We start from the raw sequence: 57671 nt of genomic DNA, 5'->3' as shown, positions 1-57671 counted from the left end.
AGCGACGCCTATTGATTGTGACTCTTGCTCACTGTCAATCCCATAGTCATTTTGCGTTGTTAGCATGATTTGGAACAGCGGCGTATACGCCGTACTTCGAGGGACTTGTAAACGCTCTACCAATTGCTCAAACGGTACATCCTGATTCGACTGAGCATCTAAGTGCACTTGTTTTACATGCGCTAAGTAACCCCCTAAGTCTTCATGATTGGTGTTCACTCGCAGCACCAAAGTATTCACAAAAAACCCGATTAACTCACTTAGCTCTCGCTGCATCCGATTCGCCACCGGCGTCCCTATCACGATATCTTCGCTGTAGCTGTGTCTGGATAACACTAAGCTCAGCGCTCCATGCAGCAACATAAACGGCGTTAACCCATGCGCTTTGGCTAACCGCGCTAAGCCATCTCGTACCGACTTATCTAACTGACCTCGTACCACCGCTCCTGCAAATTGCTTCGTCTCAGGGCGTGGATAATCCAGTGCTAAGCTATGTAAACTCGGCGCATCCGCAAGCTGCTCTGTCCAGTAACTCAACTGCCGCTCTAACACCTCACCTTCTAGGTGCGTGCGTTGCCAATGTGCATAATCGCCATACTGAATCGCTAACGCTGGTAATGGACTGGCTTCTCCTTGTGAAAACGCCTGATATAACCGCGCAAACTCTTTGTTGAGTAACGCCATGGACCAACCATCTGATGCTATATGGTGCATGTTAAACAACAACACCCCATCTTGCTGTGCTAACCCTGTATGGATATAGCCCACCCGCAACATCAGGTCCTTGGATAAATCAAACCCGGTTAACGCGTTGTCTTTTATCGCCTGTGCTACCGCTTGCTGTTGTGCTTCAACCGATAACCCTCGGAAGTCTTGCTCTTGCACTCTAAACGTCACCGCTGACATCGGTAATACCTGTTGCTGTACCACCCCCGCTTGCGTTTCGTGTTCAACGTACACACTGCGTAGCACTTCATGTCTAGCAATAATGTGCTCACACACTCGTGTCAGTACTTCAAGGTCTAAGTGACCTTTTACCGACAGCGCCATCGGCATGTTGTATTCCACCGAGCTACCTTGCATCGCATCAATAAACCACAAACGCTGCTGTGAGAACGACACGGGGTAACGTTTGTTGTCATTTTTTGGGCTAGGGCGATTCGATAAAAAACTAATTATTTCTTGCTTCGCCGACACTATTTGCTGTTTAAGCTCTGGCGTCATTGCACCTTGGCGAGCTTTAAACTTCAATTTTCCATCTTCAAGATACAGGTGAATTCCTGCAACCTCAGCTTGTTTGACTATCTCGATGACCATTACAACTCACCTTCTTCCGTCAACTCACTTTCTTCAATGGCTTGACTAATTGGGGTTATGGACATCAAATTTGCAGACACTAATTCTTCTTCTGCTAGATTACACAGGGCCTCTACCGTTGAATGGGCAAACAGCGCTTTCAGCGGAATGGTTTTACCCGTTTCCTTCTTGATAATATTGATCAGTCTGGTTGCTAACAATGAATGCCCACCTAATGCGAAAAAGTCATCTCTAATACCCACTTGCGGCACATCTAATAACTTTTCCCAAATAGCACACATTTTTCTTTGATCTGCCGTTTCCGGTGCAACATAGTGCTGCTGATCCGATTGGGACTCAGAGACGTTCGGTAAAGCCGACTTATCTAACTTGCCGTTGGCATTGGTAGGCAACCTTTCAAGTTCCACAAAGGCACTTGGATACATATAGCTCGGTAGCAGATCAGTACAAGCTTTTTGCAATACTGACAATGATATACAGCTTTCGTTTGGTACAACATAAGCTGCAATACTCAGCTCTTGGCCCTGTTCAAATGTAATAACAGCGACATCTTTTACCAGTTGGGTCTGACGGAGGACCGATTCAATTTCAGCCAATTCAACTCGGTAACCTCGCACTTTTACCTGTCCATCAATACGGCTACCAAACTGCAGATTACCATCGGCTAACCAGCGAACCTGATCTCCGGTCCGATAAAATCGACGCTGAACCCCTTCATTGTCAGCCAATGTTATAAACTTCTCAGCAGTCAACTCCGGCTTGTTAAGATATCCTTTAGCAACACATTCCCCAGCAACAAACAGTTCCCCTGTCGTGCCGACTGGTACTGGACGCAAATGCTTATCTAATACGCGAACCTGAGTGTTATCCATAGGCTTACCTATTGGCACAGACTCAAGTTTATGCTCAATGGTTAATTCCGACGTATCAAAAATGGTACAACCAACCACAGTCTCTGTTGGACCATAATGGTTGAACACCTTGGCTTTAGGAAAGACGTGACGTACGCTAAACAACCGTTCCATTGTCAACGTATCTCCCCCAATCACGAAGGTATGTGGCGCGTCGCAAACTATGCCATCAAGCAAATCAAGCACAGCTTGTATATGCATCGGTGTTAATCGAACGAGACAACCAGCATTGCTGCTTAACAATAATGCTTTCAGACTTTCGATTTCTTCTCCCCAAGGCGCTAAGTTTGCTGTTTTTCCTCTCATTAACGGTAACAATAACCCTGGGATTGCGAGATCAAAGCCATGTGACGTACTCACGATTGAGCCTTGCAGGTGATCTGAAAAATAATGCTTAGAAGCAAAGCAAAGATAGTCAGTCATGCTGCGATAGGCGATTTCAACTCCTTTGGGCTGCCCTGTTGTACCTGAGGTGTAAATAACATAGGCGGTCCCCTGCTGATACTCCGCTTGAGTATGAATCTCTAGGTTATCTGCCTCATATTCCTCAAGCCAAGTCGGATCGTTCAAGCTCTCTTCTAGGGTCAAAACATCAATCCCGCGCAGGGGAAGCTGCTCTATGAGAGAAGACTGCGTCAATACTAATTCGATATCCGCATCATCTAGAATATATTTAATTCGCTGCTGGGTATTATTTGGTTCAATAAGTACATATGCCGCACCAATTTTTTGCACTGCAAGCATCGCAATATAAAGCTCAAGGTTGCGCAAAGTGAATATACCGATGTAATCCCCTTGACCAAGACCTTGATCCAACAAGAAGTGTGCTAATCGATTAGCTCGCTGATTAAGCTGTTCGTAAGTGAGTTGCTGTGAGCCGACCACTACCGCGAGCGTTTGCGGAGATAACTCGCATTGCGCTTCAAATTCCTTTACAAAGCTCGTTGTGGCAAATCTATCGTCTTTTTCACTTACGCCAAAACTATCCAACTTTGCCAGTTGTTTTGGTTGTATTAAGCTAAGCTTGGCATGTTGTTGCTCTGGAGCTGAAACTAGGCTTTGTAACGCTTGTAAATAACAATCCGCTATCATGCTGATATGTTGATGTGAGTATTTCGACTGATTGTAGCGAATAGCCAAGTTCAAAATATCTGACTCATGGGCTCGTTGGAACATCACCTTAAAGTCAAAATTAGCCTGCGCGAAGTTTGTCGAATCGACCACGCTTACTTCTTGATCACCCGCTACGTCCTGATACCCATGAAAATGCGTGTAGTTAAAGGTAACTTCGGAAAAGTCTCGCTGACTTTCACGTTGAATAATTGACAGAGGAAAATGACGATATTTGGCATTGTCAATCATGGTTTGCTTGATAGTTTGAATAAGCTCAGCCCAACTACCTTGTTGAACATTGATACTGACTGGCAGCAAGTTCAAAAACAGTCCAAAACCGGAATCTCCACCTTGTTTTTCTGGACGACCATTATTAGTCACACAACTGATCACCTTGTCGCTACCACTAACAAAGGCCAACACTTTAAAATGCACAGCCAACAAAACATGTTGTAACGGTACGCCAAGTTGTCGAGCTAATTTAATTGCTGATTGTGCGTATTGGTTAACCTGCTCAACCATGACCACATTGTCCGCAGCAACAACTTCGTTTGGTGTACTCGGCAATTCAGGGATCTGCTTATTTGGTGCGTCAGTGATAGCAGACATCCAATAATCTCGCGCTTGCTGATCTGACATAGCGCTAAGTTCTTGGGCCACAAAATCTCGCTGCGCCCAATCTAACTCAAGTGCGTTCATCGGCTGCTCGTTGAGCAATTGACGATACATGCCATATAACTCAGTTTTAAGAGATACGACACTCCAACCATCTAAAATAGAGTGATGGCAACTGAGCGTGAACTGGAAGCTATTTTCGCCGCGTAAATGAATAAATAGTCTAAATAACGGCGCTTGCTCCCAGATGAATGGATTACGTTTTTCTTGCTCAATCCAATCAGCCACAAACTGATCTTGCTGCGGTGTTGTTTGCCCCGATATATCAACAACTTGCAGTGGAAGTGGAATCGATGCGTGCACGCGTTGTAAAGGTCTATCACCCGATAGATCATAGCTGGTTCTAAGTATCGGGTGATGCTCAACCATGTTGGCAAGCGCTTGTGCAAACTTACTTTCATCCCATTGCCATTCGATATGATGGGACATAATATCGTGGTACATGGTTTCTTCCATGACCGTGTGAAATACCATTCCTTCTTGCAATGTTGAAAGCGGATAAGCATCTACAAATTGTGCACATCGATTACGCTCTTCTTCGTTCAACAATGCAAAAGGTTGTAATTCTGTTTCTTGCGCAGCATTTGCAGATTGGAACTTATCTAGTGCGGCAATTTTGGCAATGGACTGCAGCTCAAATAAATCCGATAGCGTTAGATCAATACCTTGCTGTTTAGCCATCGCCGTAATACGAATGGCCAAAATGGAGTCGCCGCCTAATGAGAAGAAATTATCTTCAATACCTACCTGTTCAGTTTGGAATACTGTCTGCCAGATAGTACACAACTGTATTTGCAACTCTGTGCTAGGTGCGACATAAATACTCTGCAACGCAGCTGACTCAGGCTTTGGTAAAGCTCGTAAATCGACTTTGCCATTATTCGTCAGTTTAAAACTCTCCACCTCGACAAATAATGCAGGGATCATATGAGCTGGGAGTTTTTCAGCCAAAAATTCGCGTAACACTTCAGACCATGAGCTAGCATATTGAGCCTCAGCTCGAACACAAAAATACGCAACAAGTCGTTTATCGCCACTGGGCATTTGATCTGCAATCACGACCGCATCATTTAGCGCTGGGTGCTGCAATAAGTGATATTGGATCTCTCCAAGCTCAATTCTAAAGCCTCTAACTTTTACCTGATGATCAATACGACCTTGATAGAAAAGGTTACCTTGCGCATCTCGCTTACATAGATCTCCCGAGCGATAACAGCGTACTTGTCTGCCAGCGATAGTCAGCTCTACAAAGCGTTCCGCATTAAGTTCTGGACGGTTTAAATACCCTCTAGCTAAGCCTCCACCCGTAACCAGCATTTCTCCGGTGACTTCTTGTGGTACGATTTCTTGATATGGGTTACAAACCAACACTGCTAGATCATCTAACGGTTTACCTATGCCCGATGCTCGTTTATCTGCACTGTTAACTTCTGCAAATGTAACATGTACCGTTGTTTCCGTGATGCCATACATGTTGACCAATTGCGTTTGCTCACAGCCCGCTCTAGCAAACCAGGAAACTAGCTTTTGCGTTTCTAAAGCCTCACCACCAAATACGACATAGCGTAATGAAGCAAGCAATGCGTTTTCAGGTAGATTTGCTAACAGCTGATAAAATGCAGACGGCGTTTGGTTTAGTACCGAAACTTGGTGCTGTTCGATAATATTGATTAGCGCAACAGGATCTCGGCTTTGCGCATAGTCCACAACAACTAGTTTGCCACCATAGAAAAATGCCCCCCAAAGCTCCCACACTGAAAAGTCAAAAGCATAGGAATGGAATAGCGTCCAAGTATCGTGTTCACTGAATTGGAAATGCTTCTCCGCGGATGCCATCAATCGCACCACGTTGTGATGTTCAATCATCACGCCCTTAGGCTTACCCGTAGAGCCTGAGGTATAAATCACATAAGCCAAATGGTGTGGCTGCACCCCTGAATCTGTTTGACTAACATTGCTCTGGCTGTAGCCTGTCAGCAGCATATCTGAATCTAATTCCACTATTTCAGCATCGCAATCAGAGGCTATCTCGGCATGGGCTGAAACCGTAATCACCAACGATGGCTTCGCATCTTGTAACACATGGGTTAAATGAGACTGAGGATATCTAGGATCGACTGGCACATACGCGCCACCAGCCTTGAGCACGGCTAACAGGGCTACTACCATGTCGACATTTCTATCTAAACATAAGGCGACTAAAGCGTCTGGTTTTACCCCTTTTTCACGTAACAGGTGGGCTAATTGGTTGGCTTTTTGATTAAGTTGAGCGTAACTCAACTGCTCCTCATTACATACTACCGCGATACGATCCGCATGTTGTTCAACTTGTTGTTCAAATATTTCATGCAAGCAATATTTAGGTTCATAGTTTGCTAACGCCGCTAACTCTGTTTGTAAAGAATGTTCATCTCGATTTAGTACTACACCCAATAATTCACCTACCGCATTAGACGTCTGCATCTCAGACATAGTCCCTAACAGAGACTGCAAATTACTCGCTATAGTTGCGATTAATGAATCACTAAACAGTCCCCTTTTATACCTCAGCTTAATGTGTATTGTTTCTGACTGGCTGACTACCAGAGTTAATGGAAAGTTGGTTTCTCCAAACGAACCAACATTTTCAATTTCAATGGGTAAGGCTGCACTACTCTCCTTTACTGCTGTGTCAATAGGATAGTTTTCAAACACTACCAAGCTATCAAATAGCCCACTACCTGATGATACGTCTGATAACTGCTGGATTTCAGCGAGAGAGAAGTAACCATATTCTTGACTTTCGGTATTAGATTGTTGCAATTGATTAAATAGACTTTGTAGTGACGCGTTACGATCAAATGTGGCAGCAACAGGCAACGAATTAATAAATAGACCTACGATTGACTCTACGTTCGCAAGCGTTGCAGGACGTCCAGAAATTGTGGCACCAAACACCACTTTTTCATCCCCCGTGTAATAGTGCAAAATCGCAGACCATGCGGCTTGGACTAGTACATTAACGGTACATTTTGCACGCTTGGCCAAAGCAACTAATTGCTCTGTCAAATCAGCTGCGATGGTGACGCAATATTCGCTTTCTCCTGCGATATCACTTTGCACCATAGGAAGCTCAGTTTTTTCGCTAATATCTCCAACGACGGAACGCCAATAGGTTTGTGCAGCTTCTTTTGATTGCGAGCGCAACCATTGAATGTAATTTTTGTAAGGCACTGCGGCTGGAAATGAATGAGGTAACTGCACACCGGTATTACCAATGTAATTCGCCAATACTTCGCTAAAGACCAATGAAGAACACCAACCATCTAACAAAGCATGGTGATTACTCCAAATAAAGTGATACTTGCTCTCGGCTAGTTTCACTAGCTTCCAGCGCATCAATGGCGCTTGACCAAAGTCAAAACGTGTTCTTGTTTCTTGCGCTCTTAGCTCGTCTAATTTAGCTTCTAAATCAGAATGTTGTGACCAATCCAGCACTTCAAAGTCTAGCTCACAGTGAGTTTGCACTAATTGATGGATCACTTCAAAATCGAAACCGACAAAGCAGGTACGGAAAATATCATGTTTGGCAACCACTGCCTGCCAAGCACCTTTAAATGCAGCAATGTCCAGCTCACCAAACAGGTCGCAATAGGTGACGTTAACGTAGGCGTTTTCTTCACCATCTAACATACCGTGAAATAACATGCCTCGCTGCATTGCCGTACTAACGTAAAGATCTTGAATGTGCTGATAATCGCGTTCTATCGACTGCAATTGCGACTGTTCCAACTGCGCCAGCGGGAAGTCTGATAAGGTAAACCGGCTAGACTGTTGCTTTTGTTGTTCAGCCGCTTCTAAAACCTGGATCACTTCAACTTTGTTCTGTTTTAGATCTTCGACGAGCTCTTTGGTTAGTTTTGACTTTGCTCCCTGAACTTTAATCTGCCCGTTGATGACACTTAAGTTAATACCTAACGCTCTGCATTGTTTAATAATTTTTATTGCTTTCATGGTAATCTTTACTATCAAAATTGGATTAATATTCGTGCTATCAAAGCGTTTCTTATCTAGATAAGAAACTCCTCCGAGCTCTCGTCACTTTCTTCAAGGTCACTAACACTCTCAAAACCAGCTAAATCAGTTGCACTGCAGTGCAGTAAGATTTCTCGAAGCGCAGACATATATTCCAGCAACAACTGCTGAGCCTGCTGCTGCGGCATTATTTCGGGGTTAAATGTGACGGATAACTGGAACTGTGCATCGCTCACCGCAGCTGTAATATTCGCCAGTGCGTTCAATTTCTGCTTGCTCGAAAACGAAGATCCCCGTTCTTCACTTGCTGGTGCAAAACCACCGCTTTGTTCAAGGGTTGCATCGAACTGACCTAAGTAATTGAAATAAATGCGCTGTGACTCTGGCAAACTATCCAAACTACGCAAGGCATCATCTCTGAGCATTTCGGTCAATAAGCCATAGCCAATACCATGATTTGGAATCGCACGATATTGCTCTTTGATTGCTTTAAGCACATCCCCTGTAGAAGATGCCTCAGTACAATCCAGTACCAAGGGATATAAAGACGTAAACCAACCCACCGTTTCAGTGATGTCCAAGGTATCGAATAACTCTTCGCGACCATGCCCTTCTAACTCAACCCTGATACAGTCTTGCTTGATCCACTTCTGTGCAGCCAAGGCCAATGCTGCCAATAACACTTCGTTGATTTCTGTGCGATAAACATGACCCACATCGTTTAACAGCAGTTGGGTTTCGGTTACGGTTAATGACTCGCTCAGCACGACTCGGGAAGCCACACTTTGCGAGCTATTCACGTCAAACTTAATCTGCGGATAAGGCTTAACGAGCTGTTCTAACCAATATTGCTTTTCTTGCCCGAGTGCGGGGGAATGTACCAATTCACTTAATGCCAACGCCCACTGCTGCAGCGAAGAAGTTTTTTCTCCAAGAGATACCGGTTTGGCATTGAGAAGCTGTTCGAAGCCATTCTCTAAATCTCTGAGCATCACTCGCCAAGATACGGCATCCACCACTAGGTGATGAGCAACAATAAAGACCCGCTTTTGTTGATTGCCTAAATCAAAGTAAGCCACTTTAAACAAACTGCCTTGATCTAACCTAAAGCTCCCCTGTAAGGCGCTACATGTTTCGGTTAGCTTGGTACTGCTCACAGACTTGGGCAAAGCTGAGAAGTCATAAAACATGATGCTTTGCTGGATAAGTTCATCTGTTAATGGTGCAAATTCCCCGTGTGTCATATCTTCGCTTATACGTAACCTAAGGGCGTCATGACGGTGATACAGCGCACTGAGTAACTCAACCAAGTGATCGGGCTGTAATGAATTAGCGGCACTTAACAACACAGATTGGTTGAAGTGATGATTGTCTTCGATAGGTAATTGTAAGAATCGCGACTGTATTGGCAGCAACGGCATACTACCCGTTACCTCCCCTTGCTCTGCAACATACTTTGCTTGTTGCTGCACCACGGTTGCCAGTGTTCGTACGGTTTGATTATCAAAAATATCTCTGACTGCGAAGTACAACCCTTGTTTACGAGCTCTGGAAACAATTTGGATTGAGATAATAGAATCGCCACCAAGCGCAAAGTAATTATCATCAATACCGACTTTTTCCACATTCAGTAGCTGCTGCCAGATATCACATAATGTTTGTTCAATCTCATTCGAAGCAGCAATAAACTCCTCTTTGCTTAGCTGCACTTCATCCGCTTTAGGTAACGCTCGCACATCAACTTTGCCATTGGTAGTCAATGGCATAGCCGAAATAAACACGTACTGTGTCGGTACCATGTAACTTGGTAGTACTTTGCTCAGTGCTTGTTGGGCGATGTTTGCACGCTCAGCTTGCAGAATTTGCTCTTGGACAACATCACGATCGCTAGGAACAACATAGGCAACCAATTTTTCTGTTGGTTCAGCCACTTTGATCACAATGGTTTCATTGACTCCATCAACATCAAGTAGTTGACGTTCAATTTCTCTGAGTTCAATTCGGTAACCATGTAACTTTATTTGATCGTCATTACGACCTAAGAATTCTAGTGAACCGTCACTTAGCCAACGAGCCTGATCACCACTGCGGTATAACTTGGCACTCAACTGAGTATCAAAAGGGTTGGTAATAAACTTCTCTTTGCTTAACTGTGCATTATTCGCGTACCCAATTGCTACACCTGCACCACCAATGTAAAGTTCACCTTGGAATAACGGCGGTAAGACCTGTAAATTGTTATCCAAAACATATAGCTGAGTGTTGCTAATTGCCTGCCCAATTGACACATTTTCTCGTTCAATTGCTGAATCAGGGTAGATAAATAACGTGCTACATCCCACCACGGTTTCTGTCGGGCCATACTCATTGACAAATACAGCGTTAGGAGTTAAACGTTGTTGCCATGTCACAAGTGTTGATTTAGTTAATTGCTCTCCACCCACCACGATAACATGCTCGCCTTGGGCATTGATGTCTTCTTCGTAAGCAAGCGACAACGCATTTAAATGCGCAGGCGTAATTTTGAATAAATACGCGTTTTGTGGATCAAATAAGTAGTCACTCAATTGCTCCAATACATCACTATCAGTTGCTAATAATGTCACTGACATCCCCGCAACCAACGGCGTCAATAGACTCGTAATTGTGGCATCAAAGCATAGCGGTGAACTAACCACTGAGCCCACAAGCTGCTTATTGAGGTAATGTTTTTCCGCGTATTGTAGGTAGTTAACCAAGCCACTATTTTTGATCTGTACGCCTTTTGGCTTACCCGTCGTACCTGAAGTGTAAAGTACGTACATTTCATGCTCGCCCAACGAAGTGGCATGACAAGGGTTACTACTTGTAAACTCTTCAAGCCATTGCGGATCGCTGAACGCGTCTTCAAGCAGCATGACATCTACTAAGTTAAGCTTTAGCTTTTCCAATAAACTAGAGCGTGTGAGAACAAGCTCAATCTGCGAGTCTTCGATAATGTACTCGACTCGACTGGCAGGATGATCTGGTTCCAGCGGCACATATGATGCTCCCGCTTTGTTTATCGCTAATATCGCAAGCACCATTTCTGGGCTGCGTTCTAAATAAATACCAACTCTGTCTCCTGCGTGGACATCCGTATCAACTAAATATTCGGCTAACTGATTTGCTTTGGCATTGAGTTCGGCATAGCTAATAATTTGCTCTTTAAACTTAATTGCAGGGGCGTTTGGTGTCTGTTCTACTTGCGCTTCAAACAATTTTGCAAAACTAATGTCATTGGAAAACGCAATAAAATCCCCTTGTCCATGAACGAGCATTTTTTGCGCATCGTGCTCAGTGATCACGCCGATTTGCTCGGCCGCAGTATCTGCATCTCGTAGTACATTTAATAACAGAGCTTCATACGCCTGTACTAAAGCACCTATCGAAGTGCTAGCAAACAGATCTGTTCTGTAAATCCAACGGATAGCTAACTCACCTGAAGGTAGCTCTCTAGCACTGACCTCTAACTCTGATTTGCTGGTTGTTTGTGGCTGTTGCAACTCATTAATTTGCAAACCTTCGAGCTGTAAATCTTGCGATTCGGTATTATTGAGCGAGAAAACCACCTGAAAAATGGGATCATGCGCAAGGTTTCGGACCGGATTTAGCTCTTCCACCAATAAATCGAAAGGGATCAGTTGATTATCAAATGCTTCTAAAATCATTTGCTTGTTACGTTGTAATAACTCAGCAAAAGGCTCATGGGGTTGCAGCTGGGTGCGCAGCACTAGACTGTTAACAAAACAACCAATCAGCGACTCCGTATTCTGATGGAAACGTCCCGCTATTGGCGTACCTACGACAATATCTGATGTTTCGCTATAACGGCTAAGCAATAAGCTGAATACGGTTTGTAGCAACATAAAACGAGTAACTCTATGCGTTTTACAAAATGCATCTACTTGCGCCATGGTCGAACTAGATAAATGCTGTAATTCAACAGCTCCAGCAAAGCTCTGCTTGGCGGGTCTTGGCTTATCAAGCGGTAATGAATGTACCGCTGGTATATCTCGTAGTTGAGACTTCCAATAGGCCATTTGCTGCTCTGCGGCTTCGCTTGCCAACAGCGTTTGTTGCCAATGCGCAAAATCTGAGTACTGCACTGTTGGCATAGGTAATGGATTTTCTGCAGCGCTCAAATGAGCTTGATAAAGCGTAGTAAACTCTTTAACCAATAACCCCATCGACCAGCCGTCAGAAGCGATATGATGCATATTAAAAATTGCCACATATTCATCATTTCCAATACTAACTAACTCGACCCTGAACAACTTGTCTTTGCTTAAATCGAAGCAAGTCATGGCGTTGTGTTTTGCAATGGAAAGTAGCTGTCGTGTTTGTTCTGGCTCCGATATGCCAACTAATGAGCTGTACTTTATGGCGGGTGTAAGGTCATCGCTCACTACTAAAGTTAGCGCTTCGTCATCTGTAACAAACTGCGTCCTTAACACCTGATGCCGTTCAATGACCTGAGTCAGAGATGATTCAAACGCCTGACGGTTTAAGTTGCCACGAATACTAAACATGCCACTCATGTTAAATTGAGCACTGCCATTTTCTAAGCTATCGATAAAGAACAGTCTCTTCTGGGCGTACGACGGTATTAGTGGAGCGCCAGCTTCGGCCGGTAATAACTCAGGTAAAGCGGTATTTTCAGATGCTAGATCTTCACTCATGAACTTGGCAAGCTTGGCAATTGTTGGCTGTTCGAACAGTGCCTTTAGCGGAACTTCGCTACCCAGCTCTTTACGGATCACTGAAATTAACCGCGTTGCTAAAATCGAATGTCCGCCTAATTCAAAGAAGCTGTCAAATACACCAATATCTTGATGATTGAGCACTGTGGCCCAAATGTCGAAAAGCCGTTGCTCAAGTTCAGTTCTGGGCAACACACGCTCTTTATTTATAGCCGCATCAGGCAAAGCTCGTTTATCTAGCTTTCCGTTTGCAGTTAACGGAATTTGCTCCAAGAACTGGATAGAATCCGGTACCATATATTCTGGCAGTTTAGTTCTTAATTGCTCAGTGACTTTGCTCAATAACAGCTGAGCTTCTTCGCCCTGCAGTTCTTCAGCTGAAAGCTGATTTGTCACCGCATAAGCCAGTAAGCGTTGTTCTTTTACAATTGCAACAGCATTAGTAATGGCTTGTTCTTCTAAAATACAGGCAACGACTTCACCAAGCTCTATACGAAACCCACGTAACTTTATTTGATCATCACTGCGACCAAGATAAACCAAATTACCTTCAGTATCGAAACGCACCACATCGCCGGTGTTGTACATGGTCGCAAATGCATCGGATGGTGCATACGGATTAGCGACAAATTTTTCAGCTGTTAGTTCAGGCAAATTTACATACCCATTCGTCACACAAGGACCAGCAACATAAAGCTCGCCAACCATGCCTTGAGGTACCGGCGTATTTGATTTGTCCAACACCAATAACATGGTGTTATCCATCGCTTTGCCAATAGGAACACTGCCCGAACCATTAAAATGGTGAATGGGGAACAATGCACAACCAACCACGGCTTCGGATGGGCCGTAGTGATTATAAAAAATACCTTGTGGGAAATACTTATGAAGTTGAGTAACTACTTCATAAGTAAGTTGTTCACCACCAATGACAAACACATGTGGTTGCTTGGCTTCAAAGCTTTCGGGTAACAGGTCTAGGAGTCCAGCCACATGCAGCGGTGTCATACGAATGAGATAATGTTTAGCCTGATGCTGAGTAAGCTTTGTCACGGCATGTGCTAATTCTTCTCCCCAAGGCAGTAACTCTACACAATGTCCATGCATCAAAGGAAGAAACAATGCCGGTATTGAAATATCAAAACCATGAGATGTCACCACCAACGAACCATCTAGTTCCTGAGAGTAATAATGTTCACTCGCGTAAGCACAATAATCGCTTAGGCCACGATGTGGTACCGAAACCCCTTTTGGTACTCCGGTCGAGCCTGAGGTATAAATAACATAAGCTTCAGCATCAAGATCGGTGTACTTGGGAGCCAATCCTGTATGATCGTCATAACCATCTAGCCAATTCGGCTCTGCATGCTCCTCAATCGTAATTACATCTATGCCTTGTAGCGGCAATTGTGCCATTAATGACGGCTGGACTAAGACCAGTTCTATACCAGCATCATTGATGATATGTAATAATCTCTGCTCAGTATTTCTTGGTTCTAGCATCACATAGGCAGCACCCGTTTTTAGGATAGCTAACGTTGAAATAAGCATCTCAGTGGTGCGTTCAAAATACACCCCTACTCGCTCTTCGGGTTCGATCCCTTGCTCTTCTAAAAAGCTCGCTAGTTTAGCGACTCGAGTGCTGAGTTGTGCGTAGGTAAGGCTACTATGTCCATCATCTATGGCAATCGCATCTGGGTTCTGTAAGGCTTGTTGTGCCATACGAGCCAAAATATTGTGGTCACGATTGTCCCCTGACAATTGCCCCATACCGAGTGTCACTAAGGCACTCACTTCGTCCTGCTGTAACACATTTAATTGCGCTACCGGTTTACTTGCATCAGCTTCTGCAAGTTGTTCAATAATTGCAGCTAAGCGCAGTTGCAACTGCTTGATTTGAGCCTCGCTAAACCTCGCGTCGTTGTACAACAAACGTAATACTAACGACTCACCAAACGCAGCAGTCAACGATATATCGTAGTTATTCTGAGAATGTGCACCAATATCTTTGACCTGCATCCCAATACGACTGGCAGTATCGCCGTTGGCTAATGCTTGCTCAACTGGGTAGTTGTCAAAAACGATAATGTTGTTAAATAAGCTGCCTGCTTTCAACGCACTACATTTTTGCACATCGGATAACGACAGGTAGCCAAATTCTGTACTGTGCAAATTAGCTTGATGTAATTGTTCAAGCAGCTCAGCAATAGTCAGCTCTGGTGTAAAACGGCTTACGACAGGAATGGTATTAATAAAAATACCTATCATTCTCTCAATATGCGGCAACTCTGGCGGTCGACCTGAAATCGTGGAGCCCATAGTGATCACTGACTCACCACTATATAAATGCAACAGATAACTCCACACTGCTTGAACAACAGTATTCATCGTAGTTTGCTGACTTCTCGCTAACTTCACCAAACGCTCTAGTTGCGAACCTTTGATGGTGACAAAGCATTCTTTGTGCTGTGAAACTTGCTCGTCATTAATCCGCTGCTCAATGCCAAACGTCGTGGTGTGTCCAACATCACCAAGCTGCGCCTGCCAATACTCCAAAGCTTGTTGCTTGTCTTGTCGATTTAACCACTCTATGTAGGCGTCAAGTGGCACCGGCTCTGGTAAATTCGCAGCTCTTCCTTGTAAAAGCGCTTGATAAATTTCCATGACTTCTGCAAAAACAATTGAAGAACACCAGCCATCAGAAATCACATGATGGCGCGTCCAACTGAAATGGTATTGTTGGCTATCAAGCTTAAAAATAGCCAATCTAAATAAAGGCGCAGTAGCAAAATTGAAACCCGTTTTCATATCTTTGCCGTGGAACTTATCCAATTCCTGTTGCTGCTGTGCTTCACTGAGCGTCGTCCAGTCCTGATAGTCGAAAGAGAGCGTTGCCTTGCTTTGAACGAGTTGATGAATATGCTCTTGATCAAAACCGATAAAACAAGTGCGATAAATCTCATGGCGGTCAATCATAGTTTGCCAAGCTTGTTTAAAAAGGGTCAGGTTTAACTCTCCAACAAATGTACAGTAGGTGTTAGAGATATAAGAGCTATTATCTAACATCCCATGAAACAACAAACCTTGCTGCATCGGCGTTGTTAGCATCACTTTATCCATCAATGGATATTGAGACTGCAATTGTGACAAGGCGTTATCGTCTAGCTTCGCAAGTGGGAAATCTGCACTGCTGAAACGCTTTCCTTTTGACATCATTTGCAAAATTGCGTCTTTATGCTGCTTAAGCGATTGCATTAACTCAGGTGTCATTTGCTTATTTGGGTCAACAAGCTTAAGTTTGCCGTCATTGACCCCGAGTACCACCCCCAAAGACTTCAACTGGCTAAGTAACTGCTGAATACTCATATTTCGATTCCCTCTTCCAAATCCACATTGTCTGTAGCAAATAGACTCTCAGCTGATTCAAACAGCGCTGTTTCATCGTTCACTTGTGAACAAAGCTGCAGAACCTGCTCTAAAGCTGCTTTATAGTTGTCAGCGAACTGCTGTAGTGGCGTCAATTGACCAAGGTAACTGACTCTGACTGAAAGCTTGCCAGCCTGCACCATAGCCACAATGTTGAGGTTTTTGCGTGCCAGTGGATCGCCCTCAAGCGTACCAACAGGCTCGGATACCATTTTAAATCCAGCATGTTGCTCAGCAGTGTTGTCTAATTGACCTAAGTAATTGAATAGCAGTGCATGTTCATTAAGCTGTGTGGTCAGCGTTTGGAAATCTGCATCTTTACCATAAGTACAAAGCAAGCTATAACCGAACCCATTCATTGGAACATCTCGATAAGTACGCTTGGTTTTTGCAACCAATGCTTCCAAATCAACATCTGAAGAGGTACGTAAAACCAAAGGATAAATGCTGGTGAACCAGCCAACGGTATCTGTTACATCAGGCAATCCAGCAAAGGCTTCTCGTCCGTGACTTTCCAGTTCCACACAAACATTTTCACTGTCGTAGGTGTTGCTATAAGCACGGACCAGGGCTGCCAGTAACAGTTCGTTTATCTGAGTTCTAAATGCTTTATTAGCATCACCTAGCAGCTGTGTAGTATTCTCTTCGGATAATTCAAAGTGCACACTTTGCATATCGTCAGCCACAGCAGTTTGCCCCGCAGGCGCTTTGAACTGGCTTGACAAGCTGTCTTTCCAGTAAGGTAGTTGGGACTGGATCTCTGGCTGCTGAGCAAGATCTTCTAACTTATTGCTCCATGCTTGCAGTGAAGCAGTTTTAGCGGCCAATTCAATGGACAGCCCCTGAGATACGCGCTGATAAGCAGACTCGAGATCTGCTGCGATAATTCGCCATGATACGCCATCAACAACAAGGTGATGGGCAAGCAATAACAAACGACCGTCGCTATCTGAATAGCGGAAGTAAATAGCTTTAAATAACGGTGCTTGGTCTAACACAAACGCGCTTTGTAGCTGCTGCGCTATTTTTTCCATCTCAGCTTGCTGAAGCTCAGGTGAGATTGTCGTTAAGTCATAACTAAGCGTAGCCTGTTGCAATAAAGTCTCTGATACCGGGTTATATTTACCCTGCCACTGTCCATCATGAAGTACAAATGATAAGCGTAAGCCGTCATGACGCTTGAATAAGGCACGTAAAATCTCCACTAAGCTTTGTGCATTAAACTCAGCAGGTGTACTCAATAGTAACGCTTGATTGTAATGATGTTTATTGTCAAATTGACGAGCAAAGAAGCGCTGCTGTACTGGCAGTAATGCTTGGCTGCCAACGCAATCAGATTGATCAATACTTTCCATTACCATACTTTCTACCGCATGCGCTAAGTCGCTAACAATTGGTGTCGCGAATAACTGTTTAACGGTCACTACCAAGCCTTCACGCTTGGCTTTTGAAGCAACTTGGATAGCAACAATTGAATCACCACCGAGGTGGAAAAAGTTGTCACTGCGACCTACTTTTTCAACCGGGAGAACGCTTTGTAGTATTTGACATAGTTGTGCTTCTATTGCGGTTTCTGGCGCCTGATACTGCGCAGTTTCAAACGCTTGGACATCCGGTTCGAGTAGTGCTTTTCTATCAAGTTTGCCATTTAATGATGTTGGTAATGTATCAACAAATACGTATTGCTGAGGCTGCATATACTCAGCAACCATGCCTTGTAACATTTGCTTTATTTGCGCGTTAGCAGCACTTTCATTTTGGGCAAGTTCAGGTGCGACAAGATACGCGATTAAACGTTGCGACTGACCGTTATCAAATACTTTTACTGCTGCCTGATTGATACCTTGCATTGTTGACAACGCGGTCTCAATCTCACCGAGCTCAATACGGTAGCCGTTGTATTTCACTAGGCCGTCGGTTCTTCCAACATACTCAATTAACCCCTCTTTATTCCAACGAACTCTATCTCCAGTGCGATACATTTTGTAACTGGAATGAGTAAAGTGATTGTCGATAAAGCTGGCTGCGGTCTGCTCAGGTAGATTGAGGTACCCCTTGGCAACACAGACGCCACTAACCAATAATTCTCCTGTTGCACCAATTGGACTCAAGTTATTTTGTGCATCCACTACATAGACTTGCGTGTTTGCCATTGGGCGGCCAATAGGAGTAACTCCACTATGAACAGGGGCATCAAAATCAACACGATAAATGCAACATCCAACCACAGCTTCCGTAGGTCCATAATGGTTAAAGTAGTGCGCATTTGGATAGTGCTTGCGCAGCTGCAATAACACCTCTAGCTCGAGTGCTTCACCTCCGATTACAAAGGTTGGAGTCGCATCAGAAATAAACTCATCCGATAAGGTTGTTAGGTAACCTTTAACATGAGTTGGCGTCATTCGAACCAATGCCGCAGGATTAGTGACTAAGGCTGTTTGTAACTGTCCCACCTCTTCGCCCCACGGTAATAAATACACTTGCTGACCTGTAAGCAGAGGTAGATACAAACTAGGGATTGTGATGTCAAAGCCATGGGAGGTAACAACAATAGAACCATTTGCCACTCCCTGATAGTAATCGCTGAGCGCAAATTCACAGTAGTCCAACAGTCCCGCATGAGCGATCTCAACTCCTTTTGGTAACCCTGTGGAACCTGAGGTATAAATCACATACGCCGTATCTGAAAGATCAATACTTGGTAATGTCTCGTCCGCATCGGCGTAATCCTCAAACCAATCCGATTCAAGGCAGTCATCAATCAGCAAAGTGTCTAAGCCGGCTAGCGGCACACGTTCAAGGCTTGAAGAATGAAGAAGAATCAATTCCATGCCAGTGTCGTGCAAAATATGCTGCAATCTTTCACCGGTATTTCTTGGATCAATTGGCACATAGGCAGCCCCTGACATCAAAACCCCCAAAATAGACACCAGCATTTCAGGACTTCGCTCTACGTAAATCCCGACATAGTTGCCATGACCAATTTCCATTTCTTGCAGGTACGCAGCTAGGCGTATACTCTTTTCAAGTAGCTGTTGATAATTCAGCGTCACTTGCGCATCTGCTATTGCTATGGCATCCGGATTTTTCTGCGCTTGTTCAACGATCAAAGCAACCACATCTTTACCACAGCTAGGCAGGTGCTTACCGTGCTGCCAATGTGCTAACAGAGCTGTTTCGTCCGGTGAGATAAGGCTTTGTGCAAAGTGATTAGCATTTATGTCAGTAAGCAGCCTTACCACCACGCTCTCGTAGTAGTCCGCCACGCGCGCAATAAAGTCGGCATTAAATAACCCCGTGTCGTACTTAATCACCATGGTGATGGAGTCTGTATCGTGGGCTCGAGAAAATTCAGTCTGAAAATTAAAGTTTGTTTGCTCAAAACCCGTTGCGTTAAGCAATTCCAGTTCAGAGCTCGAATCATCGAGGATGTCGCTGTAAATATGAAAGTGTGTATAGTTAAAGGTAACTTCAGAGTAATCTTGTCCAGTTAGCTTTTGCACATTAGAAAGCGGGAAATGACGATGCCGCTGACTGTTCATTAGCAACTCGTGAACCTGCAAAATATAATCTTTCCAACTGCCCTGCGATAGCTCTAGCTTCAATGGCAACAAGTTAAGAAATAAACCGAGTCCTTTATCTGCATTTGCTACTTCAGGACGGCCGTGGTTAGACACGCAACTTAGGGCAGCTTGGTTACCGCTCAACTCAGAAATCACTTTAAAGTGAATTGCTAGTAATAAGCTTTTCACTGAGACACCGACTTGTTGCGCAAGCTTGAGTAAACTTTGTGAGTGGTCGATAAACGTGTTTTTTTCAAATAGCGCTATTTCGCCACTTTTAACACTCGACTGAGTGGGTAACTGATTAAGCGGTACTTCATCAAGCATTTCACTAAAGAAAGTATGGGCCGCTTCACTGTTCAACGCATTTTGCTCTAAAGAGATAAAATCTCTAAACAGCCAATTAGCTTCTACCTGAGGTAATGCCTGTCCGGCCAAAAGTAGCTGATAGTTTTCATAGAGATCAGTAGTTAAAGCTGCGCGACTCCACCCATCTAACAGCGAATGGTGAAAACTTAAACAAAATTCAAAACTATCTTGGCCACGCAGAAACACAACGACCTCAAATAATGGTCCTTGCACCCAGTCAAATTCACGAGTGAGTGTCAGTTCAATCCACTCCTGTAGTTTTTCATCTTGTTCATTGACAGAAAGAGCCGATACGTCGAAGACTTTTAATGGTACAGCGCTGTGTTTATGAACGACCTGAAGGGGAACATCACGATCTAACAAAAAGCCCGTTCTTAAAATAGGATGCTTATCTACCATCGCAGAGACGGCACTTCGAAACGCCGCTTCTTGCCATTGATATTTCACATGGTTTGTGAAGATATCATGGTAGACCCCTTTGTGGTCATCAGCCTGACTATGAAATACCATACCCAATTGCAACGAAGACATCGGATAAGCATCTTGATAAAGAGTGTTTAATGCTTGCTTTTCTTGCTCGTTTACCAAAGCGAAAGGCGCTAATTCTGTCACCTCTTGGACTGAGTTATCGCTACTTTCAAGGTACTCGGAAAGAGAAGCAACCGTTTGATAGGTGAAGATGTCTTGCACATCAATTTGCACCCCGTTTGATTTGAGCTGCGCAACGATTTGCAGTGAAAAGATGGAATCACCGCCCAACGAGAAGTAGTTGTCATTGATCCCCACTCTCTCACAACACAATACGCTTTCCCACGCTTGACACAGCTGTTGCTGTAATGACGTGGTTGGTGCCACATAAGGCGCACGTTTGATTGCATCAGTGTCTATTTGTTGCAGGTGTTTTTTATCAATTTTGCCGTTGTTCGTCAGTGGCATTGTATCGAGTACAGCAACCAGGCTCGGTACCATATATTCAGGCAGATGGGGAGCTATTGCTGATTGGATCTGCGCTTGAGCGTGCTCCTGCTGTAATGCCTTGCCAACGACAAATGCCACCAGCTGCTTGGCATCATCGGCGATGTCTTTTGCTAACACACAAACAGACTCGACTTCGTCTAACGCCTGAATATGACTTTCAATTTCAGTTAACTCAATGCGATAACCACGAATTTTTATTTGCTCGTCAATACGACCAAAAAAGTTTAACTCACCGCTTCCATTATGATAGGCAAAATCGCCAGTACGGTATGCTACGGTTTTTTTGCCACCCGCTAACTCAAGCTGCACAAAGCTTTTTTCCGTAAGTTCCGGCATCGCCAGATATCCTAGTGCGACACCGTGACCGCAAATATACAGCTCTCCTATTTGGAAAGGCGCTACTTGACGGCCTTGCTCATCGAGGATCAGTAGCTCAGTGTTATCAATAGCAGAACCAATAGAAAGTCCGCCAACATGCTCAGAATCGTAATAACACTCTGCAACACAACAACCTACGGTCGCCTCTGTAGGGCCATATTCGTTGAAAATCCGTACTTCTGAAAATGCTGAAAGCGGCTTGAGGTCACTGTTATGTAATTCTTCACCACCTAAAATTACACATCCCAAATTCAGCGCTTTTTGTTCTGAAAACCAAGGGTTTAAAGCTTTAAGGTGAGAAGGTGTTAGTTTTAGCAATGCTTTATCGGTACGAGCTTGTAAACTCTTCTTAATACCATTCAACGCATCGTCACCATCAACCAGATAGACTTCCTTACCACTGTAAAGCGGCCCGAGTAAACCAGTCACGGTCAAATCAAAACTGATGGCCGTTGCGACTATGGCATAGTCAACATCTTCTAAGTATTTGTTTTTACTCCAGGTAAGATAGTGACGTAGGTTGCTGTGACTGACTTCTACACCCTTTGGTTTACCGGTAGAACCTGAAGTAAACAACACATATGCCACACTGTCAGCCGCTACTTCAACATCAGCAACAATGGTAGATTGTGCTTCACCTATTACCAAAGATAGTTGGGTTGGCACCTGAGCGTTTAGCTCAGGCCAAGTCACTTCCGTTTCGATTAGTAACTGACAATGTTCGAGGATAGATAATGCACGTTGTGCCGGCGTTTGTGGATCAATGGGCACATAAGCCGCTCCAACGCGAAGCACCGCCAAAATACTAACTAATAACGCTCGCTGTCTTGGCAACGCAATAGCGACTCTATCGCCCGCTTTAACACCACATTCAACTAACTGATTAACGGTGTCATTTACAGCTAATTGCAGTTGCTGATAAGTCATCGTTCCTTGCACATCACTTAGTGCTATTTGGTCAGGGCTTTCTGCTGCTCTCTGCTGCACGGCTTGATGAAGGAAAGGTTGGGTTGATGTTGGAAAAGTTTCACCGACTGAAATGGCGCTGACAGCTTGTTCAGGACATAATGTCATGTCTGTAATGAAATTAGATTGTTTTTTGTGATTAAGAACCGTTACTAGGCCCGTTAACAAAGCCTGCACCTGTGCCGCTTCAATAGACGCACCAAAATAACAAACTAGCTCCGATTGCTGTGCCTGCTCCACAACCATCAAGTGCAAACTATTCGCACTCACTGTTCGGGCTAAAGATGCAAACTCAAAGCTGACTTCATCGCCTTTAACCTGAACAGGTTTCTCAAGTAACTCAACCGATAACCTTGCTGATAGACTCTCAATTTGAGTTTCCGGTGCACTGAGTTGATTCAACGCGAGCAACTCTAACTCACTTGTGACCTTGTCTAACAACAAGCCAAAGCTACTTTGCTCATCGGGCTGTATTGCCAAAGGGAGTGTTAGCGCGTAAGGTCCAAAGCCAGCCATGAAATCCTCAGTCAACCTACCGCTTTGCTGAATACAAACCGATTGATTGAATACAGCTGAGAGCTTATATTTCGCAATCAACAGGGAAGTAAGAATTTCGTTGATTGAAGCACCTTGAGGTAAAGTCTGACGAGCACAGTCAGCATCATTTTTCGCTATTGAGTACTCTGATTGACGCGTTTCAACTTTATTTGTTCGTTCTTGCCAAAACGCCAGACCATCTTTATCTTCTTCAACAAACTCATCTTGCCAATCAGAAAAATCAACGTACTGCAGTGGTTCTTCGCATTGCACTTCCCCATTAAGATATAACTCTGCTAATTCACTGAACAACTTGTTCATAGTCAAACTATCGACCAGTGCTCGCGATGCACTCACAACCAATTTGCTGGTTTGTGCATCTGACTGGAACAGTTGGAAGCTCAGTAATTCTGCATTGTCAATGTGCTCAGCTACACCTTGAAACTCAACGCTATCGCTAATCACTTGGCATAGCTCTAGAAAACCTTCGACTTGAATAAACTGCGTCCGAAGTATTTCATGGTGATGCAACAATGAAACAATGGCGCTTTCTAATCTAGATACATCCAGTTCACCACGGATCCGAATACTCGCGATAAGTCTCTGCTGACCTGCAAACGCCTCCCCATGAGCCAGGAGTGCACGCTGCTGACGAGATAGTTTAAATATGTTGTTATTGTTGTTTTCGTTACTATTCATATCAGAAATCCTAATCTTATCGCTTACTTTCCAAAGTGCTATCAAAGCTGGTAAGTTCGCCAAAGCAAACCAATATTTTTCTCTCTCCCTCGTATGCGCTTCGAGCATGCGCGGCCAGGATATTGTCAACCAAGGCCAAGTCGCCTTTCTGCCAATCAAAAATCACTTGGTTTTGCTGGTACAAGTCGAGAATGTTGAGCATTACTTCGGCAGGGATCTCACTACCATCACCAAAAAAGCAATGACGAGGAAAACGGCCATCTGGATGGAGCTGTAATAAGGCTTTTTGTGCATCATCAGATAGACACGAAAAGTGGAAATGTTGTGCTTGGTTGATCCAACTCCATTCACCTGAAATTGGGTGCTGCCATACCGCTGGACGACGTGCTTTGGTTACTAAGGTGTCATTCTCTTCCCACTCAAATTCCATTCTTTGTGCGGCACATTGACGTTCCACTTCTTCTTTGCTGTCAGTTTTAAAGATGGTTTTCCAGCTCAAGCCAATGGTATTTTCACTGCCATACCGACGCACATACATCACGCCTTTCTCGATAAACTGCTGACGAATTTCAGGAGCGAGCTGTTGATAAATAATTCGAGAATCTACAAGTGGTGTTTGTCCTCCAGATTGAGCCGGTGTATGACAAGCAAAAATCGCTTTTTTTGGCCACTCATAGTTGAAAGTATTCTCGTTATGCCAAAGCAAAAATTTACGACTAGGATACTCAACAGGAACCTGTACTATACCGCTGTCATCTACTGGCCGGTGTTCTGTATTTTGCTTATGAATAGATGACATCACTTGCTCAGCAAAGCGCTGTACTTTCTCGGCACTATCTAATTCAAAGCCACGAAACAAAATAGCACCATGTTCAATGAGCTTTTCTTGCACTAACGTGTGGTTTTGAGCAAGCCAGCTGTGTATATCAACGGCCGGCGTTGATTGCTTTATCAGACATGGAAGGACTCCCTCAGCAAACGATTGCGGAACCAAAGACTGACTTATCGCTTTTCGCTCTCTACCTTTAATAGGTCGAAGACCGCTTTTTTGCACAGTTTTTAACACTTCTGCACTCATAGTAAACTTCTCCAATTTTCCTTATTCGGTATCGACTCACGCCAAATTTTTTGCTTCTCGACGTCTAATTTTTTTCACGCTCTTATTTAACAACTCAGACTTATTACGCTGTTGTTTTTGCTTTTCTTGTTCAATGACCTGATCACAAATAGACTGCAGTGTTGGTGTTTTCTTAGTGCCGAGTAGTGTCAAAATGGCAGTGAAACGCGCCGCTAATCTAGCCGCTGTGTGTTGGTTAAACAACGCCGTGTTGTAGACAAACATCGCCTGTAGCTTTTCAGGGTACTCAATAATCCCTAGCGTCAATTCGCATCTTGCCGGTTGATTTTCCAACTCTTCCACATACATATTCCAGCCGGACTCCGCTCGTTGATAGTTAGGTGCATGGTCCATAAACAGTTTCGCTTGGAAAAGGGGTGAGTATTTAGCATTTCTTGGAATGCCTAGTTTTCTAACTAAGTGATCAAAAGGCACATCCTGATTGGCAAACGCTTCTATCGTGCTTTGTTTAATCGCGGCAAGGTTGTCTTCAATGCTCCGAGCAAACTGTAGCTGGTTACGCAGTACGATTTGGTTGGTGAAGAAGCCGATAACATCCTCTACATCTTGATGAATACGCCCCGATACATCGGTTCCGATAACTACATCGGAGGTTCCAGTTTCCATTGCCAACAATACGTTGTAGACACTGAGCATCAGCATATAAGTAGACAGCCCCTGTTCGGCAGCTAACGCCTTAACATTTGCGAATAACTTTTCGTCTATTACAAATTCCTGCTTCGCACCAACAAAGGTTTGTTTTTCAGGGTAGGTAAAGTCGACGGGCAAGTTACTAAATCCAGAAATCCCCGTTAGTTTGTTTTGCCAGTATTTGAGCTGGCTATCAATCGCTCCTGAATCAATGAGTTCTCGTTGCCAGTGTGCAAAATCACGGTATTGAACGCCCGATTTAGGAGCCACCGCTGGTTCTGAATGCTGCGCCAATTCGGTATAAGTATTCTGAATATCCTCCAGCCACAGACGCTTTGACCAACCATCTATAACGATATGGTGAATATTAAGCAGTAGCGTGTAATGTTGAGCATTGAGCTGATAAAGCTCAACCATCCATAGCGGCCCTTGATACATATCAAATTTATGCTGCATCATGCGTTCACTTTGGTGCTGCAAATGCCTTTGCTGTTGCTCTGGTGTTTGAGTCGATAGATCAAAAAATGGCAAATCTGAAACCATTTGTGCTTTCGCATGCAACAAAATACGGCCTTGTTGCTCAGTAAAATAGGTTCTAAACGCTTCGTGCTTACCCTCTACCAACCTCAATGCCTTCAATAAGCGGTCAGTGTCCACATCGCCTTCAATGTGAACTAAAGACACCATGTTATACAGCCCATTGGCATTATTTACTCGCTCTGATAGCCACAGACTTTGCTGGTTAATAGAAGCTTGTACAAACTCTGGTGTATCTTCTGGATTAAGTGGAGGCAGTGAAGGTTGTTGATCCGTAGAGCATATTTTTGCCGCCATTTTCTCAAGAGTTGAATGCGTAAACAGCGCTTCCATTCCTAGACGTATAGCAAATTGCTTGTGAATTTTTCCCTGCAAACTGATCGCCAATAAGGAGTGACCACCAAGCTGGAAAAAGTCATCATATCTAGATATCTCTATTTGCTTATCCAACACTTGCATCCAAATTTGTGCAAGCTGGCTTTCTACTTCACCTTGCGGTAATGCAAATTCAATGGCTGCGCGTGTGTCATCAAGTGCAGGTAGTGCCTTTTTATCGACCTTACCATTTGGCGTTAACGGTAACTGATCCATCACCACAAAGTGCGTCGGTACCATATAAGCAGGTAAAGCAGCCTGAGTCGCTTGCTGTAAATAGGTGGCGTCAAGAGTAGCTTTAGGAGTTTGAGGTTGCGGCGTAACATAAGCAACCAGCTGACTACTCTCATTATCTCCTTGCACAACTACAACCGCATGATGGACCAAAGCTAAATTGGTCAGGAAAACTTCAATTTCTCCTAATTCGATTCTGAAGCCATTAACCTTTACTTGCTCATCTTGACGGCCAACAAATTGAAACTTATCGCGTCCCAGATAGCGTACATAATCACCGGTTCGATAACTCCTGCCAGCACTACCGGCCACAAAATTCAAGTTAATAAAACGTTCAGCAGTGAGATCTGGCCTTTGGTAATAACCTTGCGTTACCCCATCGCCACCAATGACTAGTTCTCCGATAACACCTTTTGGGACTAGCTGCTGATGCTTATCAACGACATAACACTGAGTATTGGCGACCACCCCACCGATATTGATGTCGCGTTCTGTTACCTGTCGGATCGCTGACCAAACCGTGGTCTCCGTTGGTCCATACATGTTGTACATGGCACCACCAAGTATCGGAAGTACTCGCTGTACCATCGCCGCAGGCAAAGCTTCTCCACCAACACACAACACCTCTAACTGCGCCAACGCCTGTTGACCTGCTGCAGTTTGCTCCCAACCTGTTAAAAATGACGGTGTACACTGCAAGTGAGTGACCTTGTTACTTAGGATGGCTTGCTGTGGATCCCATTCTCGACTGAGTGTTTGTCGTAACAGCTGTTGCTGTGCAACATATTGCGCAAACTGTGCTTTGACTTCACAGATAAACGGTAGATGGGTAATCACGGTTTCAGTATCAATACCGAAGTCTATCAAACAAGCGATTTCATTAACGCCTATTGCATGAACGGCTTTCAGCAAACTCATGCAATGTTCTGGCGTGCCAAACAAGCCGCTTGATTGATAAAAGCGCTGGAATCCCATTTCGATAATAGTATCTCGGTCATTCTCAATATCTAACCCCGCTTCTTTTGCCATCGGGGCCAACAAATTAATTGAATGTTCGAGATATTTTTTAAACGGTTGTTCAACTATATTGCGAACTTGCTCCGCATCAGCCCCCATAAAGGTGTGAAGCATCAAGGCTACTTTTCCGCCATCAGGGTCTAAACCTACAGACTTTCTCGCTTCGCGATACACCGCTATTTTTTCAGCTAAAGCTTCGGGAGTTTGACCAAGTAAGTGAGTCAGTACGTTTGCGCCGGATTTTCCAGCCAACTCAAATGTATGAGGAGACCCAGCTGCCGTGATCCAAGTCGTTAGTGTGTCTTGAACGGGGGTTGGATGTACTTTTACCGCAATCTCCTTACCAACCCCATTGACTCTTGAAATGGTGCCACCCTGCCATAACTGATGCAGCTGTTCGATCTGTCGATTCATTTTGGCGTGCCGTTGTTCGTAATCACTCGGCATCAACACAAAGTCATTAGGGTGCCAGCCAGACGCCAATGACATCTCAACTCGGCCTTTGGACAAGTTATCAACCATTGACCATTCTTCGGCAACTCGGATCACATCATGTAGAGGCAACACCACACTGCCGGAACGAACTTTGATATTTTTGGTGATGGCAGCGACAGCTGCTGCTGCTACAGATGGGTTTGGAAACTGATCTCCAAAATTAGAAAAGTGACGCTCAGGCACCCACACCGCGGCTAAATCATTTTGGTCAGCAAACTCCGCTCCGCCAAGCAGCAGGTCATATTTGGTTCCTGCGGCTTTAGCTTCTTCTGCTGCAAAATAAAACAGACTAAATTCAAGCGCTTCGTTGTTAGTGCTAGCTGCAACTGGTGCGGGCCTATCTGGCATTAATACGACTTCATTGCCTCGGCTTAAATTCCAAAGCAACTCCAATACCGAAATATCAAAACTGATACTCGTTACCGCCAACCAACGACTTGGTTGTGCGGTTTGTAGAAACTTTTCATCTAGTGCCGCGAAAAAGTTCTGCACGTTTTGATGAGATACCATGACTCCTTTAGGCTTGCCTGTCGAGCCAGACGTGTAAATCATATATGCAAGATCAGTAGGCTTTTGAGCATCGTTCTCAGGTATTGAGTCGGTATATAAACTAGCGCCGTTGAATGTCCCATCATGTAACTTTGTGACGTTAAGGCCATGCCGAATTGGCAACAAGGGAGCCGTTAAGTTTGAAGCCAAAACCATTTTCACTTGAGCATGCTCAAGCACGTAATTAATTCGGTTTAACGGGTACGCGGGGTCAACAGGCACATAATGCGCTCCAGCTTTTAGCGTGGCAAGCATCGCCACTACCATGTCAACAGAGCGTTCAACAACAATCCCTACAGCAGTTCCAGAAGTCACTCCTTGATTGCGTAGATAATGTGCTAACCGGTTCGCTTGCGCTTGCAACTCGGCATAACAGACCAATTTATCCTCGAAAACCAGTGCTGTACGCTCTGGAAATTGCTTGGCAATACTGTCTATTTGGTGCTGTAACGGCATCGCATTTGGATACGCAACTTGTTGCCCCGCCATTTCTTGAATAAGTTCACGCTGCTCTTGCGCCGACATAAGTTGCAATTGAGCAATTGTTTTGCCAGATTGAGACAAGATTTGTGACAACAAGTGCACATAATGGCGAAGCAACTGCTGGACGGTGTCACGTTTAAATAGCCCCGAATTGTATTCACAACGTAACACGATACCATTCTCTGTTGGTGTGGCATTTAGGGTAATTTCGACCTTAGTTTTTACTTGCTGTTCTTCTAGTGCAATTAAGGAAAACTCAGCGTTAGCCAAATCACTTTGCTGCGTGTTATCCATACTAAACATGATTTGAAACAGCGGAGGAAATGCAGTATCTCGATTCACTTTTAGGGAATCGAGTAAATGTGCAAAAGTGACAGAGCTATTCGACTGAGCTTGTAAATTCACCTCTTTGACTTGGCTTACAAACTCACTGAAGGTCATTTCTTCCTGACAGTCCGTTCTCAATACTAATGTATTGATAAATAAGCCTATCAAAGATTCCAACTCTGCTTGCTCGCGATTAGCGAATGGGGTACCGACCACAATGTCGTTGTTACCTGTATATTTATGAAGTAGAACACTAAACGCGGCGTGAAGTAATACGAATAAGGAACACCCGTTTTTACTCGCCAAAGCTGTTAATGCTTCGCTCATCTCTTGGCTAATCTCAGCACTAACTACCGCCCCCTCAAATTGCTGGCTTGCAGGTCTAGGAAAGTCGAGTGGAAAGTCATGAACTGTTGGTAAATTTTCCAACTGAGTTTGCCAATAAGACAACTGTGCTTGATAACGTTCGTCATCAGCCTGTTGTTCAACGAACCTGGCATAGTCACTGTAACGGAGTGGCAATTCTTCTAAGCTTACTGGCCTATTTGCGATTAAATCTGAGTAAATCTGTAAGAATTCACTCAATAAAATGTGAACCGACCAACCATCACCAGCAATATGGTGAAGGTTACACAGCAACACACCTTCGGTATCAGTAAGCTTTACAAAGCTTGCTCGAAATAAGGGGGCTTGTTGCAAATCAAATTGATATTCAACTTCGCTACTTCGCAGCTCCGCCACTTTGCTTTGTTGTTGTTCCTGTGGCAAAGAAGTAAGGTCGTAGTAGGCTAAATTCCAATCTACATCCGACACGGTTTGTGTAACCTGTTCATCGCGTAAATTGAAATGAGTTCTTAAGGGTTCATGACGTTGAATAACATGCTGAAAAGCTTGCTCTGCGACAGAAATAATAAAAGTGCCTTCGACGCGCAACGCACCTACTAAGTTATAATGCGCACTACCGTTGTTAAGCTTATCGACAAACCAAAATTGTTTTTGAGTCGGTGTTAACGCGAACTCAGAAACCGCTTCAGTATACCGTGTGACTTTTGCCCGCACGGTATTGTTGATTTCGTTCTGCTGCTCAGAAAGGTAACAAACAAGCGCCTCTTTATTATTAATTATCAGTGACTTAATTTCATTTGTAATCGCTTCAGGAGGCGCTTCACTTCGCAACTTACCATCAACAACAGACAATACGATCCCTGACTGATATAACTGAGTAATCAGCCTTCTTATTTCAAGTTTGTTCATTTTACCAATCCATGACTTCGACTTCGTGATTTGAAACTTCGTTGTTGCTTGCTAACTGCGACTGCATCATTTTGATATCTATGAGGCTAGCGATCGCTTGAATTGTTTCTTCATCAGCAACGTCTTTAAATGTAAGAGTGATAGCAAAGGTAGACTCTATCTGTGTCTTCAACTTCAGCATCAGCAGTGAATGTCCTCCTAACTCGAAAAAGTTAGTGACGACGCAGATCTGCTCCTTTGGTCGACCCAGTAACTGTGCACATATTTCACATAACATGTGCTCTGTTTCAGTCACCGGTGCTACAACGTTTTGATCTAAAGCCAGCTTTTCAGGTACCGGAAGTAGTGCCTTATCGATTTTCCCATTGCTGCTTAACGGCCAACTTTCAATAGCAATAAATGCAGAGGGCAGCATGTACTCTGGCAAACTTACTTTTAAGCTGGATTTTACTTCTTCGAAAATCACCACTTGTGAATGCTCACTGGCATTAAGTTGGCAGTAAGCGATGAGTTGCTCAACGTTGCCTAGCGTCTTTAAAGTGACCAAACACGACTCAATTTGTGGATGCTGGAGAATTCGTGTCTGGATCTCAGCCAGCTCGATACGGAACCCTCTTAGTTTGATCTGATCATCCAAACGTCCCAGAAACTCTATTTCACCATTGTTAAGGTAACGAACGCGATCTCCTGTTCTATAGAACAACTGCGTTTTTTGCGTTGGTTCAGACTGTACAAACGGTGGAGTAATAAAGCGTTCAGCTGTCAACTCAGGAAGGTTTAGATAGCCTCGCGCAAGTCCAACACCGCCAATATAAAGTTCTCCAATACAGCCTATCGGCAGTAATTCATGAGCATTACCCAGCACCACAGCTTGGGTGTTCGCAACGGGGCGACCAATGGTTAACAAGCAACCTTCCTTAGCCCGTTGCACCGTGCTACAAATCGATGTTTCCGTTGGGCCATAGCCATTGAAAAATTGCTTACCTGCTGCAAGCCAAACTTTACTCAATTCAGGAGAACATGCTTCACCACCCGCCATAACATGCGTGATATGAGGTAATTGTTCAGGATTCAAGCTATCAAGCATTGATGGAGTCATGAGGATATGTGAAACCCTATCCGTGGCTCTTAACTCTTGTTGGAAATCCATACTACTTGCCAGCTGTAATGTCCCCCCGACGGTCAAAGGGACCGCAATCACTAAGATCGCAGCATCAAAACCAAAAGCAGTAGACTGATAAAAGCAGTTTTGTGAATTGAAGTCCAAAAACGCTGCCGTGTCTTTTACTATGTTAGTTAAGCCGCGATGTTCAACCATGACTCCTTTAGGACGACCCGTTGTACCTGAGGTGTAAATCACATAAGCGAGATCGTCCAACGAATGGCGCACGGGAAGCAAACTATCAGGGGCATAATTGCGACAGTAACTCTCGGCAGCAGCCACTGAAAGTGTAACAAAGTCGAGTGGGGGTTCTGCAAAGTTGCCATGCTCTACCAGTGTCACTGTTGGCTGAGCATCTTCAAGAATCATGTTGACTCTATCATGCGGATAATTAACGTCTATTGGTATGAAAGCCCCTCCGGCTTTAACCACTGCCAATAAAGCAATAATCATTTCTATTGAACGAGGCATGTAAAGCGCGACCAAAGATTCCGGTTTTAGCTGATATTCTTCAATTAGATAAGCTGCTAATTTAGAGGCTCTACTGTTTAATTCAGCATAAGTGATTGACTCTTGCCCACAATAAACAGCCGCTTTATTAGGGTGACAGTTAACTTGCTGTTCAAACAAAGTGACAAAATGATCGCTTTGCTGAATGGCAATCTGCTGACCTTGACTTATGTGCAGTAGTTTTTGCTGTTGCTCTGCCGAAATCACTCGCAAATCTTTGGTCGATAGCTCGGTTAAATGAGTTTGCTCACGGGTTAACTCCGCCAACGTCTCAAGCGTGCTGGTACAAATCTGTTCAATTAGCATAGGTTCAAAAATATCTGCATCGAAATTTGCAGTTATTTCAATATGCTGGTTTGAAAGTTGTACATTAAATTCTAGATCAAACTTAATCGCATTCACTTCCGCACAATATGGCTCCAAACTTGCCTCGCCCAATCGCAGAGACTCAATTGAATGGTCGCGATTAACACCAAAGTTGTCGTTGGTAGTAAGCATGATTTGAAATAACGGTGAATGAGACTGCGCTCGAGCCACATTAAGTTGCTCAACTAAATACTCAAATGGAACATCTTTGTTGGCTTGTGCATCAAGCAGTGTTTGCTTAACGTGTTGTAAGTAGCTAGCGACGGAAGTATGTTGCGTGTTTACACGCAACACCATGGTATTAATAAAAAAGCCAATGAGCGATTCGAGTGTTTTGTGAGGACGCTGTGTAATTGGTGTACCAATAATGATATCGTTCGTATTGCTAAACCTAGCAAGTACCAGAGCCAAAGCACTGTGAAGGAGCATGTACGATGTTAATCGCTGCTGTTTCGCTAGTTGCACAACACTATTAGCCAGCACTTCACCACCACGAGCCTTCACCGTTTCACCAATAAAGCAGCGTACATTCGGTCTTGTTTGCTTAAGAGGTAAACTGTGTTCACTGGGGATGCCACGCAGCTGCTGCTTCCAATACTGTAGTTGCTCATCTAGCAAATGCTCTGCTAGGTGATCCCGCTGCCACTGGGCATAATCAACATACTGAACAGGTAATGGTAGTAAGTTGGGCTCCTCTCCTTGTAAATAAGCTTGATAACAGGTGGTAAGCTCATCAATTAATATTTCAATTGACCAACCATCTGCTGCAATATGATGAACATTGAAGTGCAGCACACCTTGATCTGTTAACAGGTGTACGTAATCTACTTTGATCATCAATTCGTTAGACAAGTCAAAACAATGATTGGATAGTTCAGAAAGCAGTAGGCGAAGCGCTTCTTTCTTTTCATGTTCATCATCAACATCTAGCGTATGCTCTACGATTTCCACCTCTAACGCATCCATACTTTGAACACGCTGCATGGCGACACCATCGACTTCTTGATACACCGTTCTTAGCACCGAATGACGTGCGATTATCGTGGTTAGCGCTTGACGTAATGCATGCAGACACAACTGCCCCGTCACAACAAAGGCTTTGCACATATTGTACTCGCGACTCCCCTCTTGCATGCTATCGAGTAACCAAAGTCGATGTTGCGCAGAAGAAGTCACATAATAAGGCTGACTACCATAAATGGGGGTTATCTGCGGTATTGTTGAGATAGGTTCGAGACCATCAAGGTACGAAGCCAAGTCAGATAATTTTGAGTGTGAAAACACACTTGAAATACCCACTTCGAGATTAAGCTGTTGACGTATCTCTGACACTAGACGCATTGCTAAAATCGAATGTCCGCCTAATGTAAAAAAGTCTGCGTCGACACTAATTAACTGTGGCTGTAGTTCCAGTAATTCAGCCCACAAGGTCACCAAATAACGTTCATTTTCTGATTGTGGTGGTAAGTAGTTTTCAGCGTTTTGAGTTAGCTGTGGTGCCGGCAATCGTTGCTTATTTATCTTGCCATTTGCCGTTAACGGCCAAAGCTCCACAAAGATAAAAAAGCTTGGGATCATGTAACTTGGTAGCGAATGTTCAAGTGACGATTTGATCTCTGTTATCATCACCTGTTCGTCGATAGCTGGTTCAACACTTTGAATATAAGCCACAAGCTGTTTGCTACCAGCAACTTCTTTAGCAATAACTACGTTGCTTCTCACCATCTGATGTTGCTGCAAATGAGCCTGAACTTCACCTAACTCAATACGATGACCTCTGATCTTAACTTGATCGTCAATACGTCCCAGATACTCAAGCACACCATTTTTTCTAAGACGCACCAAGTCACCAGTTTTGTATAATGTTGGACTGCCAGACAGTGATACAAATGGATTAGGTAAAAAACTCTGCTCGGTAAGTTCAGGTTTGTTTAAATACCCTCTCGCCACACCTTTACCAGCTAAGTACAACTCCCCTGCAGCTCCTTCAGGTAATAGTTGAAGTGCTGAATTTAAAACATATCCCTGACTATTGGGGATCACTTTCCCAATGTGAGGTTCATCACTAAGTGGCTGCGTAAACAAAGCGACGGTAGAGTAAGTTGTATCCTCTGAAGGCCCATACAAATTGTAGACTTTGCTAACCTGAGTCTGAGCAAATATGCTATTAACGACCTCACCTTGCAGTGCTTCACCTGCCAAGTTGATCACTTTCACTGAGGATGGGATAGCGTTATTCGCCAATAGCGCTTTAATTGCAGAGGGCACGGTATTAATCAGCGTGATATCTGACATAGAAGTATTCAGTGCCAATGCATTGTCTACAACTTCGATACAACCACCAACACTCAACGGCGCAAACATCTCAAAAATGGACAGATCAAAGTTTAATGATGTGCTAAACAACACCTTGCTAAGTTCATCATTGCTAAACTGTTGCACTGCCCAGTCAACCATTGCACTGGCGTTGCCATGTTCAATCGCGACGCCTTTGGGAACCCCTGTCGAGCCGGATGTATAAATTAAATAAGCCAATGAATTGAGGCTTGCATTGTTCGCTGGCGTATGAGCTGATGAGTAGTCAGATAAGATTGATAGTTTTTGCTCACTCAAGCCGTCGATCACTAAACATTTTTTGGTTATTTTTTGTTTTGTACTCGCGTGGCACAATACCAACATCGGCTTTGCATCAGCCAAAATCGCGTCGATCCTATCTTGTGGGTAGGTCGGATCTAGTGGCACATAACTCATCCCGGCCTTAAATACCGCCAATATGCTAATCACCATATCTACGCCACGGTTTTGGCATATTCCAACAATCGATTCTTCCTCTCCAGAGGAGAATTTTGCACTTAGTAAATTCGCTAATTTATTAGCTAGCCCATTGATTAATTGGTAACTATATTGCTTTCCATGGTGAGATATTGCGATAGCTTCTGGTGATGATTCTGCTACCCGCTCAAAATGTTGGTGTAGCTGTAATCCTGATAAGGGTAGCGCATCTAGATTGCAAGCATTAACCAGGTTGGACGCCTCATTAGGTGTCACTAGTGCGCACTGAGATAACGGCTTATCCCAATTGCTCACTTCGGTAAAATACTGCATAAGAAAGTTCAGGCGACTGGCTAGCAGCTCGATTTCAGGGGCAGAGAAATAGGCATGATTGTAATCAAGCTGTAACTCAATTTGCTCATCTCCACCATCCCAAATGGTCACAGTAAGAGGGGTTTTTTCAACTCCTGAAGTTTGGTAAATCACCTTTGCTGCGGCGCCATCAAACTGTAATTCTTGATAATCAAATTTAAGGTAATTAAAACTCAAATCATAAAAAGAGTGGTCTGTTTCAAATAAACGGTACATATCGCTATTTGGGAACTTTTGATGACGAAAGCAAGTTTTTTGATATCCGCCAATACGCTTAGATAACGATAAGAATGTATCTTCAGATTCTATTTCAACAGGTACTGGCGTCATGCTGGTAAATACGCCTAGGGTCTTTTTTTGTCTGAAGTTTTTACGATTGTGAGCTGGTACACCTAGCACAAGATGCTGCTGATTTGTCAAACCAGAGAAATAAAATGACAACAGTGACATCATAAATTGCGGCATGCCGATGCGAAACCGCGAACACAATGATTCGCATTGTTCAAACCAACTGCGGTCTAGTTGATGTCTATACCTGGTACTCGTTGCCGCCTGGTGCTGGCAAGACGCCGAACCGTGGTACTGTGGTGAAAGTAGCCGATTCTCAGTGATAACATTTTGTTGCTGCCAAAACTCGCGATCTCGCAAATAACGGTTACTCGACAAGTATTCTTGATCGGCATCAGACATTTCTGCATACGATAGCCCATCATCACACCCGCTATTTATGTTGTTGTATAGTTCCGCGAGTTTAAAGGACCAGTTGAGAAATCCCCAACCATCCATAGCCAAATGATGGCTAAGACCAACGTACCAAAACTCTTGATCTGAAATTTGTAGCAAATAGCCAAAGCAAAGTTGCGAGTCAAAAATTGGCAATACCGTTTTAAAACAGTTTTCCAGCCATTGCTCTGCCGAAGCTTGTGGCGCCAGTTCCGAACGAAAGTCAATATAAGGCAGTTCGGTATTTTTTGTTGATGCAATGTACTGAACCACATCGCCCTGCTCTTCAATGATACGCAGTCCAAAAGATTCATGCTCTTTCACTAATTTTGCATGCGCTTCTTTTAGTCTATCCACATCAATAGATTGACAGCGAATATAGCCGCCGATGTTATAGATGGGACTATGCATTTGGTTTAGTTGATCAAAGAAAATATCTCGTTGAGATAAAGTCAGAGGCACTCTTTCGTGTGTCATAACGTCACCACTGGATTCTTGTTTTTTGATGGGGTATTGAGCTGTGATACATCAAACGTCAAATGCTCTTCTTTGGTTAGATGATGAAGCTCTCCACTGTTCATTTTTACGACCTTATCGGCGCAGTAGAAATATCGATCATCATGACTAATAACCACGACAGCTTTATTTTTAGCTTTTAACTCCGGCAAAATTTTAGTGTAGAAAATATGTTTAAAATCAGGATCTTGATCAGCGGCCCACTCATCAAACAGGTAAAGTCCTTTGTTATCGAGAAAACCGACAAGCAGCGCAAGACGCTTACGTTGACCATCGGAAAGTTGAGTAGTAGAAAAATGCCCATTCTGTATAGACACCTTTTGGTCTAGGCGGAAGTCTTTTAAATACTGATTTATCAATGCTTCCGTTTGCTGATCAATGTCTATGAGCAACTGATCAAAAAGGTAAAAACTAGAGTAGATAGAGTAAATTTCATTGCGATAACTGGTAATGTTTTCTGCCGATACTCGCTCATTATCAAATAAAACCTGACCCGACGAAGGGAGATAATGCTGCGTGATTAATTTACTCAGTGTTGATTTACCAGACCCATTCCCGCCGATAATGAACATCACTTCGCCCCGCTTTATCTCGAGATTGATTGGACCGATTGCAAATCCTTTTTCACCGTTTCCGGTGTCATAATGATACTTAACCGAATCCAACTTCATGGTTGACCACGGTGTTATTGCATGAACCTCATCTTTAGCATCCTCTTGAGGCATACCTTTCAACAACTTGTGGACTTTGCGGTGTGATACTGACGCTATAGTCAAGCTTGGAATAGAGTTCAACACTATTGCGATCGGAGTGGTAATGTATAGCAGTGCCATAACGACACCAACGAGCTCATCTTTTCCAATACTGTAATAATTGACAGCAATAAAAGTGATACTGCCAATAACGAAGAAGCACAATAAATCCCCCAAACTGACTGTTGAACGGGTCACTGTGTATCCGAATGACTCTGAGCGAACTAATCGTTGTTCATGCTCAAGTAAAACCTGTTCATAGTAACGCTGTTGTTTGGCCTTATCTAATTTCAGCTCTTTGCTACCGTATATTAATCCCCGAATAGACTCCTGCAGCGTGTCGTTGATCTCTCGATTGCGCTCGAATATCTTTCTTCCTAACATCATCGGCAACTGATAGATCACTACACCCGCAGCAATTGACATTAGCACCAGCTTGAAAACATCTGGATTTAAATAAAGCAAGAACCCTAACATGCCAAACAAGGTAATAATGTTTACAAACATGGCTGGGATCAATCTGGCTCCCATAACAATACGAGGCACATCCAAGTTGATTGCAGCAATTAGTTTAGCGGAACCTATTTGTTCAACAGCAGAAAGTGGTGCTTTACTGATACGTTCATAAAAGTTAACCCTGATCTTGCTCGCCACTTTCGCACCAACATGAAGTAGTAGTATTTCTGATAGGCTACGCGTTAAAAGAATTAATAAGCACACAGTCAGATAGACACCTGCCATTGGATAATTCGAAACCTCAAAACCCAAAAACGTCTGTTTGATATCTGCTTGCTGCGGAAATAAAGGATCAGCAGGCGTAATGCTCGCCATGACCAACGGGATAAGCGCTGAGTAGCTGATACCAGCAAACACTCCCATTAACATGGAAAAGTAAACGTGATTGGGGGCTGCATTAGAAAATAAGCGTAATAAACCCATTACAGTTTCCCCTTCGGAAGCATTTGAAACTGATGCACAACACTCGATTTGTGCAACTCAATTAACTGATTTTGCTCAAATCGCTCTATCATGTTGTCGTAATGTTCGCTTGCGAGCTGCCCGGATTGGCCTGTGGAATTAATGAAAAGGTGCGTCTGCTGATGTTTAGACATTTCTATAATTTGCCTAAAGCCTGCACCAAAATTTTTTTCAAAACCATCTAAGCTATCGAATGCCGTACCTGCTGCATTAACCGTATTAGGGGCTCCATAAGTTGCGATTCGACGTTCAAAAATTCGGTCAAAGAACTTCATCTCACTGAACGGAATGTGCTTATACAAGGTCGTCTGAGCGTGAGAAAGCTGCCAATCTTCAGGGTTATTTCCTAACACACGTGTTAAATCATCGATCGCTTTTTCTAATGATGATTCCAGTATTGTTCGACAGTCTTCAACCACCTCAGTTTGAGCAATATCACACCAGACCGACTGCTTGGCCAACAGCTCTGCTAATACATCTGCTTCTAGCAAAGCTGGCAAAGAGGACAGAAAATTTTGTTCACTACCTTGATCCCAATAACCTTTGGTTTCATCGGCTAGTAGATAGCGAGACAAGTGATGATACCAAGTGTAATAAACCGTAGCGCCGGTACTGTTGACTGTTGCTTGCATATCCCACTCTTGTAGCTGCTTAAGAGCCTGAATTTGTTGCTGGTTTTTTCCTTGCAAAGTCAGCATAACGTTACGCAACTCAGCGACTGACAAATCCAAAGCATCCAGCTGCATTGCGCTGATATAATCCAAGGAAAGTGGCTTATTTTGATCAATCTGCGTTTGAATAAGCTGTTCAATTCGATCTGCTCTGGCCGTTGGGGCAAATTCATGAGAGATAGGAAAAGGGTAATCATCACTCACGTTTGCATTATTGGCATTGACCAAGAAACCCGATTCTGGATTAAACTTTTCTGGCATCTGTGAGAATGGAATAAACGATTTCCAGTTGTTATCAATATCCGATCTGGCTTGGGGATAGCGACCATCCCCCGTTTCTCTGACTGGAATTAAACCGATTCCTTTGAAGCCAATGTTGCCTTGCGAATCGATATAAAACAGGTTCAAAGCTGGCGCGACATGATGTTCTACCGCTGATAAAAATGATTGCCAATTTGTCGCTTTATTTAATCTATAAAAAGTTTCGTAGCTCGAGTCGTGATTTTGAAGAGCGGTCCACTGTAAACTCACTGGCGACTTGGCAACCTCGGCTGCGCTGCTAATAACAGGTCCATGAATGGTTTCTTTGACACGTATCTGCACAGGCTTTAGCTCTGGTGTCAATGAAGTAGGGAAACTTGAGCGCACCTTAATTTCATCAACGCGCATCGCAAAGTCACGCCACTGTCCTTGATACCAGTATTGGTTCGGATTCTCTGGATTCACTTTTTCTACCGTTAAATCCTGCACATCCGCCATCATGTTGGTTCCACCCCATGCGATATGGCGATTTTTTCCAAATACCACCACAGGTAGACCCACCAGCGAAGCTCCTGCAACTTCGTGCTCGTTTATCTGTTGTTTTACAGCAAACCATAAGGACGGGATCTGCAACCCTAAGTGAGGATCATTAGCCAATATTGGATGGCCAGATTTAGTATGCTTGCCTGACACAACCCAAGCATTACTTCCGACATAACGACCACCAACTTTAACTTGTTGTTCCATTTCTAAATGTGCATTTAATAGGGCAGATAAAGAAGCGATGTTCGCCTGCACTGTTTGTTCCGTTGTTACTTGAGGATCTAATGGGAAAAAGGCACCGACATGTTCAGCTCCCATATACTGTCTGGCAACTAGGCGTTGAATTTCTTGCTTATAATTCCCACTAAGATTCAGCGCAAACACCTTAACCCAGGCTAAAGAGTCAACAGGCTGCCAAGGTTCAGGCTCAACTCCAAACAACTCGAATTCAAATGGCAAAGGCGTATTACTGTTTAGAAAAGCGTTGATGCCCAAACTATAGGAATGCAGAGAAGCTACCGCTTCTGGAGACAGCGATTTCAACGCAGACTCTGCGGCGCCATGAAGATTTAGAGTTCTGATCCACGCATCGTAAGCAACGGAGCTTTTGCCAAATACCTCACTCAATGTGCCTTTGCTAAGGCGTCGTTGAAGCTCTAATTGCCACAAGCGCTCCTGCGCATGAAGATATCCCATAGCAAAATACAAATCATGCTCAGAGTTAGCTGAAATAGCAGGAATGCCATACTCATCAGTAGTAATTTCGACTTTTTGCTCTAAGTTTCTCAACTCAACATTCTTGTATTCTGCTAAAGGTGAGAACAAATAACTATGAACAAAGTAAACGAATATGCCAATAAGCAGTACACAACTTACGCCAAGCTTTACAGAAATCCTATTCAACCAACCAACTCCTCACCAAAATACACACAAATGTAAAATGTTAGTAATTTTAATTTGCGCAATTTTAACCATAAAAAAACCAACGTTTCAATAAAAAAACAAAACAACAACATAAAAACACAGATAAGCAACGTTTAGAACAAAAAACGCTCTAATCATAAGTTTTAAGGGTTCGTTTTGCGTAATTTAATAGACTCAAGTTACCAAACAATGAATTCATTATTTATTAAAAGTAAAATAAAAAGTTGTGTTTATGACATTAAATGTAACTAGAAGTATCGTATAGACGAGCACGCTGTGACATAATTTAAACGGAAAGTTGACAAAGTAGGAAAAACTGCATTTTAAACATGAAATTACCTTTAAAAGCAGATGCGTTGATGAAAACTAAAATAAGATAACAGCAACCACGAAATGTAAAACAAGAAACAAATGTTCACAAAATGTAACAATGCGTATCCAAAATAGACCGTCGGACATCTCTTGCCTGTGATAAATAGTTGAGCTTGGGTTGGGCGTTTTAGCAATAATCTCTGTCTTCATCAATCTAACGCAATTAACTATGTAGTTGCCTTTATCGCTCGTCTTCTTACCTTCCTGTTCTGTATACATTTAAGTTACTCAACGATGATGTAAGATATAGAAAACATGGCTATTCAAACGCAGTTATCGTTTTTTAATCTCGGTCAGATTGCTATTGATTAGTGAGCCAATTAGCGACCTTAAAGCTGTTTAGGAACATTTTCACATCTCCTTCACATCCAAAAACCTATTTTTGTAGTCACATGTTCACTAATAGGCTTTAACCATGAATCGCGCTCACACTACTTACATCAATCTGGATCAAGTCGGTCACTCATTTGCAGTAAATAATGAGAAAATATACCTATTTAAAGACTTAAACCTCTCGATATCACAGGGGCAGTCTCACGCCATCATAGGGCCATCAGGAGCAGGTAAATCAAGCCTGTTAATGCTCATGTCGGGCTTAGAGCCCCCCAAAGATGGTCAAGTACAGATCTATGTTCATGGCATTGATCACGAAATCAGTCAATTTAGAGAGAGTATCGGCTTTATTTTTCAACAGTTTCATCTGTTACCTGAGCTAACAGCACTGAGCAATGTCGCCTTACCTCTAAAGCTCCGTGGAATTAAAAATGCTGAGGACCAGGCTGAATATTGGCTGAAAAAAGTTGGACTAAGCCACCGACTTACCCACAAGCCCAACCAATTAAGTGGCGGTGAACAGCAAAGAGTCGCGATTGCGCGAGCGCTGGTGTTTAAACCAAAGTTTATTTTTGCAGATGAACCAACGGGCAACTTGGATGGCAAAAGCGCTTCTGATGTAGCAGATCTGCTTTTTGCTTGTTGCCATGAAAATGGAGCTGGGCTTGTCGTTGTAACGCACAGTGAAGAGCTAGCACAACGAGCTCAACACGTTTTCGCGCTGAGAAATGGGGAATGTCATGTTTGCTAATAGTTTACAACTCGCATGGCACTTTTGGCTGCAAGAAAAGCGTTTGGCCCATACTCGTTACTTACGTTGGATCCAAATTATTCTCATGGCGTTTATTATCACGCTTAGCCAAACCAGCGAGACGATACAGCAGTTTTTAAATAAAAACCTGGCCAATTTACTAGGCGCAGATCTGGTTCTTGTTCATCAAACCCCATTGAAGACGCAACAACTTGATACATTAAAGACATTGTCACAACGACAGATCTTAACTCAAAGCCTAATGGTAACCTTAACCCATAAAAATAAATGGCAGTCTGTAAAGCTCAAGGCCGTTGGCAATGGCTACCCATTGCAAGGGCATTTAGTTACGGCAGCATCATTGCAGAGCGAAGAGGTGCACACCACGTCAGGACCAAAAACTGGCGAGATCTGGCTCGATTCTCGAGCATTGGCAAGTTTAGAAATAGGCACAGGAGAGTCATTACTCATAGCAAATAAAAGCTTTACGGTGACGAAAGTCTTGGTGCATGAACCGGACAGATTAATGGAAGGGCACAGTGTCGATATGCGTGCCATGATTAACCTGAATGATATTGAGCACAGTGATATACCGAAAGATTTAATACAAAACCGCTATTTATTTTCGGCCTCTGCAAGTCAAATAGAACAGATCCTGAAATGGCAAAAAGAGCAGTTACCCTCCGCTCAGGTGTATCATAAAACTGGCGCTCATCCTCTTTCCTTATTTTGGCAACGCACCGAAAATTTTCTCGGTTTAACCTCCATCATCTTATTCTTTATGGCCGCCATTGCGATTGAAAAAATTACCAAAATTCAAACCACAAAAGAGCAATATTTTTCTGCAATTTGTATGAGCCTTGGCGCATCAAGACAAACCGGACTACGAGTCTCCTTTTTCAAGTGGCTTATAAACCTTGTACCAGCCTCCGTTGTTGCACTTCTGTGTTCAGCTTTTTGCTACTGGCTCATCGTCAATTGGCTCTCCAGTACCTTTGTAGACATAACATCACAATGGAGCCTGTGGACTGCGACAAAGTCTATTTTCGTCGTTAGCAGCATCTTTTTTATTTTTCAAACACCTGTCTGGGTTGGCTTAATGAAAAGCTCAACAATGCAGTTGATCAATAGCGCTTTTGGCAGCTCCAGTAATGCTGTAACAATATGCAGTGCCATGATCGTACTGACTTTGGTGGCATTCAGTTATTCAGATAATGCCCTGCTGACCACGATGGTCGTTATTTCGATGTTAAGCTGTATCGCTTTAATAGTGCTGTTCAGCTGGACTGTTCTAACAGTTGGCGAAAAAATGACGAAACACGTATCAGGTCTACTTCCATTTACTTTATTCATGATGAAACAACGCTTAGTAAATAAAAGCACACAAATTTTAGGCGTTGGCTTGTGTAGCTTTTTATTGCTATTTACGTTGATGCTCATGAAAGATTTAGGCGATACTCTTGCTAGCTATGAACGCGAGCATAATGGTAACTTGCTCGTTTCGCAGGCGACACAGGCTCAAATGAAAGACATTGAAACTTGGGCCAACGAGCATGGGATTGAAATTCGCCAACAAAAGCCCTTTTTGTATGCCAACCTACTAAAAATTAACCAAAAAAATCTGAATGAACATACCAATGAACCAAGCGATAGCATGGCAACAATGCGTGATTCTATTCGCTTGCACTGGACAGATACCATTCCCAACAATAATAAAGTCAATCAAGGCTCATGGTGGAATGAGCAATCACAGAATTGGCAACTCATATCCGTGGAAGAAGAAGTTATGACCGACTTGAAATTGGCAATAGGTGACGTGCTCACTTTTTATATCGGCGAGCAAACTATTGATTTTACGATTGCCGCGAGCCACGAATATAAAGCTGGAGCGGGTTCCATTACATTCTGGGTACAAATGCCTGCTAGGGCTTTGGAGCACATCAAAGCACCTCATTACAACATGGCGAGCTTGGAGTTAAACGATGAACAATTTTCCTTACTGGGAGAGTTATGGCAAAAGCACCCTTCTTTACGAATGGTTTCGCTACAAGAAATCACCGCGCGTTTTGACAAAACCTTAGCCATGCTAACACAGGCTATTAGTGGTTTTTCCATACTCATCATTGTCCTTTCTTTTATCGTTATCTTCGCGACCATAAATGCAGTTGAAGGTAATGAGAGAAAGAAAAATAGCGTCATTATGAGCTTTGGTTTAACTCGAAATACCTGCTTAAAACTCAATATGATTGAATGGGTTGTCACCGGTTTAGTCGCCGCATCAGGCGCCATTGCAGCAACTTATTTAGCTGGGGTGTTAATTTATCAGGCGCAATTTTCACTTCCTTACCAGCCGGATTTAACTTGGTTGTTCGGCACATTATTCATTGTAGTGACGACCATAACCAGTTTAGGAATTGCAGCAAGTAACAAGACTTTGTCTAACTCTATCAGAACGCTGCTGCAAGAACAGTGAGTGAGTCTGATTGCAACAAGCAACGAACCGATTTAAACGTGTCTTGTTGCAATCACCTACAAAAAAGCCGTTAAATTTCCTTTGAAAGGAAACAGCAATACGTGTGCAAGTTTTAATAATGATAACCTTGGTAAATAAAACAATAAGCTGACATTGAAGCACGATGAAAAAAACGCCCCCCTTACATATGTTACTGGTAGAAGATCAGCACAATGTGGCAAAAACCATTGCTGAATATATGGAGTTAAAAGGCCATGTTTTGGACTATGCCTACCAGGGAATGCAGGGGTTAGAGTTAGCACTCAACCAATACTACGACCTAATCATCTTAGACTTAAACCTTCCTGCGCTGGATGGTTTGGAAGTGTGTCAGCATATTCGAGAAAAGGCAGATCGCCATATTCCTATTATTATGCTGACCGCCCGAGACAGCATCGAAGATAAAATATCCGGCTTTCATGTTGGTGCTGATGACTACTTAACTAAGCCGTTTTCTTTGCAGGAATTGGAAGTTCGATGCCTCGCTTTGTCAAGGCGTCATTTACTGCAAACCAATCACACTTTACATCTGGGACCGTTACGCATTGACCGTAAACAAAAACAAGCGTTCCGCGATGGACAGCTATTGGCGCTCAGTGTTATGGGGTTAAAAATACTCACCATTTTAGCCGAAGCACATCCTCAGGTTGTAAGCCGCACGGAGTTAAGCTACAAACTCTGGGGTGACCAACCGACAGAGTCTGATGCGCTACGTTCGCATATTTATCAATTGCGCAATGTGCTCGATAAGCCCTTTTCTTATCCAATGGTAAAAACCGTCTTCGGCGCTGGCTTTACACTCGCACTCGAGCAAAACAACCCTAGTGAATAATAACTAATGCGGCATGCTACAGCGCGACTCTTTTTACCTCTTTCAGTGTTGAGTTCGCCAGCAATTGCTCGCTATTACTGGAAAACTCGCCTTGAACTACGTAAAAATAGCAGCACTGTATGAGTTAATCCGGTAATGTATTGATTCAATTAATTCTGTCATGTCCATTATCCCGAGTTCAGGTTAACTATGAAAAAACGTTCAAGCCACTACTCCAGCTTGAGTCGCCGCATTATTTTACAATTCTGTATTTTTACGCTGACTTTATCATTGGTGTACAGCTTCATCACATTTGTGATGATGTACACTCTTGAAGATAGATTTATTGAAAAAGAGCTCCAGCAAGAAGCGCAACGCCTCAGTGCCAATTACAACAAAACCGGTCTCTGGCCATCTCCTAGCTCAGAAACGTTCGGATTACATTTCTCGAAAGAGTCATTTCCAGAAGATATTCGTCAACAAGCCATAGCCTCTCCAAACCAGTTTGAGTTCTTCGGTAATGGCGAACGCCATTATCACGTAATTACAATGCCGGGCTACGACACTATCTATTTGGTGGCAGAAGTCAGTGATTCTCTTTACGTGCGCAACATTCGCAATGGCATTATCACTTTCTTGTTCATTAGCGGCTTATTTGTAAGCGCTATCGCTTGTACCATTGCTTGGTTTATTGGCCGCAGTACGGCCCGTCCATTAACCCATTTGGCCGATCTTGTTGCGAATGTCGATGCAGAAAAAATCCCTGAACGATTTGCCCACCAATATCCGAATACCGAAGTGGGAGTTTTAGCTGATACATTGGAGCAAACACTCCATCGCTTGAAAAAAGCGCTTGAAAGAGAGAAATGCTTCACTCGAGATGCCAGTCATGAGCTGCGCTCACCGTTATCCATCATAAAAAACGCAGCCGAGCTGTATTTAAGTACCAACAAAGCCACACCAGAAAACACAGCAATTGTCAGTCGGATCGCCACTGCTGCCGAGCAAATGGACAAAACCGTTCACACCTTGCTCGCACTCGCCAGAGAAGAGTGCTCTAACGCGACAAAAGAAAATACCAACCTAATGTCAATCGTAGAACAGTCGATTTTAGATCATCGAACACTACTTGATGGTAAGCATATTGAGGTGATTCTTGACGATAACCTTAATACAAAAGTGTATCTACAGTCAGGAATGGCAAAAGTGTTGATCGACAACCTGATCAGCAATGCCTTCCAATATATTCAATCTGGTGAAGTCAGAGTAAGCTTTATTGAAGGAAGCCTCGTCGTAGCAGACACTGGCCCAGGTATCGAACACGCTATTACGGATAACCTAACGGAACCGACAGTTAAAGGCAGCCAAAGCACGGGGTTTGGCTTTGGCTTATCCATTGTAAAACGTTTATGTGAGCATCAAGGCTGGCAACTTGAAGTCAATTGTGAACATGGCACTACGATATCCGTTTTATTGGTTTGACGTTGATCACTCTGCTTGCGTACCAACATAGTGATATTCAGAGAAAGTATCACTAGAAACTTCATCTATTTCAGTAAAAAATGCAAAAGAACCTCGCATTTCAAATTCATGTTTGTGTGGCAAAATAGCCGAGTCGCGTTTTTCAAAGCTGAGTGTCATTTTAAAATCTTTAATGTTAGCTGTTAAGACTGGCGAAAAGGTATCTGTATTGGTGATTTCAATATCACTGATAAAAGCATTTTCTTTGTTATATGTAAGTAAACCTGTCAGTTTTTTACTGGCATTTTCACCTAGTTTTTCAAGATATACACCAAAACGTACTTTTAGATCCGCTTGACTTTCTTCCTCCAATTGCAGCGAAGTTAAGTTGATAATTTTGCTTAGTTTGATAGATAGGCTTTTACCTTCCGTTGCTTGCTTTGCTTTTTTATCCATAAAAGCCTGACGTTGTTTTTCAGTAGGTACTTTTCCGTCAACCATCATCAATGACCATTGCTGCCCAGCAGGCTGCTGAGGATTATATTGCTCAACGCTTTGGCTAATATCTCCTTCCTCATTTTCGTAGCGCGTAATGGTATAAGCCCAATCACTGCGGTTTGTTTGCTCAAATTGGTCAATCGCATGAGCAACTTTTTGTTGTAGCGATAATGCTGAAACAGCGGTGTTCGCTCGTGCTGGGCTGCAAGTAAATGTAACTAAAGCAAGTAGAGTAAAGATATTTTTTAGCATAAGGTAACTCAAACTGTGTGATTAGATTTGAAAAGCTAAAGCTAACTAGCTTACCGTGAAGTAAACGTGAAACTAGCAAAGTAAAGAATGTCAGCAAGCCTGTGAATTTTTTACCGACAATAAATCACTAAAAAAGCGAGCTAGCTCCCCATCACAGCTCATCTTTTAAAGTTAAAAAACACTGCTGAACCATGTTATTCACACCACTTGATGTGGATGCATACTTCCATTTGAATTGGTTATTGTTTGTACAAAAATTAACTGATACCCTTTTCTCACATCAACCTGTGTTGATGAAAGGAATAGAAAAAATACAGCTTACATTGGCAGGCAATGAACACATTGCTAGGCAATTTAACTTTGTACAAAGAGGCAAATTATGGAACAAGTGGGAAAGGCTAGAAGCTACTTTTTAAAAGCGATGTATGCTTTTATCGCTGTTGGACTGGGATTAACAAATACCCCTGATGCACTGTCTTCCATCGGCGTAACCGCTGATTCATATACGGTGATAAATGCCATGCTTATGGCGTTTATGATTCTGTCATTACTTGGGATTTTTCGCCCCTTACAAATGCTGCCATTACTGATGTTTGAATTACTCTGGAAAATACTTTGGTTAATACTCTTCGCACTACCAATGTATTTAAATTCTGGACTCGATGAATATGCCGCGGGTGTGGTGTTTGCCTGTCTGATTGGCGTGATTTTAACACCACTCGTTTTGCCATGGCGCTACATTCTTGATACGTATTTTCGTTTTAGCAACGCGCGTTGAGAAACACTAAACACCTAGGGTCGTTTTCAATAAGCATAAAAAAACCCAGCTAAAGCTGGGCTTTTTGAAAATGCCTTACTCGTCAAAGTTTGTATCTAGGCTTCATGACGAATCGGTAAAATCTACAGCTCTAGATCGTTCTCTACTTCCGCAAGGCCTTTGTCTTCGCCTTCTTCAGGTGACTCAGTTGCTTGAAGTAGTAACATGTCTCTTAGTTTGCTCTCAATCTCACCTGAGATCTCTGGGTTATCTTTCAAGAACTTGATTGAATTGGCCTTACCTTGACCAATCTTACTACCGTTGTAACTAAACCAAGCACCCGCTTTATCGACTAATTTGTGTTTAACACCAAGATCGATAAGCTCACCTTCTTTCGAAGTCCCTTCACCATACATGATGATAAATTCAGCTTGTTTAAACGGCGGTGCCACTTTGTTTTTAACGACTTTTACGCGAGTCTCGTTACCCACCACTTCATCACCTTCTTTCACCGAACCGATGCGGCGAATATCAAGGCGTACTGAAGCGTAAAACTTAAGTGCGTTACCACCAGTGGTGGTTTCAGGGTTACCGAACATCACACCGATCTTCATACGGATCTGGTTGATGAAAATACATAGTGTATTTGAGCGCTTGATGTTTCCGGTTAATTTACGCAACGCTTGTGACATTAGACGCGCTTGAAGACCAACGTGAGAATCCCCCATATCGCCTTCAATTTCCGCTTTTGGTGTTAGGGCAGCTACCGAGTCAACCACCACCACATCAACCGCACCTGAGCGCACTAGCATGTCACAGATCTCTAACGCTTGCTCACCGGTGTCTGGTTGAGAAACTAGTAATTCATCGACATTAACACCTAGTTTTTCCGCATAAATAGGGTCTAGCGCATGCTCAGCATCAACAAACGCACAGGTCTTGCCCATTTTTTGCGCTTCTGCGATTGCTTGCAGGGTCAACGTTGTTTTACCCGATGATTCAGGACCATAGATTTCAACAATACGGCCAGCTGGCAAACCACCGATACCAAGCGCAATATCAAGACCTAGAGAACCTGTTGAGATAGCTTCAATGTCTAAAGCTTTGTTTTCACCTAGCTTCATGATTGAGCCTTTACCAAATTGACGCTCAATTTGTGATAGAGCGGCGTCTAGTGCCTTTTGCTTGTTATCGTTCATTTGCTTCTCCAAATTTGCTTTCTGAGACCTAGTATACTGTATGAAATTACAGTATCAAGTGTATTTTTATGAATTCACCAGCTGTAATAAAGCTTTTAAAGAAAAATCAATTGCTTGAACTCTAACTTTTGCTCTATCTCCAAGGAAAACACACTGCTCGACTTGTACATTATCCTTAAATGCAAAGGCAAACCATACCGTTCCAACTGGTTTTTCTGCGCTTCCTCCCGACGGACCCGCGATACCGGATATCGCCACCGCGACTTCTGCATTTGCCGCTCGTTGCGCACCAACGACCATTTCTCGCACGGCTTGCTCACTAACCGCGCCAAATTGTTGCAACGTTTGTTCGCTGACGCCCACTAACTGTTGCTTGGCGACGTTGCTGTATGTCACAAAACAGCGATCAATGTAATTTGAACTGCCGGGCGTGTCAGTTAGCGCGTAACTCACCCCGCCACCAGTACATGATTCTACGGTAGTGATTGTTAATCCTTTATTCGTTAGAATAGCGCCCAACTGTGCCGCGGAGTCGGTAATTTCTTTGTTTAGTTCCATCGTAAACCCTTAGGTATCAACATGTCGTTAGATCTTTATTCAGAGCATACTATAAAACAACAAACCCCGATGATGCAGCAGTATTTAAGGATCAAAGCTGAACATCAAGAGATCTTGCTGTTCTACCGTATGGGTGATTTTTACGAACTATTTTTTGATGATGCGATTAGAGCGGCACAACTGTTAGATATTTCTCAGACCCATCGCGGTAAGGCTGGCGGTGCGCCCATACCAATGGCCGGAGTGCCTTACCATGCGGTGGAAAATTACCTTGCCAGGCTAGTTCAGATGGGTGAGTCAGTCGCGATTTGTGAACAAATAGGCGATCCTGCCACCAGCAAAGGTCCGGTAGAACGTAAAGTTGTTCGTATAGTCACACCGGGTACGGTAACGGATGAAGCCCTGCTAAATGAACGTCAAGACAACTTGCTTGCCGCCGTTTATCAAAACCCAAAAAAGGGTTATGGCGTAGCTTATCTGGATATCAACTCGGGTCGTTTTAATGTCGTAGAACTCAATACCGACGAAGCTCTGATTTCCACATTGCAACGTTTACAACCTGCCGAGTTACTCTATCCTGAGTCCTTCGCTAATTTGGATGTCGTTGAACGTATTAAAGGTAGTCGCCGCCGACCAGATTGGGAATTTGATTTGGACACGGCCAAACACCTGTTATGCCAGCAGTTTGCTACCAAAGATTTGGTTGGCTTTGGTGTTGAAGGGGCCACGATGGGGCTGATTGCAGCCGGCTGCGTGATGCAATACGTCAAAGACACTCAGCGTACTGCCTTACCTCATATTCGCTCTATCACGCTTGAAAAGAATGAACATGCGGTGATCCTAGATGCCGCTACGCGTAAAAACCTAGAGCTCACCACAAACTTATCTGGCGGCGTAGAAAATACCTTAGCTCAGATCCTTGACCGTTCTGCAACGGCGATGGGTTCAAGGCTACTGAAAAGACGCATTCATACGCCAATTCGCGACCGTGGTGAGCTTAATGCGAGATTGAATGCCATTACCAGTATCATTGAACTGCAACTGGGCTCCGAGTTACACGAAGCGCTAAAACAAATTGGCGATATTGAGCGGGTAGTCGCTCGACTTGCATTATGTAACGCACGCCCCCGTGATTTAACGCGATTGCGCAGTGCCTTACAAGCACTTGCTCCGCTACATAGCATTTTGTCAGACAGTACGGATACTCGTTTGGGCAACATAGTTGCACAGTCGCCGCTCTTACCAGACTTGCAGGACTTGTTAGAACGTGCCGTTATCGACAATCCACCAGTACTTATTCGTGATGGTGGCGTCATTGCTCCGGGATACAATCAAGAGCTTGATGAATGGCGAGCACTCAGTGCTGGTGCTACTGACGTGCTGGAAAAACTCGAAGAAAGAGAACGTGAGCGCACTGGTATTTCGACACTAAAAATCGGCTATAACAAAGTTCATGGCTTTTACATTGAGATCAGCCGCGCCAATTCGCATTTAGTCCCTGCTGAATACATCCGTCGTCAAACCTTAAAGAATAATGAAAGATACATTATTCCTGAGCTCAAAGAGCATGAAGATAAGGTGCTTGGTAGTCAAAGCAAGGCACTCGCGCTAGAAAAGCAATTATATGAAGAACTCTTTACGCTGATCGCACCACATATTGAACAACTGCAAATGATGGCCGCTGCACTGGCTGATTTGGACGTGCTTAACACCCTTGCAGAGCGTGCGCAAACCTTGGATTACTGTAAGCCACAACTAACGTTGGGTGATGAAATAGTGATAGATGCAGGCAGACATCCAGTGGTCGAGCAAGTTAGTAAAGAACCTTTTATCGCCAACCCCGTAGTACTAAATTCAGCCCGTAAGATGCTGGTGATCACCGGTCCGAATATGGGCGGTAAATCAACCTACATGAGGCAAACGGCGCTAATCGTACTAATGGCACACATAGGCTGTTACGTTCCCGCCCAGCAAGCACAAATAGGCGTCGTCGACCGTATTTTTACTCGAATTGGTGCAAGTGATGATTTAGCCTCGGGTCGTTCAACCTTTATGGTAGAAATGACAGAAACCGCGACCATTTTACATAACGCTACATCACAGTCATTGGTTTTAATGGATGAGATTGGTCGAGGTACAAGCACCTATGATGGCCTGTCACTGGCTTATGCGACGGCCGATTATCTCGCCAGCAAAATTGCGGCGAAAACCTTGTTTGCAACGCATTATTTTGAGCTCACCGAACTGGCCGACTTACAACCGGGCCTGGTTAATGTGCATCTTGATGCCATTGAGCACAACGACACTATTGCGTTTAAACATACGGTAATGGAAGGGGCTGCAAGCAAGAGCTTTGGTTTACAGGTTGCTGGACTTGCAGGGGTACCAAAAGCCGTAATTAAAATGGCCAAGCAAAAGCTGGCATTACTTGAGCAGCATCAAAGTGTAGTGGGTGATAATCCTGTCATGGCCCAGCAAACGCTGGCACTGCCGTTGGAGCCCTCAGAAGTCGAGCAGTTATTAGCTACTACTGATCCTGACGAACTTACCCCTAGGCAAGCACATGATTTGTTGTATAAGTTAAAGTCGATGTTGTAATTTTCCAATTGACAAACTGGCACAAAAAAGCGGCTTAACTGCCGCTTTTCTTTATACGCAAATATCTGCTAACACATTAAAACTGGTGGTTGTACTGTACACCAAATACTGTCGCATGACCTTTTGAGCGGAAGCCCCACTCGCTAAATTTGTCAGCCTCAACAAAATGCTTAGTTTTGCCACGCAGTAGACTCAACCCTACATCAACACTGGCTTGTTTTGATAACTGCATTTCTGCGCCAAACGAGTACCAAATACGATCAGTGTCTGGGATCGAAATCGACAAGTGGTTTTGATCCGCTGGAGATTCATCGTAAGCCATACCAGCTCTAAGTTTTAACGCATCATTCCACTGATAGTCTGCACCCACAGAGAAACGTAAAGAGTTAGAGAAGTTTTCTTCCTTAGTGAATACCGTTCCAACCTTGTCAACCTCTGCTGCGAGTTGTTGGAAGCTGTTCCAACCCGTCCATAAAATACTGAAGTGTACACCGGTTTTTTCATTCAATTGGTGTGAACCAGATACTTCAGCAATTGCAGGTAAAGTAAGTTCTAAGTTACCCGGTAATACTTGACCTTGTAGGCCACCTGCAACAGCGGGAATGTCATTGCTGAATGTGCCATCGAAGTTAATATCCGTTTCGCTGCGGTAGTGGAAACCTAAGCGGCTATTTTCGTCAAGTTGATAAGCAACACCCACATTCCAGCCAAAACCTTGGTCGTCACCTTCCAAATGCACAGCTTGAGTGGCAAAGTCTAAACCTGATGCATTCGCACCGATACGACGAACAACTTTAGCATCGGCGTAGACATGATTTAAACCAAACGCCAGACTCCATTGCTTATCGATGTTATACGCTACAGAAACCCCAGTGTTAATCGTGACGATTTCGGTGTTACCGGCGATCTGACCTGCTACGTAGTCATCTTCAAATTCAGTGGATAGACCAAACTGAGAGTAAATGCCTGCGCCAATTGACCATTGGTCATTGTATCTGTGAGTGATGTATGCAGCAGGCACTACGGCACTCGGGGCGATGCTATTATCGTTTAGTGCCGCAGCAGGAAGACCATTGTTCGTGCTAGTACCCGATAGGCTAACATCTGGCAGTACATACATAGCTGCTGCTGAAATATTGGTACCTGACATGCTGCCCATTAAAGCGGGATTGCGTGATACAACTGAAGCATCATCAGCAACGGATGCTTCACCTGCATATGCCCTACCCAAACCCGATACATTTTGTTCAGCCAGCTGGAATGCGGCTGCCATTACTTGCGAAGAAGACAAAATCGCACCAGCGGCGATCAACCCTGTCATTATTTTATTCATTCTCAAATCCCCTGTGTCGCTATCTTTTTATTTACTTGCAGATAGTTGTGTGTAAATTCCACGACACCCTACCTAAAAGTTTTAAACAAATCTTCTTTTTTGCGACTTTTACTCGATTAAGTGGACATTTAACAACCAAATTAATCATTTTTAAAACTCATCTGATGAGATAAAACACAACTTAATGATAATAATTCTTAATTGCATTGACTTGATTTAGCCACTCTTTTACACTGGTTGGTGTCAATATCAGGGAGCTTCATGATGACCGTATTATTCCTTTGCAGTGCGTTAGCATTTACCGGCTGCGCCGTTTTTTTCTTATGTAAAGCAAACAACTGTGCATGCGAAAAAGCCGGACAGTGCAGCAACCCCGTAAACCACTATTGGCTAAGTGCTATTGTTTGTTCGGTAATTTCATTGGGATTATGTTGCGCAATCATGCATACAGAAGTAGGCACATTGATTTGGCTATTGATGATGGCAAGTTGTTTGGCTGGTGCGTATTTATCAATTATGCAGCAAAAAAGAAAACGCTGTAGCAAGACTAAATCAGCAACTGGTCCTTTAATAAACGCGATAAATTTAACTGGTAGTCCAAAGGCCTAACACTGGCGACGACCTTAATATCTGAATCACTCAGATCTAAGTCTTTCGCAGTAACATGATGCAGATGTTTGGTGTTGTAGAAAACTCGAACGATAGGCGACGTTGGTGCATGCTTATTTCCTTCTAATACCAAACCGAGTCGCTCGTTGGTCAATTTTACTATGGTTCCGACCGGATGCACGCCCATACACTTTATAAATCGCTGCACTAAAATAGGATCAAACTGCTTTTTGCTAGCAAGTAGAAAGCGCATGGCATTAATCGGTTCGTCAGCTTCTTTGTGATGTTGATCTGCTGTAATTGCATCATACACATCCACAATCGCCATCATTCTCGCTGCGGTGCTTAACGCATCCCCCTTAATTCTTCTCGGGTAGCCCGTGCCATCAAGTCGCTCATGGTGATTAATGATCATGTCCAGCATTAATGGGGTAATGCCATCTTCACCTTTACTCATACCCAACGATTGCGCTACGTGCTTTTTGACAGCTCGGTACTCTAGCTCAGTGAATTTACCGGGTTTGTTGATCAACCCCTGTGGAAGCTTAGCATGACCAATATCATGCAACATCGCACCCAACGCCATTTGCTCAATAATGTATTGAGGCAGACCAAGATGTTTGGCAAATACGGTTATTAAGATCGCGCAATTGGTCATGTGACGCCAATTATAGGCATCTTTATCTTTTATTCGCGTTAAAATCGCCATCGCATTGGAGTTGCGTAATACCGAGGCCACGATGTCTCTGCTAACTTCATTAAGCAGTGACATATCCATTTTCAACCCCGAGGTAACATCCCCATATAAACTTTGGATGAGTCGGTTGTTTTTCTCGAATGTTTGCATTGCGGCTGAAAACTCTTGCTGCAATGTGTTCTCTTCAGAAAACGTGCGTTTTTGGGTCCGTTTGGTTTTGGGCAGAGACTTAGATAGCGCGCCGTCATTTTCACTCGTCTGGGGATATTTGTCTGCTTTGTTAGCACCATTGGCCTGCTGTTCAGCTTGATACTTTTCAGGCACCCCAACTTCGCTTTGCGTGAAATCAATATTGAGCTCTAATACACCTTTTTCGACCAACTTATCGATGATACGTTTGTCTCTAACCATACCTCGGGATTTAATTTTTACACCCGAACCCGACTTTTGTTTGTGGACACTGTCTACAAACATACCAGGTTGAAGTTCTTCAATGGGGAGTACAATCTGCATATCAGGCTTAATATAAAACTACGCTAACTATCATTAATACCACTGAATAAGAAGAAAGGCTATAAACGGGATTAAAATTCAACCAAAGGTATTAAAACAGCTTAATTCTTAACTTTTAAGCTAAAAAGCGCCATAGTTCATGATTAATCACGCATTTTAGAACCTTGTTTAGATTTCAAAAAAGGTGGAGAAAAGACTATAAAATTAAAAAATCTTGGTGTTACATATAGATACAATTTTATGACGGGTGAACTTATCGGATATGGCTCGGTTAGGCTTATTACACTCTAAGTACGCTAAAACAACAAAGGGCCCAAAATTGTGGACCCTGTAAATCTTAACGTACATTATTCCTGAAAATAGGTGCCCCAGCCGTCATACTCGACGCCAGTATCGTTGGCTATTTTTTCCAGTTTAATGACATCTTCCATAATCGCATCGGTATCAAGCTCAATTTCAACCACAACGTCGAAACCCCATACCTTACCACCATCTTCGAGTTCCAGCTCTGCCGGTTCTTCAACGTCGTAACCGAGTTTAAATGCTGCTAGTGCTGCACTTTCAAGCTTATCAAAATCTTCACAAACAAAATGATGTTCTACTTCATACAGCTTTTCAGGATCTGAACCATCTTCGAGAAGAGATTCAACGATCTCTTCACTGATCTCACGCCAATTTTCCATTACTTAATACTCGCTTGGGTATCTAATTGAGAAATTCTGTCAGCCATTTTAGCATGAATTCGCACAGCATGATCTCTGGCTGAGAGTTCTGGTGATAAATATTCAGGTGCGAGAATATCAATGTATACGCAGCCATTATCCCAGCGATTAAGTTTTATCTTATCGTGAGTTGAGTTCATACAAACCGGAATAATTGGCACATTGGCACTCATGGCAGTATGAAATGCCCCAGTTTTAAACGGAAGCAATCCTCGTCCATAGCTTCTCGTCCCCTCAGGAAACATCCAAACCGACAACTTGTCATGTTTGATTCTTTTCGCAGATTTTCCTAGGGTTCCCATGGCTTTTGAGCGATTGCCTCGATCAATTAAGATATTGCCAGATAGCCAGTAAAGTTGCCCAAAAAATGGGATCCACTTTAGGCTTTTTTTCCCCATGCTAACGGTGTTTTTAGGTACTACAGCAGGAAGCGTAAACA

Annotated in this window: 22 protein-coding genes (2 of these 22 running past the window's edge); 6 read left to right on the top strand and 16 right to left on the bottom strand. The window is 43.4% G+C overall.

From position 1 onward, the window contains the following. The 9 genes in view from ACSLBF_RS02680 to ACSLBF_RS02640 are tightly spaced (at most 56 nt apart) and all read right to left on the bottom strand, a layout consistent with a single transcriptional unit that may run on beyond the window. On the bottom strand, positions 1-1317 hold the start of the coding sequence (locus ACSLBF_RS02680; RefSeq protein ID WP_440055082.1) for an amino acid adenylation domain-containing protein. It extends 12411 nt beyond the left edge of the window; 1317 of the gene's 13728 nt are visible here — the first part of the coding sequence; it begins with the start codon at positions 1315-1317; its stop codon lies beyond the left edge, outside the window. Next, positions 1317-8009, bottom strand: a complete 6693-nt coding sequence (locus ACSLBF_RS02675; RefSeq protein ID WP_440055081.1) for an amino acid adenylation domain-containing protein — start codon at positions 8007-8009, stop codon at positions 1317-1319. The genes ACSLBF_RS02680 and ACSLBF_RS02675 overlap by 1 nt, the downstream gene beginning before the upstream one ends. Before the next feature lie 56 nt (positions 8010-8065). After that, positions 8066-16117: an amino acid adenylation domain-containing protein gene (locus ACSLBF_RS02670; RefSeq protein ID WP_440055080.1), complete on the bottom strand. Its 8052-nt coding sequence runs from the start codon at positions 16115-16117 to the stop codon at positions 8066-8068. Further along, the gene (locus tag ACSLBF_RS02665) at positions 16114-23667 is read right to left on the bottom strand and encodes an amino acid adenylation domain-containing protein (protein ID WP_440055079.1); all 7554 of its coding nucleotides are present in this window, start codon (positions 23665-23667) and stop codon (positions 16114-16116) included. Before ACSLBF_RS02665 ends, ACSLBF_RS02670 begins: the two co-directional genes overlap by 4 nt. Positions 23668-23683: 16 nt before the next feature. After that, positions 23684-24745, bottom strand: a complete 1062-nt coding sequence (locus ACSLBF_RS02660) for a TauD/TfdA family dioxygenase (RefSeq protein WP_440055078.1) — start codon at positions 24743-24745, stop codon at positions 23684-23686. A gap of 36 nt (positions 24746-24781) precedes the next feature. Further along, complete coding sequence (locus tag ACSLBF_RS02655; protein WP_440055077.1) at positions 24782-30706, bottom strand: MupA/Atu3671 family FMN-dependent luciferase-like monooxygenase; 5925 nt, start codon at positions 30704-30706, stop codon at positions 24782-24784. A gap of 1 nt (position 30707) precedes the next feature. Next, positions 30708-37088, bottom strand: coding sequence for an amino acid adenylation domain-containing protein (locus ACSLBF_RS02650; RefSeq protein ID WP_440055076.1), 6381 nt, complete (start codon positions 37086-37088; stop codon positions 30708-30710). Then, positions 37085-38818 carry a cyclic peptide export ABC transporter gene (locus ACSLBF_RS02645; RefSeq protein WP_440055075.1) on the bottom strand — a complete coding sequence of 578 codons (1734 nt, stop codon included), beginning with the start codon at positions 38816-38818 and terminating at the stop codon, positions 37085-37087. The genes ACSLBF_RS02650 and ACSLBF_RS02645 overlap by 4 nt, the downstream gene beginning before the upstream one ends. After that, positions 38818-41235: a penicillin acylase family protein gene (locus ACSLBF_RS02640; protein WP_440055074.1), complete on the bottom strand. Its 2418-nt coding sequence runs from the start codon at positions 41233-41235 to the stop codon at positions 38818-38820. The genes ACSLBF_RS02645 and ACSLBF_RS02640 overlap by 1 nt, the downstream gene beginning before the upstream one ends. 808 nt (positions 41236-42043) lie before the next feature. Between ACSLBF_RS02640 and ACSLBF_RS02635 the strand changes: the two genes are divergently transcribed. The 4 genes from ACSLBF_RS02635 (at position 42044) to ACSLBF_RS02620 (ending at position 47517) form a co-directional block, all read left to right on the top strand. Beyond that, on the top strand, positions 42044-42712 hold the full coding sequence (locus tag ACSLBF_RS02635) for an ABC transporter ATP-binding protein (RefSeq protein WP_440055073.1): 669 nt from the start codon (positions 42044-42046) through the stop codon (positions 42710-42712). Next, positions 42702-45185: an ABC transporter permease gene (locus ACSLBF_RS02630; protein WP_440055072.1), complete on the top strand. Its 2484-nt coding sequence runs from the start codon at positions 42702-42704 to the stop codon at positions 45183-45185. Before ACSLBF_RS02635 ends, ACSLBF_RS02630 begins: the two co-directional genes overlap by 11 nt. A gap of 163 nt (positions 45186-45348) precedes the next feature. Continuing rightward, positions 45349-46056 (top strand): response regulator transcription factor, encoded by a 708-nt coding sequence (locus tag ACSLBF_RS02625; RefSeq protein WP_440055071.1) that lies wholly within the window; start codon positions 45349-45351, stop codon positions 46054-46056. Positions 46057-46245: 189 nt separating this feature from the next. Then, positions 46246-47517: a sensor histidine kinase gene (locus tag ACSLBF_RS02620; RefSeq protein ID WP_440055070.1), complete on the top strand. Its 1272-nt coding sequence runs from the start codon at positions 46246-46248 to the stop codon at positions 47515-47517. Between the two features lie 6 nt (positions 47518-47523). Here the strand turns inward: ACSLBF_RS02620 and ACSLBF_RS02615 are convergent, their stop codons facing one another. Continuing rightward, a complete protein-coding gene (locus ACSLBF_RS02615) occupies positions 47524-48246 on the bottom strand; it encodes a hypothetical protein (protein WP_440055069.1) in 723 nt (240 codons plus the stop codon). Between the two features lie 379 nt (positions 48247-48625). On the opposite strand from ACSLBF_RS02615, the gene ACSLBF_RS02610 reads away from it, so the two are divergent. Next, on the top strand, positions 48626-49024 hold the full coding sequence (locus tag ACSLBF_RS02610; RefSeq protein WP_440055068.1) for a hypothetical protein: 399 nt from the start codon (positions 48626-48628) through the stop codon (positions 49022-49024). 122 nt (positions 49025-49146) lie between these two features. Here ACSLBF_RS02610 and recA read toward each other — a convergent pair whose 3' ends face one another. Then, positions 49147-50202 carry a recombinase RecA gene (recA, locus tag ACSLBF_RS02605; protein ID WP_440055067.1) on the bottom strand — a complete coding sequence of 352 codons (1056 nt, stop codon included), beginning with the start codon at positions 50200-50202 and terminating at the stop codon, positions 49147-49149. Positions 50203-50268: 66 nt separating this feature from the next. Continuing rightward, positions 50269-50760: a CinA family protein gene (locus ACSLBF_RS02600; protein ID WP_440055066.1), complete on the bottom strand. Its 492-nt coding sequence runs from the start codon at positions 50758-50760 to the stop codon at positions 50269-50271. A gap of 21 nt (positions 50761-50781) precedes the next feature. Here ACSLBF_RS02600 and mutS point away from each other — a divergent pair, with 21 nt between their 5' ends. Then, positions 50782-53358 (top strand): DNA mismatch repair protein MutS, encoded by a 2577-nt coding sequence (gene mutS, locus ACSLBF_RS02595; protein WP_440055065.1) that lies wholly within the window; start codon positions 50782-50784, stop codon positions 53356-53358. Positions 53359-53434: 76 nt separating this feature from the next. Here the strand turns inward: mutS and ACSLBF_RS02590 are convergent, their stop codons facing one another. The 4 genes from ACSLBF_RS02590 to ACSLBF_RS02575 all read right to left on the bottom strand — a co-directional run. Beyond that, on the bottom strand, positions 53435-54691 hold the full coding sequence (locus tag ACSLBF_RS02590) for an outer membrane protein transport protein (protein WP_440055064.1): 1257 nt from the start codon (positions 54689-54691) through the stop codon (positions 53435-53437). Positions 54692-55238: 547 nt separating this feature from the next. After that, positions 55239-56510, bottom strand: coding sequence for an HD-GYP domain-containing protein (locus tag ACSLBF_RS02585; RefSeq protein WP_440055063.1), 1272 nt, complete (start codon positions 56508-56510; stop codon positions 55239-55241). 347 nt (positions 56511-56857) lie between these two features. Further along, positions 56858-57193, bottom strand: a complete 336-nt coding sequence (rraB, locus tag ACSLBF_RS02580; protein ID WP_440055062.1) for a ribonuclease E inhibitor RraB — start codon at positions 57191-57193, stop codon at positions 56858-56860. Then, positions 57193-57671 carry the 3' portion of a 1-acylglycerol-3-phosphate O-acyltransferase gene (locus ACSLBF_RS02575; protein ID WP_440055061.1) on the bottom strand. 235 nt of this gene lie beyond the right edge of the window, so 479 of the gene's 714 nt are visible here — the last part of the coding sequence; its start codon lies off the right edge, out of view — the gene reads right to left on this strand; the stop codon is at positions 57193-57195. Before ACSLBF_RS02575 ends, rraB begins: the two co-directional genes overlap by 1 nt.

Origin of the sequence: Pseudoalteromonas sp. T1lg65, from assembly GCF_051930985.1 — a bacterium.
Lineage (GTDB): Bacteria > Pseudomonadota > Gammaproteobacteria > Enterobacterales > Alteromonadaceae > Pseudoalteromonas.
The sequence above is the reverse complement of the archived record's forward strand: the minus strand, read 5'-3'. Positions and strand labels throughout refer to the sequence as shown.

Coding starts and splice junctions, on each gene's coding strand:
- ACSLBF_RS02610 (WP_440055068.1), top strand. CDS start 48,626: ATGGAACAAGTGGGAAAGGCTAGAAGCTACTTTTTAAAAGCGATGTAT.
- ACSLBF_RS02590 (WP_440055064.1), bottom strand. CDS start 54,691: ATGAATAAAATAATGACAGGGTTGATCGCCGCTGGTGCGATTTTGTCT.
- ACSLBF_RS02670 (WP_440055080.1), bottom strand. CDS start 16,117: ATGAGTATTCAGCAGTTACTTAGCCAGTTGAAGTCTTTGGGGGTGGTA.
- ACSLBF_RS02620 (WP_440055070.1), top strand. CDS start 46,246: ATGAAAAAACGTTCAAGCCACTACTCCAGCTTGAGTCGCCGCATTATT.
- recA (WP_440055067.1), bottom strand. CDS start 50,202: ATGAACGATAACAAGCAAAAGGCACTAGACGCCGCTCTATCACAAATT.
- mutS (WP_440055065.1), top strand. CDS start 50,782: ATGTCGTTAGATCTTTATTCAGAGCATACTATAAAACAACAAACCCCG.
- ACSLBF_RS02625 (WP_440055071.1), top strand. CDS start 45,349: ATGAAAAAAACGCCCCCCTTACATATGTTACTGGTAGAAGATCAGCAC.
- ACSLBF_RS02630 (WP_440055072.1), top strand. CDS start 42,702: ATGTTTGCTAATAGTTTACAACTCGCATGGCACTTTTGGCTGCAAGAA.
- ACSLBF_RS02600 (WP_440055066.1), bottom strand. CDS start 50,760: ATGGAACTAAACAAAGAAATTACCGACTCCGCGGCACAGTTGGGCGCT.
- ACSLBF_RS02645 (WP_440055075.1), bottom strand. CDS start 38,818: ATGGGTTTATTACGCTTATTTTCTAATGCAGCCCCCAATCACGTTTAC.
- ACSLBF_RS02615 (WP_440055069.1), bottom strand. CDS start 48,246: ATGCTAAAAAATATCTTTACTCTACTTGCTTTAGTTACATTTACTTGC.
- rraB (WP_440055062.1), bottom strand. CDS start 57,193: ATGGAAAATTGGCGTGAGATCAGTGAAGAGATCGTTGAATCTCTTCTC.
- ACSLBF_RS02665 (WP_440055079.1), bottom strand. CDS start 23,667: ATGAATAGTAACGAAAACAACAATAACAACATATTTAAACTATCTCGT.
- ACSLBF_RS02660 (WP_440055078.1), bottom strand. CDS start 24,745: ATGAGTGCAGAAGTGTTAAAAACTGTGCAAAAAAGCGGTCTTCGACCT.
- ACSLBF_RS02655 (WP_440055077.1), bottom strand. CDS start 30,706: ATGAACAAACTTGAAATAAGAAGGCTGATTACTCAGTTATATCAGTCA.
- ACSLBF_RS02675 (WP_440055081.1), bottom strand. CDS start 8,009: ATGAAAGCAATAAAAATTATTAAACAATGCAGAGCGTTAGGTATTAAC.
- ACSLBF_RS02585 (WP_440055063.1), bottom strand. CDS start 56,510: ATGCAGATTGTACTCCCCATTGAAGAACTTCAACCTGGTATGTTTGTA.
- ACSLBF_RS02650 (WP_440055076.1), bottom strand. CDS start 37,088: ATGACACACGAAAGAGTGCCTCTGACTTTATCTCAACGAGATATTTTC.
- ACSLBF_RS02635 (WP_440055073.1), top strand. CDS start 42,044: ATGAATCGCGCTCACACTACTTACATCAATCTGGATCAAGTCGGTCAC.